Annotated in this window: 45 protein-coding genes and 3 tRNA genes (1 of these 48 cut by a window edge); 17 read left to right on the top strand and 31 right to left on the bottom strand. The window is 43.2% G+C overall.

Going from position 1 to position 57,671, the window contains the following annotated elements; all coding sequences use genetic code 11:
- Positions 1-231: 231 nt before the first annotated feature.
- The 4 genes from H2245_RS04205 (at position 232) to H2245_RS04190 (ending at position 5,495) form a co-directional block, all read left to right on the top strand.
- A complete protein-coding gene (locus tag H2245_RS04205; RefSeq protein WP_182406110.1) occupies positions 232-1,602 on the top strand; it encodes a homoserine dehydrogenase in 1,371 nt (456 codons plus the stop codon).
- A gap of 165 nt (positions 1,603-1,767) precedes the next feature.
- On the top strand, positions 1,768-2,949 hold the full coding sequence (locus H2245_RS04200; RefSeq protein ID WP_182406109.1) for a thiolase family protein: 1,182 nt from the start codon (positions 1,768-1,770) through the stop codon (positions 2,947-2,949).
- A gap of 541 nt (positions 2,950-3,490) precedes the next feature.
- On the top strand, positions 3,491-4,339 hold the full coding sequence (locus H2245_RS04195) for a DUF2382 domain-containing protein (RefSeq protein ID WP_182406108.1): 849 nt from the start codon (positions 3,491-3,493) through the stop codon (positions 4,337-4,339).
- Positions 4,340-4,805: 466 nt separating this feature from the next.
- A complete protein-coding gene (locus H2245_RS04190) occupies positions 4,806-5,495 on the top strand; it encodes a YsnF/AvaK domain-containing protein (protein WP_182406107.1) in 690 nt (229 codons plus the stop codon).
- A gap of 137 nt (positions 5,496-5,632) precedes the next feature.
- On the opposite strand, the gene H2245_RS04185 is transcribed toward H2245_RS04190, so the two are convergent.
- On the bottom strand, positions 5,633-6,163 hold the full coding sequence (locus tag H2245_RS04185; RefSeq protein ID WP_182406106.1) for a hypothetical protein: 531 nt from the start codon (positions 6,161-6,163) through the stop codon (positions 5,633-5,635).
- Positions 6,164-6,465: 302 nt separating this feature from the next.
- Positions 6,466-9,255 (bottom strand): preprotein translocase subunit SecA, encoded by a 2,790-nt coding sequence (secA, locus tag H2245_RS04180; protein ID WP_182406105.1) that lies wholly within the window; start codon positions 9,253-9,255, stop codon positions 6,466-6,468.
- A gap of 430 nt (positions 9,256-9,685) precedes the next feature.
- On the opposite strand from secA, the gene mutS reads away from it, so the two are divergent.
- Positions 9,686-12,661 carry a DNA mismatch repair protein MutS gene (gene mutS, locus H2245_RS04175; protein ID WP_182406255.1) on the top strand — a complete coding sequence of 992 codons (2,976 nt, stop codon included), beginning with the start codon at positions 9,686-9,688 and terminating at the stop codon, positions 12,659-12,661.
- Between the two features lie 143 nt (positions 12,662-12,804).
- On the top strand, positions 12,805-13,128 hold the full coding sequence (fdxA, locus tag H2245_RS04170; protein WP_147223727.1) for a ferredoxin FdxA: 324 nt from the start codon (positions 12,805-12,807) through the stop codon (positions 13,126-13,128).
- 362 nt (positions 13,129-13,490) lie between these two features.
- Here fdxA and H2245_RS04165 read toward each other — a convergent pair whose 3' ends face one another.
- The 22 genes from H2245_RS04165 to H2245_RS04060 form a co-directional block, all read right to left on the bottom strand.
- Entirely contained in the window at positions 13,491-13,934 is a 444-nt protein-coding gene (locus H2245_RS04165; protein WP_182406104.1) for a prepilin-type N-terminal cleavage/methylation domain-containing protein, read from the bottom strand.
- 500 nt (positions 13,935-14,434) lie between these two features.
- Positions 14,435-14,875: a type IV pilin protein gene (locus H2245_RS04160; protein ID WP_182406103.1), complete on the bottom strand. Its 441-nt coding sequence runs from the start codon at positions 14,873-14,875 to the stop codon at positions 14,435-14,437.
- Complete coding sequence (locus H2245_RS04155) at positions 14,875-15,516, bottom strand: prepilin-type N-terminal cleavage/methylation domain-containing protein (protein WP_310734115.1); 642 nt, start codon at positions 15,514-15,516, stop codon at positions 14,875-14,877. The genes H2245_RS04160 and H2245_RS04155 overlap by 1 nt, the downstream gene beginning before the upstream one ends.
- Positions 15,516-19,949, bottom strand: coding sequence for a pilus assembly protein PilC (locus tag H2245_RS04150; protein WP_182406102.1), 4,434 nt, complete (start codon positions 19,947-19,949; stop codon positions 15,516-15,518). The genes H2245_RS04155 and H2245_RS04150 overlap by 1 nt, the downstream gene beginning before the upstream one ends.
- A 137-nt stretch (positions 19,950-20,086) precedes the next feature.
- Positions 20,087-20,905, bottom strand: coding sequence for a PilX N-terminal domain-containing pilus assembly protein (locus H2245_RS04145; protein WP_182406101.1), 819 nt, complete (start codon positions 20,903-20,905; stop codon positions 20,087-20,089).
- 79 nt (positions 20,906-20,984) lie between these two features.
- Positions 20,985-22,562 carry a PilW family protein gene (locus tag H2245_RS04140; protein ID WP_182406100.1) on the bottom strand — a complete coding sequence of 526 codons (1,578 nt, stop codon included), beginning with the start codon at positions 22,560-22,562 and terminating at the stop codon, positions 20,985-20,987.
- Positions 22,562-23,074, bottom strand: a complete 513-nt coding sequence (pilV, locus tag H2245_RS04135; RefSeq protein ID WP_182406099.1) for a type IV pilus modification protein PilV — start codon at positions 23,072-23,074, stop codon at positions 22,562-22,564. The genes H2245_RS04140 and pilV overlap by 1 nt, the downstream gene beginning before the upstream one ends.
- Positions 23,071-23,559 (bottom strand): GspH/FimT family pseudopilin, encoded by a 489-nt coding sequence (locus tag H2245_RS04130; protein WP_310734114.1) that lies wholly within the window; start codon positions 23,557-23,559, stop codon positions 23,071-23,073. Before H2245_RS04130 ends, pilV begins: the two co-directional genes overlap by 4 nt.
- A 184-nt stretch (positions 23,560-23,743) precedes the next feature.
- Positions 23,744-24,544 (bottom strand): ComF family protein, encoded by an 801-nt coding sequence (locus H2245_RS04125; protein ID WP_182406098.1) that lies wholly within the window; start codon positions 24,542-24,544, stop codon positions 23,744-23,746.
- A 59-nt stretch (positions 24,545-24,603) separates the two neighbouring features.
- Positions 24,604-26,025, bottom strand: coding sequence for a phospholipase A (locus H2245_RS04120; RefSeq protein WP_182406097.1), 1,422 nt, complete (start codon positions 26,023-26,025; stop codon positions 24,604-24,606).
- 329 nt (positions 26,026-26,354) lie between these two features.
- Entirely contained in the window at positions 26,355-26,924 is a 570-nt protein-coding gene (locus tag H2245_RS04115; protein ID WP_182406096.1) for a DUF3465 domain-containing protein, read from the bottom strand.
- 130 nt (positions 26,925-27,054) lie between these two features.
- The gene (locus H2245_RS04110) at positions 27,055-29,274 is read right to left on the bottom strand and encodes a protein-disulfide reductase DsbD domain-containing protein (protein ID WP_182406095.1); all 2,220 of its coding nucleotides are present in this window, start codon (positions 29,272-29,274) and stop codon (positions 27,055-27,057) included.
- A 134-nt stretch (positions 29,275-29,408) separates the two neighbouring features.
- On the bottom strand, positions 29,409-29,948 hold the full coding sequence (locus H2245_RS04105; RefSeq protein ID WP_182406094.1) for a protein-disulfide reductase DsbD N-terminal domain-containing protein: 540 nt from the start codon (positions 29,946-29,948) through the stop codon (positions 29,409-29,411).
- A gap of 227 nt (positions 29,949-30,175) precedes the next feature.
- On the bottom strand, positions 30,176-30,556 hold the full coding sequence (gspG, locus tag H2245_RS04100; protein WP_404944658.1) for a type II secretion system major pseudopilin GspG: 381 nt from the start codon (positions 30,554-30,556) through the stop codon (positions 30,176-30,178).
- Between the two features lie 608 nt (positions 30,557-31,164).
- Positions 31,165-32,376, bottom strand: coding sequence for a type II secretion system inner membrane protein GspF (gspF, locus tag H2245_RS04095; RefSeq protein ID WP_182406251.1), 1,212 nt, complete (start codon positions 32,374-32,376; stop codon positions 31,165-31,167).
- A gap of 139 nt (positions 32,377-32,515) precedes the next feature.
- Complete coding sequence (locus tag H2245_RS04090) at positions 32,516-33,568, bottom strand: hypothetical protein (RefSeq protein WP_182406093.1); 1,053 nt, start codon at positions 33,566-33,568, stop codon at positions 32,516-32,518.
- A gap of 302 nt (positions 33,569-33,870) precedes the next feature.
- Positions 33,871-34,824 carry an AraC family transcriptional regulator gene (locus H2245_RS04085; protein WP_182406092.1) on the bottom strand — a complete coding sequence of 318 codons (954 nt, stop codon included), beginning with the start codon at positions 34,822-34,824 and terminating at the stop codon, positions 33,871-33,873.
- 416 nt (positions 34,825-35,240) lie between these two features.
- Positions 35,241-35,316, bottom strand: a tRNA-His gene (locus H2245_RS04080).
- 45 nt (positions 35,317-35,361) lie between these two features.
- Positions 35,362-35,438, bottom strand: a tRNA-Arg gene (locus H2245_RS04075).
- 95 nt (positions 35,439-35,533) lie between these two features.
- Positions 35,534-35,610 (bottom strand) — tRNA-Pro (locus H2245_RS04070).
- Between the two features lie 329 nt (positions 35,611-35,939).
- On the bottom strand, positions 35,940-37,508 hold the full coding sequence (locus H2245_RS04065; protein WP_182406091.1) for an McrC family protein: 1,569 nt from the start codon (positions 37,506-37,508) through the stop codon (positions 35,940-35,942).
- Positions 37,509-37,556: 48 nt separating this feature from the next.
- A complete protein-coding gene (locus tag H2245_RS04060; protein WP_182406090.1) occupies positions 37,557-38,969 on the bottom strand; it encodes an McrB family protein in 1,413 nt (470 codons plus the stop codon).
- Positions 38,970-39,233: 264 nt separating this feature from the next.
- Here H2245_RS04060 and H2245_RS04055 point away from each other — a divergent pair, with 264 nt between their 5' ends.
- The gene (locus tag H2245_RS04055; protein WP_182406089.1) at positions 39,234-39,917 is read left to right on the top strand and encodes a DUF4442 domain-containing protein; all 684 of its coding nucleotides are present in this window, start codon (positions 39,234-39,236) and stop codon (positions 39,915-39,917) included.
- A gap of 157 nt (positions 39,918-40,074) precedes the next feature.
- Positions 40,075-40,590, top strand: a complete 516-nt coding sequence (locus H2245_RS04050) for a RidA family protein (protein ID WP_182406088.1) — start codon at positions 40,075-40,077, stop codon at positions 40,588-40,590.
- 92 nt (positions 40,591-40,682) lie between these two features.
- Here the strand turns inward: H2245_RS04050 and gspE are convergent, their stop codons facing one another.
- Positions 40,683-42,206, bottom strand: a complete 1,524-nt coding sequence (gene gspE, locus H2245_RS04045) for a type II secretion system ATPase GspE (RefSeq protein ID WP_182406087.1) — start codon at positions 42,204-42,206, stop codon at positions 40,683-40,685.
- 404 nt (positions 42,207-42,610) lie between these two features.
- Between gspE and H2245_RS04040 the strand changes: the two genes are divergently transcribed.
- Entirely contained in the window at positions 42,611-43,435 is an 825-nt protein-coding gene (locus tag H2245_RS04040; protein WP_182406250.1) for a thiazole synthase, read from the top strand.
- Positions 43,436-43,573: 138 nt separating this feature from the next.
- Positions 43,574-44,974, top strand: coding sequence for a wax ester/triacylglycerol synthase family O-acyltransferase (locus H2245_RS04035; protein WP_182406086.1), 1,401 nt, complete (start codon positions 43,574-43,576; stop codon positions 44,972-44,974).
- 140 nt (positions 44,975-45,114) lie between these two features.
- On the opposite strand, the gene H2245_RS04030 is transcribed toward H2245_RS04035, so the two are convergent.
- Positions 45,115-45,942, bottom strand: coding sequence for an inositol monophosphatase family protein (locus tag H2245_RS04030; protein ID WP_182406085.1), 828 nt, complete (start codon positions 45,940-45,942; stop codon positions 45,115-45,117).
- Positions 45,943-46,276: 334 nt separating this feature from the next.
- Complete coding sequence (gene dxs / locus H2245_RS04025; RefSeq protein ID WP_182406084.1) at positions 46,277-48,328, bottom strand: 1-deoxy-D-xylulose-5-phosphate synthase; 2,052 nt, start codon at positions 48,326-48,328, stop codon at positions 46,277-46,279.
- Between the two features lie 506 nt (positions 48,329-48,834).
- Between dxs and ribA the strand changes: the two genes are divergently transcribed.
- The 3 genes from ribA to H2245_RS04010 all read left to right on the top strand — a co-directional run bounded on the left by ribA (position 48,835) and on the right by H2245_RS04010 (position 51,369).
- Positions 48,835-49,554: a GTP cyclohydrolase II gene (gene ribA, locus H2245_RS04020; RefSeq protein WP_182406083.1), complete on the top strand. Its 720-nt coding sequence runs from the start codon at positions 48,835-48,837 to the stop codon at positions 49,552-49,554.
- 107 nt (positions 49,555-49,661) lie between these two features.
- Positions 49,662-50,636 carry an oxygen-dependent coproporphyrinogen oxidase gene (gene hemF, locus H2245_RS04015; protein WP_182406249.1) on the top strand — a complete coding sequence of 325 codons (975 nt, stop codon included), beginning with the start codon at positions 49,662-49,664 and terminating at the stop codon, positions 50,634-50,636.
- A gap of 262 nt (positions 50,637-50,898) precedes the next feature.
- Positions 50,899-51,369, top strand: a complete 471-nt coding sequence (locus H2245_RS04010) for a cytochrome c (protein ID WP_182406082.1) — start codon at positions 50,899-50,901, stop codon at positions 51,367-51,369.
- Between the two features lie 151 nt (positions 51,370-51,520).
- On the opposite strand, the gene gloA is transcribed toward H2245_RS04010, so the two are convergent.
- Both gloA and H2245_RS04000 read right to left on the bottom strand, forming a co-directional pair.
- The gene (gene gloA, locus H2245_RS04005; protein WP_182406081.1) at positions 51,521-52,081 is read right to left on the bottom strand and encodes a lactoylglutathione lyase; all 561 of its coding nucleotides are present in this window, start codon (positions 52,079-52,081) and stop codon (positions 51,521-51,523) included.
- Between the two features lie 53 nt (positions 52,082-52,134).
- Positions 52,135-52,770, bottom strand: a complete 636-nt coding sequence (locus H2245_RS04000; protein ID WP_182406080.1) for a carbonic anhydrase — start codon at positions 52,768-52,770, stop codon at positions 52,135-52,137.
- 425 nt (positions 52,771-53,195) lie between these two features.
- Here H2245_RS04000 and potA point away from each other — a divergent pair, with 425 nt between their 5' ends.
- The 4 genes from potA (at position 53,196) to H2245_RS03980 (ending at position 57,166) form a co-directional block, all read left to right on the top strand.
- Positions 53,196-54,452: a spermidine/putrescine ABC transporter ATP-binding protein PotA gene (gene potA / locus H2245_RS03995; RefSeq protein WP_182406079.1), complete on the top strand. Its 1,257-nt coding sequence runs from the start codon at positions 53,196-53,198 to the stop codon at positions 54,450-54,452.
- Positions 54,452-55,330 (top strand): spermidine/putrescine ABC transporter permease PotB, encoded by an 879-nt coding sequence (potB, locus tag H2245_RS03990; protein WP_182406078.1) that lies wholly within the window; start codon positions 54,452-54,454, stop codon positions 55,328-55,330. The genes potA and potB overlap by 1 nt, the downstream gene beginning before the upstream one ends.
- On the top strand, positions 55,330-56,169 hold the full coding sequence (gene potC, locus H2245_RS03985) for a spermidine/putrescine ABC transporter permease PotC (RefSeq protein ID WP_404944654.1): 840 nt from the start codon (positions 55,330-55,332) through the stop codon (positions 56,167-56,169). Before potB ends, potC begins: the two co-directional genes overlap by 1 nt.
- A 106-nt stretch (positions 56,170-56,275) precedes the next feature.
- A complete protein-coding gene (locus H2245_RS03980; RefSeq protein ID WP_182406077.1) occupies positions 56,276-57,166 on the top strand; it encodes a LysR family transcriptional regulator in 891 nt (296 codons plus the stop codon).
- An 8-nt stretch (positions 57,167-57,174) separates the two neighbouring features.
- Here the strand turns inward: H2245_RS03980 and crcB are convergent, their stop codons facing one another.
- Positions 57,175-57,546, bottom strand: coding sequence for a fluoride efflux transporter CrcB (gene crcB, locus H2245_RS03975; protein ID WP_182406076.1), 372 nt, complete (start codon positions 57,544-57,546; stop codon positions 57,175-57,177).
- A 73-nt stretch (positions 57,547-57,619) separates the two neighbouring features.
- A protein-coding gene (tsaD, locus tag H2245_RS03970; protein WP_182406075.1) for a tRNA (adenosine(37)-N6)-threonylcarbamoyltransferase complex transferase subunit TsaD crosses the window boundary here: on the bottom strand, positions 57,620-57,671 show its end. It continues 998 nt past the right edge of the window; 52 of the gene's 1,050 nt are visible here — the last part of the coding sequence; the start codon falls outside the window, past its right edge — the gene reads right to left on this strand; the stop codon is at positions 57,620-57,622.

The raw sequence follows: 57,671 nt of genomic DNA, 5'->3' as shown, positions 1-57,671 counted from the left end.
CTCAGTGGCAATATCCGTATACTTGCCTGCTATTTATCCGCTATTATTACTATCAGCTAACCGCATTTATCGTACTATTATTTATAGTGCCTTATACAGCATGCTGTGCGTATAATTAATTTATCCTTTATTATTCATGTATATATAACCTATGCATATATTATCCATGCGTAGCCATCGATTTTTCTTTTTTCTTTTGCCCTTTCATCTATTTAATCTCTTGAGGATACTGTGAGTAAATCCATCAAATTAGCGATACTTGGTCTTGGTACTGTCGGTACTGGCGTGATCAACCTTATTAATGACAATTTAGCCGAACTTAAACGTCGTAGTGGACGCGATATTATCATTACCGAAGTCGGTACGCGCCGCCAACGTGACGATATTGACCCGACTATTATGCAAAATAGTGATTTGATGGCAATTGCTGCCAGCGATAATGTCGATATTGTGATCGAAGTGATTGGCGGTACCACTCTTGCTAAAGACATCATTACCCACGCTATCAAACATGGCAAACACGTGGTCACCGCTAATAAAGCGTTACTGGCTGAGCACGGTAATGAGATTTTTGCCCTAGCAGAAGCGCACAATGTGCACGTGGCATATGAAGCTGCAGTTGCCGGCGGTATTCCTATCATCAAAGTCATGCGCGAAGCCCTTGCCGCCAATAAAATCGACTGGCTTGCTGGTATTATCAATGGTACTGGTAACTTTATTATGACTGAGATGCGCGATACTGGTCGCCCATTTGCCGATGTGTTGGCAGAGGCGCAAGCGCTGGGTTATGCTGAAGCCGATCCTACTTTTGATGTCGAAGGCATTGATGCGGCGCACAAGCTTGCCCTACTTGCCTCTATCGCCTTTGGTATGCCGCTACAGTTTGATAAGGTCTATTGTGAAGGTATCACCGAGATTACCCTACAAGATGTCAATTATGCCGAGCAACTTGGCTATCGTATCAAGCATGTAGGATTTGCGGTTCGCCGTACCAATGCTGAAGGTGAAGAAGGCATTGAACTGCGTGTACACCCGACGTTGATTCCGCAAAATGCGCTATTAGCCAATGTTAATGGCGTAAAAAATGCGGTATTGGTGAACTCACACCCACTCGGTCAGACGCTTTACTATGGCGACGGTGCTGGCGCAGGCGCAACGGCATCAGCAGTCATGGCAGATGTAATGGATTTGGTGCGCGTCTTAGGCTGTGAGCGTTCAGACAGCAATGCCCAGTCAAATACAGATGCATATAGTCAAAAAGGGCAAATAGGGCATCATGTGCCGCATTTGTCTTTTATGCCTGAGCAACTCTCGAACACGCCGATATTACGCGCTGAGCAAATGATTACCGGCTATTATCTGCGAGTCCATGCCTATGACAATCCTGGCGTTCTCGCTGATATTACCCGTATTTTGAGTGATGCTGGCATTAATATTGATGCGATTTTACAAAAGCCGGCGCATAAAGTTGGTCAAGTACCGGTCATTATTTTAACCTTACCTGTGGTTGAAAGTCAGATGAACCTTGCGATTGAAAAAATCCAAAATCTGGCGGCGGTTACCGATAAAGTGGTGCGTATTCGCTTGGACGAGTTAGCATAGGTCTTTGTTTAAGTCAGTTATAGAGGCTAGCATTCATATTAACGCATGAGGATTGACTCATAGGTGCGCACTATCATGACTATTTTTCATAAAAACTTGTTATAACAGAAGCTAAGTAAACGTTATAACAAGTTTTACTCAATAAATAAAATAGGATAAGTAACGATGTTAAATGACCCCATTGTAATTGTTAATAGTGCGCGTACACCCATGGCTGCCTTTCAAGGGGCATTAAAAGACGTCAGTGCTACCGACTTGGGCGCAGCAGCAATTAAAGCCGCGGTTTCGCGTGCAGGCGTTAGCGCTGATAGTATTGATGAAGTGATTATGGGCTGTGTTCTTACTGCCGGTCTTGGTCAAGGCCCTGCCCGTCAAGCTATGCGTACAGCTGGCTTACCCGATACCACGGGCGCGGTGACGATTAATAAGCTATGCGGCTCTGGGCTAAAAGCCATTATGCAAGCGTGTGACGGTATCAACGCAGGCAGCTTTAACGTTGCGGTGGCAGGTGGTATGGAATCCATGACCAATGCGCCTTATATCATGCCAGGCGCACGTGCTGGCTATCGCATGGGTCATAAAGAAGTCAAAGACCATATGTTCTTAGATGGTTTAGAAGATGCCGAAACGGGCAAATTAATGGGTCAATTTGCGCAAGAAATGGCAGATAAAAAAGGCTATACCCGCGCGCAAATGGATGCCTTTGCCATTGAATCGCTCAACCGTGCCCTAACCGCTATCAATGACGACCATTTCAAAAATGAAATTACTCCAGTCACTTTTAGCACACGTAAAGGCGACACCACCGTTGACACCGATGAAGAACCGGGTCTTGCCAATGCTGAGCGTATCCCAACGTTACGTCCTGCCTTTGCTAAAGACGGTACGATTACCGCAGCAAATGCCAGCTCCATCTCAGATGGTGCAGCAGCGGTCGTGTTAATGAAAGAGTCTCAAGCAACAGCAGAAGGTTTGGATTATCAATCGCGCATCATTGCTACTGCCTCAAACTCACGCCATCCAGGCGAATTTACCATTGCCCCCATTGGTGCTATCGAAAAAGTATTGGCAAATGCGGGCTGGTCAGTTGCTGATGTCGATCTATGGGAAATCAATGAAGCCTTTGCTTTAGTGACTATGGCAGCAATTGATGAGCTTGCTATTGACTACGCAAAGGTCAATATCGAAGGCGGTGCTTGTGCGCTTGGTCATCCTGTGGGCTGCTCTGGTACGCGTATCGTAGTCACGCTGATAAACTCTTTACAGCGTATTGGCGGTAAAAAAGGCGTTGCTACCTTATGTATTGGTGGTGGCGAAGCAGTCGCTATTGCTATCGAATTGCCATAAATAGTCATTTTACTCTACTTAACTAGTGCTTAATCAGAATGAGGCGCTAGATTTCCAACCATAAATATTAAATTTTTTAAGTTTAATAATCAATTTTCAATAATTACCGCACTGACAAGCTCAGTGCGGTTTTTTTATGGTTAAAATTATAATTAAGATATTCAGTACAGTAAATAATGTCGAGTGTTGTAAAAAAGCGTTAATTTATACGCGTGCGTTGTTATGGCGTTTACAGCCCATTACACGTAATTACGTCAGATGCACACTTTGCTACCTTGCTCATATATCCCCACGAAAATCTCAGTGTTACGATAATGACAAGTTGAGGCAGCAGAGATTAATTAGCTTTATTATTTAAATACAATTAATCATTTTTGGTAGCAAAAGAAATTAGAAGAACCAACCTACCATTTATTATTCAACGATGGATTTACAAGTTTTTATAATCGGCGTTAATGTTTAACGCTATTATTTTGAGTTTCACTTTTAACCATTAATAATTAATCGAATAACTATTTATTCATATAAAAAGGATATAACAATGAGCCAATTAGTCCGTTTACAAGACATCCAAGCTACTCACCGTGATCTTATCGGTGATGACTATTATGACCCAACAGGTAAAACTGCTTATGGCGTCGATGAAGACAAAATCGGCAAAATCGAAGGCGCATTAGTAGAAGATACTACTGGTCGTATTCGTTATTTAATCGTTGATGCAGGTGGCTGGTTCAGCTCAAAAGAAGTATTGGTACCAGCAGGTCTTGCTCGTATCGTTGGCGATGACGTATTCTTTGACAGCTTAACCAAAGCTCAAGTTGAAGCCATGGAAGCGTACGACCATGATTATCAATACAGCTATAAAGAGCAGTATGAAAATGACCGCAAAGCCTTTATTGCTGATACCGTTCCTGTTGCGGAGCGTATGGAAATTCAAGATCATGCTTACAACGCGCCAAATACCCTTGAGCTATTAGAAGAGCGCCTGACGGTTAATAAAGACCGTATCGTTGCCGGATTGGTAAAAGTAGGCAAGCATGTAGTAACCGAAGAGCGCAACATTGACGTTAATCTTGAAGAAGAGCATGCGCATATTGAACGTACCAATGTTGATCGTCCAACAGATCGCCGAATCGGTGATGTCGATGGCAATCAAACCATCGAAGTTGAGCTAGAAGCAGAACGTGCTCGTGTCAATAAAGAAACCTATGTTGCAGAAGAAGTATCTGTTGGTAAAACTACTGAGAGCCGCACTGAAACCATCGTTGAGACTATTCAGCGCGAAGAGCTAGATATTGACCGTGATGGTAATGTGGTTGACCGTGAAGGTAACTTGTTCGACCGTGATAATATCACTGCTGAAGATGTACGTCGCGCTCGTGGCATGTAATACATTTGCTAGTCGCGCCGCTTATTAGGCTAATGGAATGAATACAATTTCAAGTTATATACCTAAATTATTCCAATAGGGCGGCAACGCTGGATGCTAACTGAGATTTAATACTCAGTATGAAAAAGACCAGAGCCTATCTCTGGTCTTTTTTAATGCCTTCAGTTTAAATTTATTTATTTACTTTCATTTATTTATTTATTTTTATTAAATTTCCATACTATTATCTATTTAGCTTACTTTAAATTTAATATTTGAAAATTCTGACTTTAAATGAGCGATATTAAATAAAATATTTTTTAAATATTTCTTAGTAATTATTTATTAAATCAATATAAATAGTACTTAATAATACTAATAATTAATCCTACTAATCGAGCGTAGCTTTATTATCAAAATATAATGACAATATAGCTGTATCGACTATTAGAATAGCCACGACGTTTGTTAAAAAAGGATTTAAACCATGAATAATGATAATGCTAATAGTGGTCAAAGCACACATAATGATAACCACAATATTCATGATGAGGATGTGATGAATACCAACTTATCGTCGCCTGATATAAATGTTAAGACGGCTAGACTTGCTGATCACAGTGCTGAGAATAAATTACCCGCCCCCGATAAAGTGTCCCAATATGTGAGCGCTACGACCGCAGTGAATAACTCTGGTCAAGGTGGACGCTTAGAGTTGTTAGAAGAGCGACCAGTGGTCAATAAAGAACGCTTGGACGTCGGTAAAGTTACCATTACCAAGCATACTCGTACTAAAACCATCACTGTACCTATTGAGCTGATTGAAGAATACATCACGGTAGAAACACAATATTCTGATGAAGATAGCAAAGCATTACTGATAGGCGACTACAACGATGAAGATATAGTGCAACATGTCGACCCTACCCTAGATACACATGCAGTGGTAACAATCAACGGTAAGCAGGTTGAGATTGGCGATGCGCCACTTGAGATTGTTATCTCACGCCAAGTTGCCGTAATTACTAAAGATACTCATGTGATTCAGGAAGTTGAAATCAATAAAACGACCCATGTCCATACCGATACTATCCCAGTGCTATTACAACATGAAGAGCTAGAGGTTTTTGAAGAAGGGTTTTTAGATCATAAAGGTGGAAATGGATTAAAGAAATAAATTGTATTATTCCTTATTCAGCCATGATTGGCTTTAATATATAAAATAACATGCACAAAAAAAGCAACCTAAGCGTTGCTTTTTTTATTTGGCTTGTGGAATGCTGACTTTATATTATGGCTTGATAGTAATATTTATTATGTTTTCTTACAATCATAGGTGCTGACTTTACTAGCATCCGCACCCGCCATGCGCAACACAGCCGTTGCTCGATCTTTATTGGCTACACGCCATTGCATAAAGCCTTCACTGCCATCAATCGCAGTTGCCACCTCGTAGACTTCAGGGTTAGTACCTTCGTTGGTCTTGGTTAAGGTTAACGTTCCTTGATCCGTTCCGATCACTACTTCGTTACCTTCATAAGTCGCATCGACTTTTAACTCAGGTGAGCATAAATAAGTCATTTCTGTAAAAACTGAGCCAGCATTCGCACCCATGTCATCGGCAGCTTCTTCCAATGCAGCTTCGTTCAATGCAGCGTCTTCGGTTGCTAAAACGGTGATATTAGGGTCGGCTGGTTCAGCTGACATTGGAACTGTTTCTTCGGCATTAATGCCGTCGTCTAGATTTGCGTCAGGATCTGGTTTTTGCTGACAGGCACTGAGACTAAGCGCACCAGCAAGCACACTCATGATGAGGACAGAAGGTCGTACATGCCCTAAACTCATAACACTCTCCTAATTTAATATGGTAAACACTATAGCCTGTCTACTGATGCACGCCTATATCGAATTTGTAAGCACATCTTAGCAGATGTCATTTTAATCTGTTGGCGTTGGTATTACATCCTAAACGCTACTCTATTGTTAAAGGCTTGTATTCCAAAATTTTAAGGTCAGGGCAAAACTTAAAAAAGCCCAGCACATAACCTGCACTGGGCTTTTATTAGCAATTATAAAAACTGATTATTCCAAAATAGATAAGATAAATAATCGTATTAAGTGACGATATTAATTAATATCTTAAACCATTATATTTTGCCATGACATTGTTTGTATTTAAGTGCCGAACCGCATGGACATGGGGCATTACGGCTGACATTCATCCCCGCATAAGGATTCGGTTCAGCATTCCCACCGTCCATTATAGCGGCAGCGGCAGTAGCACCACCAAGATTGACGCGCATCTGACCATTCGCACGTGCATCTGACTCTGGTTGTGACTCGCCTGCTAAATTCGCCACCTCATCGTGCTCAAAATGCATCTGCATTTGTGCAGCTTCTGCACGTTGCTGCACCTCTAGCGCCTCTAGCTCTTCTTGGGTTGGAATATGAACCCGTGATAAATCTTGTACGGTTTCAGATTTAATCGCGCCCAGCATCATTTGGAACAGCTCAAACGACTCACGTTTATACTCTTGCTCAGGATTCTTTTGCGCATAACCACGCAAGTGAATGCCTTTACGCAGCTGATCCATTTGCGTTAAGTGATCTTTCCAGTGCTTATCAAGACTTTGGAGCATGAAATGACGCTCTAACTGAGCCGCACTTTGAACGCCCATTTGCTCACGGCGACCACGATAATGCTCAAGTGCAGTGTCAATAATCTTGGTACGCAGCCCTTCTTCATCCAAACGGCGGTCGGCATCGAGCCAATCATTAATGGGCATATAGAGCTTAAATTCGTTCTCAAGCTCATCCTCTAACCCATCGACATTCCATTGATCATCTACAGAGCCGGGCGGAATAAACTGGCTAATCATGGCATTATAAACATCATAATGCATGGCTTCGATGGCTTGTAACAAATCCATATCTGCGAGTAAATCATCGCGCTGACCGTAGATAACTTTACGCTGATCGTTCGCCACATCATCATATTTTAGCAAGTTTTTACGAGCATCAAAGTCGCGGTTTTCAACTTTGCCTTGGGCATTTTCAATGGATTTTGAAACCATTTTATGTTCAATAGCTTCGTCTTCTTTGAGACCCATGGCGCGCATCATATTGACGACGCGGTCACCGGCAAAGATACGCATCAAGTCATCTTCTAGCGATAAAAAGAAGCGCGACATGCCAGGATCACCTTGACGACCAGCACGACCACGCAGCTGATTATCAATACGGCGTGACTCGTGACGCTCGGAACCAACGATATGTAAGCCGCCTGCCGCAACCACTTGGTCATGCTTGATTTGCCACTCGGCTCTTAGACGCGCCATTTCTTCAGGGCTGACCGACTCAATATTTTCAATAAATGACTGCCAGTTACCACCCAAGATAATATCCGTACCACGACCTGCCATATTGGTGGCGATGGTCACGGCTTTTGGGCTACCCGCCTGCGCGATGATTTCGGCTTCACGCTCATGCTGTTTGGCGTTCAAGACGTTGTGCTTCACGCCTTCTTGATCGAGAAGATAAGACAACTCTTCACTGGCTTCAATCGTTGCCGTACCAACCAGCACTGGCGCACCTTTTGCCTGAATCTCTTTAATCTCGCGGATGATGCCTTGATATTTACCCAATTTGGTTAAGAAAATCTGATCTTCTAAATCCACCCGAGCAATCGGCTCATGGGTTGGAATCACGATGACATCCAAATCATAGGTCGATTTAAATTCGGCGGCTTCGGTATCCGCTGTACCGGTCATACCGGATAACTTGTCATATAGACGGAAAAAGTTCTGGAACGTGGTGGTTGCAAGGGTTTGGTTTTCCGCTTGAATCTCAACGCCTTCTTTGGCTTCTACCGCTTGATGCAGACCTTCTGACCAGCGGCGACCAGGCATGGTACGACCGGTGTTTTCATCAACGATGACCACTTCGCCATCATCAACAATGTAATGGACGTTTTTGACAAAGACATGATGGGCGCGAATAGCCGCTTGCACGTGCGCGAGCAATGGCAAACGGCTTGGGCTATAAAGACTTTCATTTTCGCCAAGTTCACCCACTTCGATTAAGAAGCGCTCAATTTTCTCATAACCTTTTTCGCTGATTTCGATTTGACGATTTTTTTCGTCAATCCAAAAGTCTTCTTCTTCATTATTCTTATTGGCTTCTTCATCTTTTGAACGAATAAGCACTGGAATAATGGTATTAATCAGCGCATACATCCGCGATGAATCTTCGGCTTGACCCGAGATAATGAGCGGCGTGCGCGCTTCATCAATTAAGATAGAGTCAATTTCATCAATAATACAGAAGTTTAGTGGACGCTGTTTTTTCTCGCCCAAGCTAAAGACCATATTATCGCGCAGATAATCAAAGCCGTATTCGTTATTAGTACCGTAAGTGATGTCCGCTTGATAGGCATCAACCTTTTCTTGCGCTGGTTGCTGCGAGTAAATCACGCCAACGGTTAAGCCTAAAAAGGCAAATAAAGGACGGTTTAACTCGGCATCACGCGCTGCCAAATAGTCGTTGACCGTGACCAAATGCACGCCTTTACCACTAATGGCATTAAGATACATCGCCAATGTCGCCATCAAGGTTTTACCCTCGCCAGTTTTCATCTCTGCGATTTTACCTTCGTGCAAAGTAATACCACCAATCAGCTGCACATCGTAGTGACGCATGCCGTTGACGCGTAACGATGCTTCGCGACAAATGGCAAATGCTTCTGGTAATAACGCATCCAAGCTTTCGCCGTTTTGATAACGGTCTTTAAGTTCTTGGGTTTTTTGTTGCAGCTGCGCATCAGATAAGGCTTGTACTGCTGCCTCTTGCGCATTAATTTTGGCAACGACTTTACGCATGCGTTTTAGTTCGCGCTCATTTTTGGTGCCAACCACACTGCCTACAATCTTTGATAACATAATTTTTTAACCTATGGAATATTAGATAATCAACAAAGTCACTTTAGCAAAGTTGCGACAGAACGTGCGAGCCTGTCGCCCTTTTATCATTCGACTCAGTACTACCTAATCAAGTATCGCCCAATTAAGTGTGTCGATATTATATATGGTTATGGCGCTAATGGATACAAGGGCAATGGGCAGTTATTTGCAGGGGCCTTTAAGCCGTCAGTCATGGTAAAATAGCGCTAAATATTCGTTTAAAACAGATTAAATCCAAGCGAAACATAAGCCATAAAAGAGACTGTGCATGACCGAAACAGACGCCAAATTGCCACGCAACAATCGCCATCAACATAACTATTTAAATAATATTCATCACCCCAAAACAGAGAGCGCGGACACGCTTATCATCGGTACAGAAACCTATGATTTAGCCGACCATACGCCAATGATGGTGCAATATCTAACGATGAAAGCCAACTATCCCAATGCGTTATTGCTGTACCGAATGGGCGATTTTTATGAGCTGTTTTTTGAGGATGCCAAACGTGCCGCGCAGCTGTTAGATATTACCTTAACACGCCGTGGTACGGATAAAGCAGGCAACACGATTGCCATGGCAGGCGTACCGTTTCATGCTGCGGACAGTTATATGGCGCGGTTAATTGCGGCTGGGCAAACGGTGGTGGTCTGTGAACAAATCGACGAAGCAATACCTAATAGTCTGCCCGCCATTGGCGATAAAAGTAAAAAAGGTAAAGCCAAACCGCCTACTATTATGCGCCGTGAAGTGGTCAAAACCCTCACCGCAGGCACGATTACTGATGATGCCTTAATTGCGCCCAATCATACGCCTACGGTGGTAGCTATTGATATAGCGTTGCCTAAAGGTAATAGTCATCAACCGTTACAAGCTGCGGTTAGCCAATTGGACTTGGCAGCAGGAACGTTGACCACGCAAATGCTAAGCGTGGAAAATAAAGACGATTCTGATAGCATTAATCAGACTGAACAACTACAAGCGCAACTGCTCACAGTATTGGCACGCTTTGCGCCTAGTGAATGTATCATCAGCGAGGCAATGAGTGACAGCCTTGGTGAAAGTATTGGTGAAAAATGGCTGTTGTGGCTACGCAGTCATCTTGATTGCCCCATTATCGAAGTGGCAGCAACGGACTTTCACCGTAACCATGCCAGCGCGACTATTTGTGAGCAGTTTGGGGTTCAGCGCTTGGATGGACTGGGCATTGCCGATGCCAAGTTAAGCCAAACCAGCTGCGCTGCCCTGATTCATTATGCGCGCCAAACCCAACAGCGCCATGTACCGCAGGTCAATCAGCTCATCGTTGAACAGCATGATGACTATCTCATCATTGATGCCAATAGCCAGCAAAATCTTGAGCTATTTACGCCGGTAAGTAGCAATGGCACCGCATTAATATCGGTAGTCAATCACTGCAACACACCCATGGGCAAGCGCCTACTGATTCAGCAGATGAAACGTCCACTACGCGAACATAGCCGCATCAATCAACGCTTGGATGCCATAATGCGCCTGCTAGATACCAATCTTGAACTGGTAAATAATCTACGCAATACTTTAAATACCATTGGTGATATCGAGCGTATCAGTAGCCGTATTGGACTGATGAGCGCCCGTCCGCGCGACTTGCGTAAACTTGCCGACGGTATTACGAGCAGCAATCAATTGACCATTCTATTCACCGAGTCTGACATTTTGCCCGAGCATAGCGGCTTATTGCCCATGCTCATGCAGCAACTGCCTAATGAGCTGCCAGCCATACAAAGCGTTGCTGAGCTGATTGAACGCGCCATTATTCCTGAGCCTCCGGCACATATTCGTGATGGCGGTATGATTGCCAGCGGTTTTGATGCGGATTTGGATCGCTTGACACATTTACATGACAATATTCAAGCCACCCTTGACGAGATGGCAGCCCGAACCCGCCAAGAGCACCATTTACCCAGTCTCAAAGTCGGCTTTAATAAAGTCAGTGGCTTTTATTTTGAGCTGCCAAAAATGCAAGCTCACAACGCGCCCGAGCATTTCATCCGCCGGCAAACGCTCAAAAATTGTGAGCGCTTTATCACCGATGAGCTAAAAACGCTGGAGACAGAATACCTGAGCGCGCAAACCTTAGCTCTTGCCCGAGAAAAACAGCTGTATCAACAGATATTAACCACGTTAAGCAGTCATTTAAGCGAGCTGCAACAGCTCAGCGCGGCAATCGCGCAAATAGATGTGCTGAGCAATTGGGCGCAACTTGCCCGTACATATCAATGGCAGCGTCCAGTAATGCGCTATGATAGCAGCACAAATCATAATAGTGCTGCTAATTCAAAAACCAATACCAGCACTAATATTAATGCTAATGCCAGCATCGATATCAAAGCTGGTCGCCATGTCGTTGTTGAAGCGGCACTCAATTCCAAAAATCACTCTCACGCTGAACATCCGAGCGCTTTTGTCGCCAATGATTGTCAATTAGGTAGTAATGCTAATGGTGTTAATGGTAAAGGGCACTCTGAACGGTTAATGATAATTACTGGTCCCAATATGGGCGGCAAATCTACCTATATGCGCCAAACTGCGCTCATCGTCTTGCTCGCCCATGTTGGCAGCTACGTGCCCGCCACGCGCGCCATTATCGGTGATATCGACCGTATTTTTACCCGCATTGGCTCAGCGGACGACCTTGCTGGTGGCAAATCCACCTTTATGGTAGAAATGATAGAAACCGCCAATATCTTAAACCAAGCGACCGATAAATCCTTAGTACTCATGGATGAAGTCGGACGCGGTACGGCAACCACCGACGGACTCGCGATTGCCCATGCCTGTGTCAATCGACTGTTAGAAATCGGCTGCTTGACCTTATTTGCCACCCATTATTTTGAATTAACCCAGCTCGCAAAATCATCGGCTAGCCATAAGAGTACCTGTAACGTCGATAATAACGGCATCCGTAACGTTCATGTTGCAGCAACCGATATTGACGGGCAATTATTACTACTGCATCAAATTCGTGATGGCGCAGCAAGCTCCAGCTTTGGACTCCATGTCGCCAAAATGGCAGGTATCCCCGCGAACGTGCTACAAGACGCGCAAAATTACCTAAATCAAATGCTACAAGGTAATAATGACGGCAAAGCAGCGTCTACTATTGATGACAAAAATGACTTAGCTAAGTCGAAAAATGATAAACAACTGCCTATTGATTGGGATAATAGGACTAACCAATCTACTGTCGTTAAGCAAGGCAGTGACACTACCGAAGATAATCAACAACAAAAACAACTGCTTAGCTTGTATGATAAGCTTAATACTATCGACCCTGACAGCTTAACCCCCAAACAAGCATTAGATATGCTCTATAGTCTAAAACAACTCATTAATCGCTAAAGGGGTTTGTTTAATCGACATAAAGGCGCTAAAATATGCCTTATTTTTATTTAAACGCGTTTATCGACTCGCGTTTATTTATCTCACCCTTTTTTAGCCGTCGTCTTGATGAGTCGGCGCATCAACCACAGGTAGCCGCCGCCATGACCTTTGTCGTTACAGATAACTGCATCCTTTGCAAACACACCGACTGTGTGGAAGTCTGCCCTGTGGACTGTTTTTATGAAGGACCCAACTTCCTCGTCATCGACCCTGATGAGTGCATCGACTGTGCGCTATGCGAGCCAGAATGCCCAGCAAATGCTATCTTCTCTGAAGATGAAGTGCCAAAAGGTCAAGAAATCTATATTGGACTCAATGAAGAGCTGGCACAAAAATGGCCAAACATCACTGAGATGAAAGACAGTTTGCCAGACGCTGAAAAGTGGGATGGTGTTGAAGATAAATTGCAGTATTTAGAGAAGTAACCAGCAACTGATACTTTGAATACTGAATAGGCTGGGGTTTACCCCAGCTTTTTATTGCCTGCTTGGCTGCGCTGAGCGATCCGTAGGCTGTGGCTTTAGCCCAGCATTCAATAATTGACACAAATTATTAAACAAGAATTTTTGTATGCCGTGGCTTTAGCCCAGCATTTTAACCTCGCAGAGTTTGAGCTGGGCTAAAGCCACAGCCTACCTTCTTTACACCTGCTTTATTTTAAACACAAAAAAACCAAACAGAACGTTTGGTTTTAATAGGCGGTTACATTTTTGGATGATAAGCTGGGCTAAAAGCCCAGCCTACACTTGCTAAATTCTTTACCCAACGCGAACCTATTTTCTTTAGATTAAGAGAATGATTGTGGTAAGAATGGAACCACTGTAGCCGTACTAGCTACTGTACCTTGTTTTAATAGACCGTTATCGGAAACTGCCATTGATATTACGGCGCTAGTCAGCTTCTTCGATACACCAGTAGCATTAAATGTATAAACTATACCACAGCCACTCTGCCCTAATACATCGGTAACAATTTTAGCTGTACCATATTTACCAACTATTGTGTCGCCTGACCCATCTACTATTGCAGCTGTGCCGCCTTCAAAACATGTACCGGTTTGCAAGTTAGTTGAAATAGTTGTCTTTAAACCACCTGCTAGAGTAAAAGCTTCAGCTACTTGAGCTTTTGCAATGTAGTTTTGATACTGTGGAATAGCGATCGCAGCCAAGATACCGATAATGGCAATTACGATCATTAGTTCGATTAAGGTAAAACCTTTTTGAGCATTCATAGTACATCCTTTTGGGTAATATGCCGACAGGGTGATAACCATCTAATGCGCGGTTACACGCTATCTGCCAATAATAAGTAGTTATTCATAATGGTAAAGTCAGTTAAGCTAAATATTAACGTACTGACTGTCTTGTTATTATTGTTGCAGATACCGTGCCAACTTTTTATATCTGTGAGAATATTTTTTATATTATTTAACAATATAAGTATTAGTAGATATTATCGACTGATTATTAAACTACTTATTTAGAATTGGTATAGTTAACACTATTTAAATTATAAGGATTAACCTGTTAGTGACCTATGAATAAGCATATGGCAGTTATATTCGAAAGAAAATAAGGCACGCATTGCTGACAATTTTTGTTAACTGCTCTATATTGCCGTGATATTGCTGAAAAGTGTCACTTTCAATTATCAAAAGTTGGACTACTAATATCCGGCTGACACTTTTTGTCAAGTAATGTCACTTAACATTGCTGATAGCTGTCTATCTACTTAATTCCACTCATTACCCGAACCACATAAGGCAGCGCGGCATTTGATGCCTTGATAGTCGAGGGTAAGCGTGCCATCGCCTGCCATTTGAGTACCTATTTTGGGTGTGGCAATGATTTGCCATTTCGAGGTTAAGTCGCTTCTTCCTGTTACCCCAGCTACATTACCAATGGTTACTGTATAAAGCGCCCCTTGAGCTGGATAATTACCATTTAGTCCAGTAGTTATAACATTGCTATAATTGCCTTGTGCCAGCTTTTGGCTTTGAATTTCAGAAGCAATATTGTGCATTTCGCTCATCATATCGGTGCGTTTAGACTTAATGACATAACGCTGATAGTTGGGATAGGCAATCGTGGCAAGGATACCGATGATGGCAACCGTAATCATCAGCTCGATAAGAGTGAAGCCGTTTTGTTTTGAGTTAATACACTTTATCATTACCATTCCTCTTGCCCTGTGCCGCAATCGTTGGCTGTTAAGGCGACGCTAGTATTTTTGCAGCGTGTACCAGTACTGGTGAGCAGGATGAAGTCGCCACCCTTAGCGCTGCTACTGTTTGGTTCTGCAAGCATTTTCCATGTACGTCCAATCATAGTATCGAGCCCTGACGCCAGTAAGGTTTTGGTAGGGTCTGCGCCATCAACTAATGTAATTTTATAGCGGTAATTGCTAGCCGTACTGCCTGTTGGCACATAGATAGTATTGTTATCCGCATCATAAGCGTAGCTGGGCGTCGTCTTTCCATCACTGTCGATGGTCAGTTTTTGCGGAACAAAGCCTTGATAAGTAAGCGCGGAGCTGCGCCAACGGCCAAGCTGAATTTGTAATTGCAGCATTTTTGCCTGTGCCTCACGTTCGGCATTAATGATTGCATAGCGGCGGTAGCTCGGAATAGCGATAGCGGCAAGTATGCCGATAATAGAGACAATGACCATCATCTCTATTAAAGTGAATCCGCGTTGATTTTTTTGGTACTTTTGTGACAGCATGACTCTTAGCGGAACAAGGGCGCTAATGTCAGGCGTATCTTGAAAATGAGGCATTAGCCTATTAGTTACGCTACTAGCTAGGATACGCATCAGTTACCCTCATACCACTGGGTAGGCTTGAGCACATAACGATCACGGAATAGTAAGTCTGCCATTGAGCCATCGCCTTTCTCGGTGGTGGCGTTACCATAACTGTTGGTAATTTCATTACCGGTTAAAAACGGATTAGGTGCAGTGCCTTTTTTACCATCGGCTCCGTAGCTCAAACGCTCATTTGCCCGTTCATTCAGGGTGCGTGTGCCTAGTAATACAGTAGTGTTGAGATTGGTTGAATTCACCGCGCCAAGGCTTAATTCTTGGATACCCTCGCCTGCGGAGATAAAGCCCCCTGTACCTGTTTCTGAGCTATCATCCGTGCATACCCCATAAGGCAAGCAGTATAATTGATGCTCTGTACCGCCTAGCACTTGCGCTTCACATACATTTTTTTTACTAAATGCCATATTGGGGTCATAGACTGATACGTATAGATAATTGTTAATCACACGATAGTCACCCATGGCTTTAATATGTGGTACTTTTTCAAAACCGCCAAATCGAGTCAAGGGATAAAACCAGCCGTATTTACTTTTATCTTTCATAGGTTGGGTCAATGCCAGTTTAGCCGCTTCAGTATTTGCCGTCAGCTTATCCCCACCAAGCTCAACCAAATCTGTACTACTATTAAGCTCTTTAACTTTCAAGGTGGACAACTCAGCGGTCAACACGTCAGCACGGGTGACATCACTATCGATGATGCCATATAACCTGTTGGCTTGTTTAATATCAGTGCGATGCTTGGATAACGGCGAGCTGCGATCCCCTGAGGCGATATTAATTAATGCAAATAATGAGTTAGACTGGTCTTGATAAAAACTCACTACTGGACGGTTATAAAAACGATAGGCGATAGGATTGGTCACCGTGTTTCCAGTATCACGCTTGGAAGCATCGAGAATGCGTATAACGCGCACATTACTAAAGGCTTTTCCTTTTTCATTAATAAAGTCAGCACGGAATACGTTGCCGCCCATATCGGCAAAATATAGATGATCGAATAGACCATCATTATTACGGTCAAGAGCCGTCACTCCAGCGACAATACTGTGATTATAGGAATTACTCCATGACCAGAGCTTAGCACCTGTCTTTGCATCGCTAATATATAATGAGCTGCCTTTGGTAGTAGTAGCACTAGTCGGACTGAAGGTTGGGCTTTCGTACTTGATATCGTAGCCACCCCCAAATATAATGACATCTTTATATTTACTATCACTTGCCGATTCGTTCATACGCGCGGTAGTAACGGTATTCCATATTTGCCCGACGTTGCTATAGTCACTATTAACCGTAGTGGTCTGAACACCATTAATATTTTGATGCAGTACAGGATTGCTATTTGTCACATCAGGCGTAATACTAAAAAGAATTTTCGGTAAGTTTTTATCTGCCAAATCTAAGCCATATAGACCATCACCGCCCATACGGAAGCCACCATAGGCGGCAAGCGGTAAGAAGTTACTGGTATTAGTCACATCATTTGCACTGTTGGTATCAGGTTTATATAACGACACTTTACGGGTTTTTGTGCCACTGGTTGCTATCTCGCTACCATAACGGTACTTGGCACTGACGAGCCACGGTGCATCGACACCGAATGCTAAATCACCCATTGCATCCTTAACCAAGGCGTCTGGTTGTTTACGGAACATCTCTTGTAATACTAACGCCCACTGCTCTTGACCTGTTTTGGAATCAACCATGTGTAGCGCGCCATCCATCGTACCAAATAATAGGTAGTCATCGCGATTATCCACCGTTACATTACCTGCCGTATCGACCTCTGCACTATAAGAGACTAATGCAGGCTTAGAGTGCACTACACCTCCAACTTGGCGAATGGGCGATAGCGGCATATATTCTTGCATTCTAAACTTAAATATCTCTGTATTGTCAGTTGTATTATAAGGAATGGTATAGCCTAAAAAGTTGAGCAATAAACGCTTGGACTGAAGCAGTCCAAATCCGCCTTTATTGTTAAAGTAAACCGGATCATTGACAATAGGAAAACCTGTTGGCTGACCGATATCACTAACCCCAATTTTTACAACTCCTTCAGGGATCGGAGTACCACTAGAACCGATATAGTTCTCAACAAATACATTACGCGTACTGGTTGGAAGTTGCGAAGTTGGCGCAGTCAATTGGGCATAAAACCCACCTGCAGTAACAGCGGAGTTTCCTGAACTTAGATAAGGTGTCGGTTGCCACAAGTCAGCTGTGCTGTCTCTTAACGAGCCGCCTTTTTTAGTGTTGTCATAAAGCCTGCCGCCATTAAGACCATATAAGGTACCGTTTTTAGTGTCGTATTTTTTAAGGTTACCCGGCCACACTCTGTAGGTATCTCCGACTTTTGGCTCCAGTAGTGGTAGATAAGCATAGGGTAAAGTTGCACTGGTCTGGTATGGGTCATCAGGTACGCTGATAGTACCAGCAGGTATAGTGTTGATGGTTTGGTTTAGGTCAGTAATGAATTTTTGCACACTATTGGCAATATCAAGTGAGGTCTCTGCATAAAAGAAGCCGCCGTGCCCATAATCTGGTCCGCCCCACTTACAGGCATTCTTAGCATCCAAATTCGTAGCAGCATCACAGTCATAGGTGCCATCTGACTTCTTGGGTATACCTGCGAACGATGAGCCAAAGCCTGCTACTGCGGTTCTGATGCTAGTGGCGGCGGGATTCTTTGTAGGGTCATATAACCGCTTAGCGTATTCACCGATATATTCCCAACCTCCAGTTTCACCAGGGAAGAGGTTAGATTGTAGTTTAGGGGAAACCAGACCAGTTGGCGTTCCGTTAATGGCAGTTGAGCCAACCAAAGAGTAGTTCATGATGGCTCTTACCATGCTGTCTTTAGTTGAGTTAGGTGCACCGTCGGTTAGGAAATAAATGCCATTACTGTCACACTGCTCTTTGCTACTGCCTTTAATGTAAGTGTTGCTACTGGTATTTTTGGTATCTGCTGCTGAATATCTAAAACCGCCCACATCGTTGTCTGCAAGATCAGTCTTTAGTGTGAATGGATTGGTTCGATAAGATACCAATCCCGTAATACTTTCACCATAACCCCAAACTGTACCAACGATAGGCTCAATATCAAGTGGCTCTTGCGCTACCTTTAACCAACCACCGTAACGCCAACCAACTGGTAAAGTGTCATAAGTATCCCACAAACTCGTCATTACTACTGCTTTACCAGTCGCAGTTTGAACTTTGGCTTTAAAGTCAGCTTGGTTGGTAATCTTGCCCCAGCCACCTGCTGCTAACGGATAATAAATACCGCCTGTAACTGTACCGCTAGCAATATTACTGCCATCACGACCTGGCCAGTTATTGACACACTGCTTGACGGTTGCGCCGATAGCGTTAGTATCATTAGTACCTAACTCGACACAAACAAAGTAGATTTGCTTATCTTCTGTAGCTGACTTTTGCTTAACCATATAGCCATCATAAATAATTTTAATATTTGTGATGTTTGTTAAGGTACTGTCTGTACCTGTACCTGTACCCATCATGTATGCACCTGCTTCAGCATAGGCATGAGCAGTAGGTGTACCACTGGATGATTTGGTAACGTTAGGATAGCTATTACTAGACAGTTTTAAGTTTGTATTTACAGTACCATCTTCATTGGTAGTGGTATCAAGTGACTGAATCTTAGCCAATTCGGTAGCGATTTTTTGACGCTGCAGAATAGTTAAAGGCGCTGAAGGTACCAATATACGTCCTGAGTGACCATCGACGAGCTTATTAGTTGCCGTACCAATACTCATCTCCGTCTTTGAAGAAAAATGCCCGAGTCCCATATAAACTTTATCGCTTATCTGGTCACTGGCAAGCAATGGTAATAACGCGTCTTTTAAACGTGATAGGCGGTCAAGCTCAGTGACAGTTTTTGCATTGCTCCCAGTTCCGATTGTTTTAGTACAGCCACGCACATAGTAGGGGTAATTGACGCCGCCAATGACGACGTTTCTTCTAATAGAAGTTTTACCACCTGTTGAAGCATCAGTCAGGTTGTATTTCCATTCAAAAATAGTATTAGTACTTGATCGATTATTTTGATATTCAGCAACACCGATGCGGTCACATAACGCAACGTCCACGTCACCTGGACTACCATAGGGATTATTTTTAGGTAGCACTAGCGAGCTAATACCCATTGAGCCTGAGGTATCAATCATCATCATCAGGTTAGTACGCGCAGCAGCTGCGGGTTGGTAGATGCTTAGGTCACCTATTTTTGAGACTGCACCCTGCTCATTGACAGCAGCCTGTGCTACTGGCATACACAGCATACCGAATACTGCCGCCGTTAAGCTTGAGATACGTAGGCAAGCGGGCGATACTTGTAGCGTCCTGTGTTTGGAGGCAGTCTCTTTAGGCGTAGCATAATAATTAGGTTTCTTGAATTGCATAATAATATTTCCTAAATACGGCTACCATAGACGCGATTTTATGAATAGGACAGCGGAATTAAATGACGTATATGACACTTCGTAAAACTAACTTTAAGTTTTTTATTAAGCACAAACTTTATGTCGGTAAACTAACATTAGCTGTCTCTACATAACTTGTTAGTACTACTGCCACTTGTATTACCAAAAAAGTTGCAAAATTCACCATTTTGAATATTGGCAACATCTACTTGCTCAACCAACATTTTATTGGGGATATTATTATCCGTCATACACTTCGATACGCCATTGGTACTGTCTGATGCATCTTTTTGAAAGCATTCTTGTATTTTACCGGTTTTAGCGTTGCCATAAGACGGCAGTACGGATGTCGAATAAATATCAAAGGTATACATTTTAGCAGTTTTGGCTTCTGTATCTGAACCAAGTGTCATATGTCCAAAAGCACGTGTGCCAGCTACGTTACTGACATTTTTCACCATAACTTGGGTCATGGTCGTGTTACGAGCACTGGTGTAATCTTCTGTTTTTTCCGGATTGCAATAGCCTTCATTGTTACTCACCAGCATACCCGTATTGCGCCGTATCACTGCCTTATCTATATTAAAAAAGCCTGCACGTGGACGATAACAAAAATCGATAATGTCGCTGTCAGCACTACTATTCAAAATATAGTAGCCAAAAATACCAGTAAAACTCATGATTTGCTTATGTTCTTGGCTTAACGGATCGCCATTAACAGACATCTCAATTTTATTGTTCACGCTATCGGAAGATTGCAATAACACAGTATTAATCTGATCGCTGGTTGCAAGCTTTAGATCAATAGTACTATTACGTACCGCAATTACGCCAACCATCATGATAAGGATTAAGAATAGTAAGACCACAATTAAGACCGCGCCGCGCTCATGGGATGATATGGAAGGATAGACGGAAGGTTTCTTAACATTCATGACTTACTACCTTTATTAATATGCATCTACACTAAATGTGGCATCTGTAATATCTGTTCTAACCATGACTGTCCAACGTTTATACAACAGTCGTATTAATGACACGCATGATACGCGCATTACGCAGTAAAATATTCGACTCATAGACGCGGCGTAAGTATTTTGGCGCATCTTCTTGCTCTTTTAGACTCTGCTCTTTGCCAAATATCAGAAACTTATCAGCGCTCGCCTCAGGGCTGTTAGCGGTACTACGCGCGAGTATCGCAATGCGTATATTGATAATCGCTGGTTTCTCACCACTTAGCGCCATATAATCTGCGACTGTCATGTCTGCATACTGATAATTTAAAGGGTCATCATCGACTGACGAACGCTGAACGCCCAGGCGAATATTAAACTGGTCAATATTTTCGATAATGGTTTCGCCACTATCCATAAAATCCTTAAGCGTACCATCAGTGGTTATACGTCCAGCATCACAGCGAAGATTGAGGTTCTCTCTTGTCTTACCAGTACCAGTACTACTCTTTTCTACAAAGTAGCGGGTAATAACACGGTCATTAAGCGCGATCTCTGCACCTTCGCAGTCGTATAACAGATGCCCTGTAGTATTGGTATATTGAATGGTCAACTGATCACTGGACTGGTTAGTGTTACTTAAACCTTCCCATATGTTATCTCCACCACTAGACGACATACTACCGCTACGCGTTAAATACCCGGAAGCCAGACCCTCTTTGACAACGACATTAAATAAACTTGGTTTACTGTATAAAACCTTTTGAAAACCAGCTCTTTTAAAATCTGTTCTCTGAAAAAATACTGCTGGTTGGGAATTTCTATAATCTCCCTTTTCTAAATAACTTGCTTCTAGTATACTGCTGTTATTTCCATAATTTTCTCTAATACTTTCTTGCCTTTTATTTATTTCTATTTCTCTTTGTGCTATATCCTTCACTTTTCTATTTATTTCATTCAATTTATCTTTTGAACCATCTTGTATGTCACCTTTTAAGTTATCTAACTTCTTTTTTAGACCTTCCAACTCATCTTTTAGACCTTCCAACTCATCTTTTATTTTTTCTATTTCATGATCCAAAAGATCTTTTTGACTATCATCTAAACCATTTTTTAACTCTTTCTTTAAATTATCAAAACCTTTTTTCGATACATTATCAATAGTATTTTTCATACCATCTAAGCATTTTTTAGAAGCGTTTAGGGCAATTTTACGTTCGGCACGTTTTTCTGAATCTAGGGCTTTATTAATATCACATTGGTCTTCATCTTTATCGTCTTCTTTATCTTTATCGACCTCCTCTTCTTTATCAGTAGCATCTCCGCCATTATCTTCACTGTTGCCAGCTGTTAATACGATGCCACCTAATACGGTAGTGTCGTTAGTAGGCACACCATCATTACCTAAGTTGGCAATCCTGACTTGAGATTCTATAGCTTGTAACCCAAATACCGCTTTGTCCTGAATCTCAGAAGCTGCTGTTTGAATACGGTCTACTCGTTGACTGGTCAAAAATACTTGCATAACAGCGGCTGATATCAGCAAACCTAATACCAGCGATATCATGAGCTCAATGAGCGTAAAGCCATGCTGATGTCGAATATTATTGGTAACAAATTTGGTAGTAATATTTCTCATCAGTACGCCTCCACTATGACGCAAGTACTACCACTTTTATAGACGCCCATACTAGTCGCGCAGGCATTAGCCGTATCACTCATCACAGGTTCCGTATCACCCCAAGCGGCGATAATACATTTAATTTCAGAAAAACTAGCCGTACCCGGACAGGTGACCATATTTATATTGATATCATACTCTTTAAGCTTTTTCACGGCTGCATTTGCTTCTTTGACTGCTATCTTATCCGAAGTACAATTATCAGCCAATTCCCCGCAACTCACGACAGTAGAAGGCGTTGTCGCATTAATCGCATCTTGATACGCTTTAAGTTGTAACGGGTTAGCACGCATATTTTCGGCAAGCCCACGTATCACGCTAAGCGCCTGAGTCCGAACCAAGCTCTCTTCAGTGGCTTTAATCGCTTGTAGTTGCAATGCACTAAATCCAAGCACCGCGACCGACAACAACAAGACAGAGACCAGTACTTCTACTAATCCGACCCCACGTTGATAAGATACCCTCATCATAAGCATGATCCTGCAATTTGATTGGTAATATTACCAAGCTTACTGACACTAATTTGTCGGGGTGACGCCGCAGTATTGCTATCGCAGATGATATAAGTTTTCTCATTAGCTGTTTTATTGCTATAAAATATAATGTTACTGCCATCCTTGCTCTTAATAATACTTTTATCATCATAGTTATAGCTCGCTATAGACTGACCGTCCGCATCTTTAATAATAATGGACTTAGGACTGCCGGCATTATTGTAGCTTACTGTTATCGCCTGACGTCGAATCACACTCTCAACCCTCGCTTCTTTTAAAGTATTATGCAACGTTGCTGTTGTGGATTTCACGCGTTGGTTGGCAAGCTGATTGCTAATATTAGGAGCGGCAATACTGACAATAATAGCAAGGACAGCAATCGTCACCATCAGCTCAATAAGGGTGAACCCTGAGCTTCTCTTTGGCAGTGTACATGACGAGTTCTTTATGGACGTTTTCACATCGCTATCCCATTACTATAATGATTGCTCAACACTTATAGCAGTGACACTTTAAATGATTAGAAACAACAATAAAGCCTCTAATTTTAAAGGATTTATAGAATATAACATGCAATTTTCGTTCCACTATTTTAAAGGAACTGTCATATAACCATTATATCGCTAGGAGCAGATTCGGGTTTGATTATGTATTATGGCGTTGGCTACCATGCGCTAGGGCGTAAGCGCTGATTTGATAGGAAGTGGGTGAAGAGTAGAGAGTGGTTGTACGAGGTAGATTAGCATTAATACTGGTGGGAGGAAGTAAGGTGCGCGCCAATGATTGTAAGCTAGCACCGGTGGTGGCAACATCATCAAATAAGAGCAATCGCTTAACGGGAGGCTGCTCAATAACGCTAAAAGCGTCAGTAAGATTGGTTAAACGCTCAGCACGCCCAAGTCCACGCTGGCTGACTGTATTATCAATCCGTTGAACACCATGCCAAAGCGGAATACGCCAATGCTTGGATAAATAAGCGGACAATACGGTCACCGGATCAAAACCGCGTGCCCGCAACCGACTATTCGTGGTTGGCATGGCAATGATAACACTATTACCCGTATGGCAGCCTTTAGGACGCGGTAATTGCCGCAGTGCATGTACCAATAGCGGCAGTTTGGTCATGTCTTCTTGATGTTTAAACGCATGAATGGCTTGGCGAAGAGGATAGTCATAATAGCTTGCTGATTGAATACCCAGCGAGGTGCTAGCAGCGATATCTACATAAAAAGGCTCGGGCAACCACGCGATATTTTGATGGCAGTCGGCACATAACAGCCCACTATTCACATACTGACTGAGTGAAGACAATACGTGATGCGTGCCAAATGGTGAAGCTATGGACATGGGCTGCAAAACGCTAGCAGCTACGCGGCACAGCTGACAGCGTTTATTCACATATTCTGCCAGCCATAGACCGCTTTGGTAAGGCGCTAAACGGCGCATCTATTTACCATAATTCAATGTGTCGCTGCTGCATACTATTTAGACATCCTTTCAGCTTATTATAAGCCTTTCCAGTCATTGAGCATGATGCCAATACCAACACCGGTATTTTTATGATTATAGTCAATAATAGACTCACCGTAACCGCGGAACAGCTGAACATAACCGTTAACATTATTCGACAGCGGATAGACATAATCGACTTGAGCCGCGCCATTTTCGGTTTTAGGGTTATAGCGCAAGGTGCCACTGATGCTTTGCTTATTCGGAAAGTCATATAAGAAAGTAACATCGCCATAGCCCATGAAATCTTCGATATCTGGGTTGTCATCAGAATCACTATCAGTTTCTGTATTAATGCGCGTCCATATTCGCGGTACGATGGCAAACTTACCCCATTCGGCACCCGCCATCAAATAAGCACGGTTCCATGAGCGTGATAAGGGGTCAGACTGACCGTTTGAATGATGCGACGCTCCTGCCCCAAGCATGCGGAGACGACCGCCAAAGGGTAGATTTGCCTTTACTGGTTGAGTGATAAAAATCTCAGGCTCATAATCAGTTGCTCGAAACGGTCGCGAATTGTCTTCATTATAAACTTGCCAATGTGACAGTTGACTATAACCAAACCACATGTCCGCTTGAGTACCGAACAAATCTTCGGCTACTTTGGTTTTAATAGATACTTGCAGCTTTAGCTCAGCGTTACGCATCTCATTAGAATCAATAATCACTTCTTCTTGGTTTGGGCTACTAGGACTGCGGTTGGGGCTGCTGTTCACGAATATAGGCAATAAATACATTGGACGGTGTGGACGAGCCGACCATGTACCGCGCTCACTGTTTTTATCCAAATCATATGCCAAGCTCAATGGGGTATATTTTTCAATATCGCTTTTAGTGACACCCACGCTTTCTAAAATCTCTGCTTCTGACTTTAGCTGACCATTATCCAAATATTGCGTCGGTACAGGTTTATTAGTAACCAATACTGTGTCTGCTTCTTCCACCGTTTCGCCATCAATAGGCGTTATATTTTCAGCCAGCACTATTTGTGGACTACCTGAAATAGTGCTTTTGAAGGTTTTTGCTAAATCTAAAGGCTGCTTAGTAGTTGTATAACTCGGGATGGCACCTTGGCTAGCAACCTTATCAAAACATGCCAAGCGTGCCCCATCGGTCAGCACGTGTGTACATTCAATAAATAGCTGCTTTTGCAGAGCCACTTCGTCAAGCATCACAGTAAGATTATTATCGACGCGAGCTTCAGGATACTTTGCCCGTTTATTAACTGTATGGGCTTTAATGGTGCTGGTTTGTGCAGTGGTCACGGACTCATTCGTGTCTGGCATTGTCTTAGGGACGTTTGCTTGTGCCGTTACGGCAACGCAGCTTAGCAAAGCCCCAATACTGACCGTCAAATAAGTCGGTGTGCCCTGAAATATAACGCGGCGCTGCAGTGAGAAAGTATGAGCAAACATAAAAGTCCTTTATCTTACTGGCAGGATAGCCAGCAGAGTCACAGAGGTAACGGATAGGATAACTGGCAGCACAGCTCAACATTAATAGTCAACTGGCTCATATAAAAAATGGCTTAGATAGAAAAATGACGTTATAAAAGCGGCAATACTTAATTAGCATTGTCGCTGTAAAATGTTACTTTATTGTAATGAAAATAGATGCTGGTTACCAGTAGTGATTGATGATTCAATACTGACTGGCTGTTACACCAATTATCATATTCATTTGTAATAAGAAAAAATATCGATTTAATAAACAAGCTATTAGTCCGATTGCAATTCATCTCCCGTTATTCATAACGTACGCCGTTACTATCAATCCAGCCGCCTTGATGACGAGCTGCTGGGTCATGATGCGTCCAATGTACTAAGCCACCTTTATCATTATAAATATATTCACCATAAAAACTTATTGGCGTACCTTTTGCAACATCAGCCACGCGCGGTGCTAAGTCAATATTATGCACAAGCAATAAAGTCTGCTTGGGGGTTACGTCTGTCAGCTCAATGAGGATTTTTTGATGGTGGCTACCCTCATTATCATCTGGCAATGCTTTGATAATCGTGCCACAGCCCTGCACCTGACGCTCGGATTGCTTGGCTTGAAAGGCTTGTATAAGTTTGTCATTGCGACAACGAGTGGCTGCACTATTATCAGAAGATAGATGCTCATTATGAGTAGTCACGTTATTGCTTTCTGCGACAGCACTCCTGTTGTTATCACTTTGGGTGACCACAGCAGTAGATGATGATGTCTCACTAGGCTGACAACCGCTTATAAAAAGGGCAGCGGCAAGGATACTTATTGCTAAGCCACCATTTTTCGAATATAAAAATTTTATATTATGGCTAAAATTCATGACGATTATCACTCTTATTACTCAATTTTTTATCATATTTTTAATTATCAGCTTAGCAAAAGCAGACGAGCCAGTATCTGTATGATGATAGATACTGGCTCGTCTCACGAAAAATTTGGCTGATTTTGCGTTATTTATTCAGCTCAGTCAATGTTTGTTCAAACTCTTGACGACCGATTTCACCGACTTGTTTATTGACCAACTGACCATCTTGATAATAGAGCAGTGTCGGTGGACCAAATAGTTGATAGCGCGCCAAAATGGCTTTTGAATCAGCGGTAGTATCCGTAATATCTAAGCGCACCAATTGCCAATCCGCCATTTGCGCAGGGCGATTGGTAAATAAATTTTTATCCATAATACGGCATTCAATACACCAGTCCGCAGTCACATCAACCAACACTTTAGGATTGGCGGCGGTAATCGTATCCAGCTCAGCAAGCGTGGTTATTTTGGTATCTGATACATTATTATTAAGAGCAGGCTGACCGTCAATTGTTTGTGACATTATCGGAGCCGCAGACAGAGATGCTAATGGATGCAAGCTGTCATCATTACCAAGTGCTGCGCCAATGATTAAACATGCCGCCCAAATACCGGCAACCAGAGCAAGCGCTTGGGTTAACATGCGCCCTTTACCCAACCAGCGCCACGCCCACATTGCCACAACCATAAACCAAAGCGCCCATACCAAAAGCATGACAGGCGAGACAAAAACACGCTCAATCAATAGCAATGCGACTGCGAATAATAATAATGCAAAACCTTGTTTGACCCAGTTCATCCATTCGCCCGCTTTTGGCATTATTTTACCTTGCGTTGCACCGATTAGAATCAGCGGCGCAGATAAGCCAAAGCCTAGCATAAATAAAGCGGCAAAACCGAGTACTGGATTACCTATAGTAGAGACCGCAAGCAATGCCCCAAATAAGGGCGCGGATACGCAAGGTGATACCACCAATGCTGATAAAAATCCAGCCGCTAAACTACCGCCTGCACTACCAAGCTTACTATCGCCCGCTTGGCTTAAGCCTTGCATCTTGCTGGCAATTTTATGCGGCAAACGAATGGTAAATATTTCCAACATATACAAGGCAAGCAGCACAAATACAATGGCAAAGCTGATGAGAATAATAGGGTTTTGTAGCCAGCCGATAATTCCTAATGACTCACCAAATACGGCAATAATCGCCCCTAAAATACCATAAGCAATAGAAACGCCCACCGCATAACTGGTGGTTAAAATCACGCCTTTTTTTACGGTTGGGTTCTGCTGACGGGCAACAATATTGGCAACAATCGGCAGCATTGGTAATACGCAAGGCGTTAATGCTAGACCTAGACCCGCTAGGAATAATAAACCCAATGCCAGCCAAGGGTGAGACGCCAATCCAAACGGATCACTTTCCGCAGCATTGCTTGTAGCACCGTCAGCGTTGTTAGTGCTGTTATCAACACCACTGTCAGCACCAGTAATAGTAGTACTGTCGGCACCAGTAATAGTATTGTTCGCGCTACTATCAGCGTTTACTAAATCTGCATTTTCTACAGGATTTTCTTCTAAAGCATCAGTATCATTGCTTTCTTGCGGCAACTGTTCATCGACTAAAGCAGCAGTACCTCCTGCATCGATAGTCGTGTCTGCACCTGATATCGTATTGACTTCGCTGGCCGCAGCGTCGGCACTTTGTTGTTCCAAATTGGATGCAACTTTTACAACGTCAGTTTTTGTAGGATTACTGGTGGCGGTTTTACTGGCAGCATTGGCAGGAGCAGTGGTCGATTTTTGTGATGGGGCAGCAATCGTCACCGTCGTTTTAATCTTTTCAGGAGGATAACATAGCCCAGCTTTGGCACAGCCTTGCCAGCCAATGCTTACGGCAGCATTATTGACCGATTTGCTACTGGTCAATATAGTCGTCGCTACCACATTGTTCTGATCAAATACTGGTACGCGCCCAAAGGTTGGGTCGTCAATCGAGACTGGCTTCTGACTAAACGTAAAGGGCGCAGCAGTTACGCCAGCGGGTAACTCTAATTTGAGGCGGTCTTTATAAACGTAATGTTCAGGGGTGATGTCAAAGTTAATGGCTAAGCGCGTGCCATTAGCGACCGCTTTGGTGGTACTGCCAACCTGAAACGCTTTATCAACGGATAAAAACTTCTTTTGCGTGCTACTGGTATCGCTGTTAAACAAATCACCCAAACCGGCGGCATGAGTCGTCATGGTCGTCGCAGTCAGCCCAGTCAACAGCGCACTACTGACGATAGCCACTGCAAAAAAAGGAGAGGTTTTAGCGGTAGTTTTTAAGATTAATGGTGATTTTTTCATAGGTGTCTTTATAGACATGAACGGCTACCTTGTATTACTAACAGTGAAACAGACTGACTCATGCGACCGGTTAAACTAAGAGTACTATTGTATTTGACTCTTATATGAGGATTACTTTTTAAGAGCGTATATCATTAAGTTATATTCAGGAATTATTTACGAGACGCCGCAATATTTACTGTGGTTTTTATTTTTTCAGGGGGATAGCACAGTCCTGCTTTAGCACATCCTTGCCAGCCGATAATCACGGCGCCATTTTTAATAGGTTTACCAGTAGTTGAAGTCAACATTGTGGTGGCAACCATACTTTTTTGGGTAAATACCGGTACTTTACCAAAAGTAGGGTCGTTGATAGACACGGGCGACTGACTGAAGGTAAACGGCGTTGCGCGCACTCCTTTCGGGAACGTTAAGGTAATCTGGTTTTTATACACATAATGACCCGGCGTAATATCAAAGCTGATCGAAAACCGCGTGCCTGCAGACGTCGCCTTACTACTGCTGGTCACTTGAAAGGCTTGATCAACCGATAGAAACTTCGATTGCGCCGCGCTATTATTACCAAATAGCTCGCCCAAACCGGCTGCCTGCGCAGGCATCATCGTTAAGCCCACCAGCAATAAGGTTGCTAAAACCGCGGCTGCCGATACTGAAGTTTTACTGCGTAAATTATGTGCTGCTTTAATAGTCATAAATAATTACCTTTTATTGCTATTGCTCATCAATAAGATATCAAGCTGATTCGTTATTAAAATAATTAAGCTGTAAATGAACTAACATTTGGCAGAATAAAAAATATCAACCAATAATAGCTCATTGGTTGATAATCCTTTTGGGTCATAATCCTTGATTGGACTGGTGAGTCCAACTTGCCTATATAGTATTGTTACTGAATATAAGGTGATAACTGAGCACAGGTTTATAACTGAGCATAAATATCAGCGTCTTGCCCATCACCGCCCTGCTGGCCATCTGCGCCAAGCGAGAATAAATCATACACGCGCCCCTCAGAGCCAGGAGCAACATATTGTAGCTCGTTTTCCCAACCATCCGTTGGATAACCGCCTTTAATATAGCCACCTTCAGGATAGTTTTTGGCATCAGCAGGTGGCGTAGTTAATGCATCGAGCCCTTGCGCGGTAGACGGATAACGCGAATTATCAATCTTATACATATCCAACGCATTAGAGACGGTAGCAAGCGCGGTTTCGGTGGTTTTTACTCTTGCTTTATCACTTTGTCCCACCACTTTTGGGACGACCAATCCAGCAAGAATTGCCAAAATCACAATGACTACCATGATTTCAATCAAGGTAAAGCCAGATTGAGACTGATTATGTTTATAATTAAAACGACCAGCGCGATACTGTGCTGGATTAGACGCAGGCAACGTCTCTTTTTGTATAATTTCTTTTATTGGCATTTGTAGATTCATTAACAATTTTATAGTCATAGAAGCGGTCATCACGGTTAGCTATTAAAAGGATACAGTCAGTTTTAATGCTTAAATGATAATCACTATAGACGATGGTTTTATATTTATCTACCATTGCTTAGCATTCTTAATAGGCACAGTCATATCGTTTAGTCATGGTTAGTCTAACCGCAGCGTACTACCCCATTATTGTTATTTTATTAGTGATTGGTTACCCGCACTGTACTATTAAAGAATCTTGACCAGAATTGCGATCAGTACGAAATACTATAGCGTAACGATGCAATGACCCATAGTAAAAACAGCTGTGAGACAACAATATACAACAGTAAGAAAAACTTAAGAAACCTAAAGAGTAGTTAAGTCAAATTGATAGATTATTGAGGAATAATAGATGGGTGTATGCGAAATAAAAAAGGTGAAATTGCTCAATGAATATTATTGAATAGATAAATTTTAGTGCTGCCCAGCCCTTAACCTGCCAAATCATTCATGTTTACAATTGGTAGCATCACTGCCATCACAATAATCATAACCACAACGCCCATTAGCACCAGCATTAATGGCTCAAGCAGCGACAATAATGTGCTGATAAAGTTGGTAGCTTCTGCCTCTTGCATGGTGGCGGCACGACTGAGCATGTTTTCAAGCTCGCCTGAATTCTCGCCACTTTTAATCATTTGCACCATCATCGGGGGAAAATAAGCCGATTTTTCCAGCTGATTCGATAAGCTTGCGCCTTCAGTGACCCTATCAGCGGCAGAAATAATGGCTTTCTGAATATGCAGATTGGTAGTAACTGCCGCACCAATATGTAGTGCTTCAATCAACGGCACGCCCGAGCGAACTAAGATGGCAAGGGTACTGGCAAAACGTGCCGCATTAAGACCTTTTGACAAGCGCGCAAGAACGGGCAGCTTGAGTACCAAACTGTCTAGACTTAGCTTGCCTGCTGGCGTTTGAGCAAGACGATATAAGAAGAATGCACCGCCGCCAATAATCAATAGCATTAGCCACCACCACTGAGTAATGACATTGGACATGGAGAGTACCACTTGAGTAATTAGTGGTAACGCCTGCTCGGATTGCTCAAAAACTTTGACAATCTTCGGCACTACAAAGCTCATCAATCCCATAATAACAGAAATCGCCATGATCATTAAAACAATGGGATAAACCATTGCCCCTTGAATTTTTTTTTGTAAAGCGAAGCGGTTTTCAGTGTAATCAGCGAGCTGATTGAGAATTAAATCCAAGTGACCTGACTTTTCCCCGGCAGCAATGGTGGCGATATATAGCGGTGGAAAGCTGGTAGCTTGCTGCAAGGCACGGGCAAAGCTTAACCCTTCTAAGACGTGCGACCGTACGGCTAGCATTAAGGATTTTATATGGGTTTTTGGTGACTGCTTGGCGACGGCAGCAAGGGTTTCTTCTAAAGGAATACCCGCAGCAAGGAGCACTGACAGCTGACGGGTTAATAATGCCAGCTCATACGCAGAGGGTTTTTTATAACGACCTTGTTGACGGCCTTGGCTATTGTGAGTGGCATTGACCGCGCCAACTTCCATCGGCGTCCATTGTTTATCGCGCAGCTGTTGGCGCACTTGCCGCGCAGAATCGCCTTCTAACAGCCCCTTTTGGACCGCACCCTGTTCATCCAATGCTTTATAATGATAAGCGGGCATAGCAGTGGTCATCCTACAAGGTTGCGCATATAGAGGAACGGCAAAAAAGCAACATAACGCGAGTAAAAATACAGAATTTATACGACTAAATTATCAAAAATTAGTCGATTGAAAAAAGGTAATTAAATGAAGGAAGTTTTTAAAACAGCGGCGTTGAGTCACTACTCTCTGGCATCATCCCTTGTAACAGCAAAACATCCAAATGCTGCTGCTGCAATTTTTTATCGAAGTCATTAACCTCGGTAATGAGCATTTTTTCAATACGCTTATCAGACGCATAGACACTCAAGCGAGCGCAAATAACCGCCAGCTGATAAATGCGTTTTTTACAATAACCATCTAACCCTTGCAATAAGCGCACCATATGCGGCGTCTCAAGGCTCGCATAATCATAATCGATAACCACGTCTTGACCAAGGGCAGTAACGCTATAGATAATCGATAAGTGCGCACAAAAATAACAGCTGAACAGATAACCTATCACATGACCGATATAATAACCGCGATCATAGGTAAAGCTACTGACACCAAAATGACCGAGAACATAACTGGTTAGGCTAGCTTGGTCTAATATAGGCTTAGGATGTTTTAAGGCACCGACAGTCGGTAAGCATAAAGGATTTTGTCCCTCTTGTACCGTTATCTGCCAGCCAGCTGGCTGCTGGGCGGGCATATGCTGGACAATATCAGTAATAATATCGTCGACCACGTGCAGCTGTTGCCATAAACGCGCCAGCGCTTCGGTATCAATTAGACCGCGTTTATCCAGCTGCTGCGCCAACTCATACTGCTGATATTCTATGAACTGGCGTTTGAGCAATTGCACCAAATAAGTGGGACGGGTATGAACCGATGCCATATATAGCTGTCGGGTGCGCTCATGCTGCCACTGGTAATGCAGGACTCGCAAACGCTCCACACTCATCTCACTACTATCGGATACAAAAGAGGTATGAGCAAAAAGAGGATGATGAGATAAAGAATGATGAGCACTATCTACCTCAGCAGGAATAGCAAATAATGCTATTAGTCCCGCTTTGTCTAATATGGGCAGCGTGCTAGATTGGCTATCACAAATGAGCATGGATGCTGCTCGAGACTGGCTTTCAAAGTCATTATCATTAATAGAAGGAGCAGACTTGCCATGCTTAACAGACGCCTGAACGGCAGGTTTAACGGTCGGTTGGGTCATAATGTACCATCACCAGTAAGAAGTAGATGTAAGCATAATCTGTATATAGCTGGGCAAACATTCAATAGTCAAACCCAGTTAACCTAAGCTGTTCGTTAAAAACAAGCACTCAGCTAGAAAATAAGTGCTTAGTTAGAAACTAAATGCAGATGGCTTACTGCCCCATAATACCTGAAGCCAGCGCCCTTGTCAGCTGATGTCAGATTGGCCCAACTGACACATTATCAGCAGTTAACCTTTAATCAAGATCTTAGCTACACATGTAAATGTAACCACTGCTAACACACACATCTTTTATACCGTTATGATTTTTCGTGCGTCTGTTTTTGATATTGCTGCCGATAGGCTTTTGGCGATAACCCATAAACGCGTTTAAATGCTTGGCTAAACGTCGAGTCCGACGCATAGCCCACCAGCTCACTGATACGACCAATACTATTTTGCTGTAAGCGCAAGTAACGCGCGGCAAGGCGCAAACGGTAATCAATTAAATAGGTCAACGGCGGCATGCCCACACTGTCTTTAAAACGCTGCGCAAAGCTTGAGCGCGACATTCCAGCGACTTCTGCCAACTTATGAATCGTCCAATTACGGCTTGGGTCATCATGCATCACCGCCAGCGCCTTGGCAAGATACGGATCTTTCATTGCCCGTAGCCAGTTATCCGTCGCCTCAGGCAAACGCTCAATATACGTGCGCAGACACTCAATCATCATGATACTTGCCCAATGATTGATTACTGCTGTCTTACCCATTCGCTCATGCTCAGACTCAAGCGCCAATAGCCTAATAGCTACATCAATAACTTCCAAACGACTCTCAGGTAAATCATCAATTTCAGGTAAAATCGATGGCAATACCGACAATAGCGGGCGTATCATATCCTTATCGTATTTACATTCAATCAATATTAAATGCGCATCAGAATCAGCTTTGTTTTCATTATCATCATTTATCATAATACTCTGCGAGCTTAGCCCTAACAACTTATCATCCAAAGCCTGAGCAGTATCACCGTGATAATTTGTAGCGTACGACACATGCTGATGCGTATTTGGAATCATAATCATATCACCAGCATGTGCTTGGCGAGCGCTGCCATCAATATTAATGCAAAAGCTGCCTGATACCACTAAGTAAAATACAATCGTATCTTTTCTAGTGAGGGAAAACGACCAATTACCCGAACCTTGTAGACGGTAATACTTCGTCTCGAATAAATGCACGTTTTCTAATAACATGCTCAACGCGTCCATAAATTCTATCCTCAGCCCTATATGGCCAATTGCGCAAACGTAGCAAAATAAACCACCTAGTAGCCATTACACAAGAAAAATCATTGAATATGGACTACCAATAAGAATATACGTACGCTGCACACACCCCACTACCTATCAGCATAAGCACACTACCTTATATTGAGTCTACTACGCTTCGATATTGTCGTAAGTATTGCTCGTCAACTAAGCGCTCAAATAATATATAAACTTGCTTATACAGATAAATAGTGAAGCACGTAAAGATAAGTATCAGGGCAATTGATAATTAGGATTATAAATCATAAAAGACAAACGCAAAAAATTGCCAAAGAAGGCAAATATTTTTAATGTAAATAAATAGATATTGGTAAAAGGTAGGATAATACAAGTAGAACGAGGAAAACAGAAAAAATTGGGGCGACTGATGGGACTCGAACCCACGACAACCGAGATCACAACCCGGGGCTCTACCAACTGAGCTACAACCGCCATAAAGAACTATTGCTAACTAGGAGCAATATCATGCAGGCTAAATGGTGCGCCTGGCAGGGCTCGAACCTGCGACCACCTACTTAGAAGGCAGGTGCTCTATCCTGCTGAGCTACAGGCGCTCTTGAAGGACTTTTATATATGCTAGCAGAATCATAGTAACAGAAACTAAACCATTATACATAAAAAAAAGCCTGTAAGGCTTTCATAAAATAGATGGTCGGAGTGATAGGATTCGAACCTACGACCCTCTGGTCCCAAACCAGATGCGCTACCAAACTGCGCCACACTCCGATGCTTATCTATCATCTCGATACTTTCAATCATTAACTCGTTATTGGTAAGAACCGCTAAGTTGTTAGTGTTTGTCGCTATCGAGGTGCACATATTAAGGGGTTAAGGCGATTGTGTCAACACCTATTTTCAATTATTTTATAATATTTAGCATTTATTTTGATTTATATGGATTTAACCCTGTTTTTAAGGATAAATCGGCACTTTTTAAGCCAGATACTCAAGCTGTTTACCTAAAATTCGCCATATTTAGTAAATAATTCATCATAATTTATATTTTATGACGTTGGGGCAATATGATTTAGTATGTTTATTTTAATAATTTGCGTCTAGTTTTGCTGATTTAATATGCCTGTAATTAAATTAAAAGGCATTAACCACAATTTAGCCTGTCGATGGTCAGTATTATTTGTTGGCGTAAGCAGCACGGGCGCACGCTTATAGTCAGTGGTTGGATACACCAGCCACACTTGCTCTGCCTGATACGCTTGCGCGTAACTGGTGAGCTGGTAGGCGTCGCTGGCGCTGATATCACGCGGATGTGCTAAGTGCTTCCATTTGGTGTCGATAACGTGGCTGCACTGCCGCAAAGGCGTGGTTGCTTTATTAAGCTCATGATTAAACGTAGAGTTGAAGTTAAGCTTAGAATTAGCCTTTGACATTTTATTATCAAAACTACTATTTTCATAGTGCTGCTGGTTAGCCAAGCGATAAACCAGCATATCCGGCTGAATGGATAGGCACGCCTGCCCACTATCATCGCGGAGCCAAACATCACGCGGCTGATAGCGCAATTCATAAGACGGCATTTTAGGCTTATTTTGTGGTACAAAAAAAGCGCTAAGGCACTGACTGACCCACTGCTCAAATGCTTGATTCATATTTATTAATAAGCACAAACGCAGTGGCGCGTGCGTTGGTAGCGATTGTGAATGCGCCTGTACACTACTGCCTACGTTGATATTAGGTTGCTGTGCTTGTAATAACCAATAGGCAATATCTAGCAGCTGCTGTGCGGATTGCAGTTGTACCGGTGATAAAGGCTGGCTATTGAGTTGACGTTTAGCGCTAAGATATAGTGATTCTAGTTGCCGTAACTCATGTACAGTTAATGGCGTTATCGGCTGCCAAACTTGCCACTGAGGTACTATTAATTGGGTTTGGAATAATGGAGCCAGCAGCATAAAAGCACTTTTAATGATTCGATTGTGTAGCAAATCCTGACTCAAAATACTGACTTCACTGACAAACTTATGCGGCTGAGCACCATGACGGCGCAGCTGCTCTTTAATAAGTAATTTACCTTGTAGCCGTACCTGCGTATCAACTTCTATTTGATAATTTTTATTGGGGTAATAGCGGGTCAATTTTTGAAAAAACTGCATCACAAGCCAAGTTGATAACGGCAAGTTTTGGCTCGTTAGTGGCGTTAATTGAGAACTAAATTGACCCAAATGCTGAGTGTGCGGCTGCTTGCCTTGCGGTGTGCTATGAGTACTAAATAACGCGCTTAGCATGCGCTGCACCCACTGCCGAGTGGATACAATCTCATCATTTTGCAAGGCGTTATTTCTTGCCATACCAGCAACTGGTTTGGGTAATATCTCAAGCGTCATACCGCTGAGTAATACGATGATGCCAATGTAATGCCCGACTTTTAGCTGCCATTGTCCGCGCTGGCGCTGGACGTTAAACACGGCAAACTCTTGCGCCATTAGCCACGAAAAATCACTTGAATGGACAAAATCTTGCGCGGTTAAGCGTTGATGTTCAAAAACAGTTATTATTGTAGATGCAGACATAGGTAAAGACGTAGACGCTGATGATGTGGCAGGACTTATTGCATGATTAGCCTGTACAGTATGATTAGGCTGCGAGCGGTCAGCTGTTAATGACATCGTTACTCTTCCACCCTCTTTATAGTCACGCCAATAAACATACTCATACTATCCATATAAACGCTGGTAAGTAGCAGCATTAGCAAACGCACCTGTTCTAGCAAGCAAGTCTGCATTGATTTTATAGTGGCTGATACCTTGGTTTAAGAGTGTCTGGTGCAAGTTAGACACTGCATTTTGATGGGTAAAATTACTCTGTTCATTATGCGAGTTCGATTGCGACAGCACTGCTTGCCCGTCTTGAATAAACTGTGCGGTAAAAGGCTGCTGCTCATCACAAAACAGATACTGCAACAAGCTCACTTGTCCGCCAGTGACTTGCACCAATTGCGGAATAATTTGTTCAATTAACACCGTTTGCAACTGCGTTATATCCTGTACAGCACAAAAAAAGGCATGACCCAACTGTGCTTCTATTCCTAAACTTTCAATAATTCTTTGATTAAGACCCTTAAGTAACTGAGCTAAATCAATCTCGTTTACAGGGTCATTTTCGTTGCTGTTATTATCATCACTTAAGACTTTAATCGTAGATAATAATTCTGGGCGCGGCGGACAGTCAATAAAGCGAAAACGGCGGCGCATTGCTATGTCGAGCGGCGCTAGCGAATGGTCTTGGGTATTCATCGTGGCATAGATATCGACATTGGCAGGTACGCTAAAGGGGCGTCCAGAGTACGCTAAATTCACCTGCATGGCATGAGCTTGTCCGCTGCGTTTGTCCGGCTCGATTAAGCTAAGTAGCTCCCCAAATACCCGTGAGACATTGGCGCGGTTGAGCTCATCGATGAGCATTGCATAGCGCTGTTCGGGGTCGTTTACTGCGCGCTGGCACAACTGCAAAAATGCCCCATCTTGAATACCATAGCTGATTTGCCCCTGAGCATTGGCGCCCAACACCGGGCGAATCCCTTCAACAAACTCCTCATAACCATACGCTTGATGAAAACTAACCATACTAAAACGTGGCTTAGTAATCGCGATAGGGGCAACTTGCGCTTGCTGATATTCTAGCAACTGAACAGATAAATCAGTTAATAATGGCAGACATTCGGGCAGTAAAAACCATGCGCCACTGTTATCTTTATCAAAATAGGCTTGGCTGGAACGGTTTTTATAATCGACAGTTTGCGAGTCTATCGAACTGTGCATTTGCAGCACTGACCACGCCGTATTGCTTAAATTTTTATTGCGCTCATTATGTTCGGCTTTTGCTATAAAAAACTCATGGGCTAAGATTTCTGGTACTTTAACCAATTCTTGTTGCTGATGTTTAAAGTCCAATAAAATTAAGCATATCACTTCACGCCAGCTCAAATTATGCAGCAATTGAGCTAATAATTGAGCCTTATCCATAGTCGGTAAATAATCGGTGTATTGCTTGGCAATTTGGAGTAATTGATAGGTTTTTCCCGTTCCGGCAACACCGGTGTAGATGATATTAACAAGCGTATTCGGCATAACTTTACTCAGTAAAAGAACAGATTATAAAACGTTCAGCGATGCGCGTTATCTTAACGACAATAGTTTGTGAGCGCGGCAGTCGATGCTAATCATGGCTCGCTGACGGTCGATAGTGCTAACATTGAGTGCGTACATTAGCCATCATTATACAGGGTTAAAGCTGAGTTATTTAAACACAGTAGGTTACTTATCAGGATAGTAAGCAACTTATTTGGCAGTTGACTTAAACATGCTAAAACCCGTCATTTTAAGGAATATCATATGTCTGAACTATTAAACAAACTAGTGGCTACTTCAGGTGCAGTATTACCCAGCAAAGTGGCGGGTAAATTTAATCGGAAAAACGATGCCAGTCATGATGCCAGTAATGATATGAGCAATAAAAATGGTAACGAACTCCTCAAACCAGTCAGTAATCAATTTACCAAATTATTAGCCGTCACTAAATACCTGCCATCAGGCGTTCGCGCCACCGTGTTATCCAAAGCATTCGGTAAAGTCGTGCCATACGTGGGCACAACTGGCGTCTATTATGAGACCGTCGAACCCAATAAAGTCGTAGTTAGCTTAAATAATACTAAAGCGGTGCAAAATCATATTGGCTCAGTACATGCCGTTGCCGTTACTCTTCTTGCAGAAACCGCGACAGGTTTTATCTTAGGCGTAAACTTGCCTTCTGATCGGGTGTTACTAGTCAAATCTTATTCGGTGAACTTTTATCGTCCGCTAAAAAAAGGACAAATTGCTGCCATCGCCACTTTAACCGATGAGCAACGCTTAGCTATTTTAAACACGCCCAAAGGTGAGATGGTCATACCGTGTGTGATTAAAGACCGCGAATCTGACAGTGAGCGCGACTCTATCGTGGTTGAGATGACCTGGGCGTGGATACCAAAGTCGGAACTAGAAGCCCGTCGTCAAGGCAAAATCGAGAAGTCAGACTAGGACATAAATAAATCCCAAAAGCCGACTAAATTTGATAAGGTAAAGACGCAAAATTAGTAAAAATATAGAGCTTGGTTTTTAATTTATAACCAATTCTAAAACCATAACGGCTAGAACCATCCTTTATTATCCTGCCATTTATCATAAGGAAAACATCATGTCTACTTATACCAACAAACTGATAAGCGCTTTTTCCTCAGCATTACTAACGGGCGCATGTCTGTTTACTGTCACCGTAAGCGCCCATGCGGCTGTCAGTCCTGATGCCAACACCGATGCCATTACTCATAAAAACGCCAAAGTTAGTAAATCTAAGCCGATTTTTTATGGCGATGGAGGCGCTTATCCTTTCTCCGATGCAGTCCGCGTTGGCGATACGCTGTATTTATCAGGGCAAATTGGCTTTAAAGATGATAAGTTGGTGAAAGGTGGCATCAAGGCGGAAACCAAGCAAGTTTTTGATAATATTCAGGCAATTTTATTACAATACGGTTATCAAAAATCAAACTTGATTAAATGTAGCGCCATGCTCACTGATATGAACGACTTTGCTGACTTTAATAAAGTTTATCAAACAGAGCTAGCTAAGCCGTATCCGGTACGCTCAACCTTTGGAGTGGCTGGCCTGGCAGCAGGTGCTAGCGTTGAGATTGAATGTATCGCGGCAAAATAACAATGCAGGGTAAACGCCTGGTAAACCACTCAGTTAAGCAATTAAACTGAGTGATTAAATTGAGAAATTAAATTAGCCATTATATTATTCAATTAAACAGGCAAAGCGTCTTCTAATAAGGCGCTTTCTTTAGTGACACGCAAGACTTCCTCGAGTGTCGTCTGTCCACTTATGACCTTGCGCAAACCATCAGCACGAATTGAAGATGTTTGCTGGCGCGCATAGGCTTCGAGTTCAAACTCTGCCGCATGGCTGTGAATCATTCGACGCAAACTGTCATCAATCGGCACTACTTCATAGATTGCCGTACGCCCTTTAAACCCCAATTGATTACATTTATCACAGCCGACTGCTTTTGGCAGATTAATGGTCGTTTCAGCGTTGATATTAATTTCGGTAAACAATTTGCTTTGTTCAAGGTCAGCATGCTGCCACGTATGACAATTTTTGCATAAGGTACGCACCAAGCGCTGCGCCACCACGCCAATCAAAGATGACGATAATAAAAATGGCTCAATGCCCATATCTTGCAGCCGTGTGACTGCCCCAATTGCGGTATTGGTATGCAAGGTCGATAGCACTAAATGCCCAGTTAATGACGCTTGTACGGCAATCTCGGCAGTTTCAATATCACGGATTTCTCCTACCATGACCACATCAGGATCTTGCCTCAGCATTGCCCGCAGACTTTTGGCAAAGGTCATATCCACCTTATTATTCACCTGTGTTTGCCCAATACCATCGAGCTGAAACTCAATCGGATCTTCAGCCGTTAAGATATTACGCGTTTGGTCATTGAGGTCAGTTAAAGCGGCATAAAGGGTTGTGGTTTTACCCGAACCGGTCGGACCCGTTACCAAGATAATGCCATGCGGACGGTAAATTAGGCGTTTTAATTCACTATAATCATGCTCAGACAAGCCAAGATAGGTCATATTCAGATGACCAGCTTGTTTATCAAGCAGACGCATTACCACCCGTTCGCCAAAGCTCGATGGCAACGTCGATACCCGCACATCAACCTCGCGCCCCGCCAGCCTCAGGCTCATGCGCCCATCTTGTGGCACGCGTTTTTCGGCAATATCGAGCTTTGCCATGACTTTAATACGCGATACTAATAAGGGCGCTAATTGCCGTTTTGGGGTAATGATTTCTTTGAGCTCACCATCAACTCGGAAACGCACCACTAGCCGTTTTTCAAAGGTTTCGATATGAATATCGGAGGCGTTTAGGCGAATGGCTTCAGACAATAGCGCATTAATCAGGCGAATAATGGGCGCATCATCTTGGCTGTCCATCAAATCTTCGGTCTCAGGGACGCTATCGGCTAGGCTATCAAGATCAGGATGATCCTCTAAACCAGCAGCAATATGCTGCGACTCACCCGTATTACCTGCATACGCGGCGTTCATACGTTTTTCAAAATCGTCGGTGCTGATACTGTCATAAACCGGGACACTGCGCACACCTTGCTGCTGCAAAAAGCGTACTGCCTCATTAATAGCTGATAATGGCGTGGCTTTGGTCAGCACCAAAGTCGGTGGCAACTCAGCATCAATCGCAAGAACAATTAATAGCTGGTGACGCTTGGCAAAACTGTACGGCAGTTGCAGCATAAAGGCGACCTAATCAATAAAGTAATCAGTTAAAAAGGGTTCGAGAATGGCTTAAAGAAGCGGTTATAGAATCGTTTAAAGAGCAAAACAAAGGGGCAAATAGCGCTGCTGATAAGAAGATAAAAAGTCATTGACGACGTACCTATGAACCTGAATAATGGATAACCGTCAGTGCTACTCTATTTGATATACTACCATTTTGTATGCTTAGATAAGTTCTGCTTTTGCGCGTTATTGCCATTTTTATAGATAACTTTCTACAGCATCATGCTGGTTTATACAGTCTAATATGTTATCTTTATGACCCTACTTTTTTCTGCTATTTCTTTTAACTGACTTACCGTTCTTTATTTTATTTTTGCTTTTATCGCCCGTCTGTCCTAGGATTTTATATGTCGCAAGCCATGACCCAAGATTCAACTCTCATTACTGGTCACTCTCCGCTTACCAATGATACTTTTACGGTAGGTAGTCGTACGTTTTCCTCGCGCTTGCTGGTTGGCACGGGTAAGTATAAAGACATGAGCGAGACTGGCGCGGCAATTGCTGCTTCGGGAGCAGAAATTGTAACCGTCGCGATTCGCCGTACCAATATTGGTCAAAATCGTAACGAGCCCAACTTGCTTGACGTCATCTCTCCAGATAAATACACCATTTTGCCCAATACGGCGGGTTGCTTTGATGCCGAAAGTGCCATTCGTACCTGTAAGCTTGCTCGCGAGCTGTTAGGCGGGCATAATCTGGTCAAGCTTGAAGTGCTGGGCGATGAAAAAAGCCTGTATCCCAATGTGATGGAAACGTTAAAAGCAGCAAAAGTATTGATTGATGATGGCTTTGAGGTCATGGTGTATACCTCAGACGACCCGATTGTCGCGCAAGAACTAGAGAGTATGGGCTGTGTAGCAATCATGCCATTGGGCAGTTTAATTGGTTCTGGTTTGGGTCTGCTGAATCGTCATACGCTCAGCCTTATTATTGAAAATGCTAAAGTTCCAGTCTTGGTAGATGCCGGTGTCGGCACAGCATCAGATGCAGCAATTGCCATGGAGCTTGGCTGCGATGGCGTACTCATGAACTCAGCGATTGCCAGTGCGCAAAATCCCGTTATGATGGCATACGCTATGAAACATGCCGTATGGGCAGGTCGTGAGGCATTCTTAGCAGGTCGGATGCCGATGCGAAAAATGGCAACCGCCAGCTCGCCGCAGACTGGTTACTTTTTTCAATAAAGCATATTTAATAAAAAGGTAATAGAAAAGTACTAAGACGTATTTAACTTAATTGCTGTTCATATCGATGCACCATAATGGTGTTCACGCATAGCGCGCAGCTCATTGATTCTAAAGATTAATTTTAAAGGACATGTTATGCGGTTGTTGACGGCAGTTGATCAGTTATTTTTACTTCTTGAGTCACGTAAGCAGCCCATGCACGTGGGTGGATTGTTTTTATTTGAACTGCCTGAGCTGGCGCAAACTGCCGATTGCAATTTTGTTTACCAATTGGTGCAGCAGATGCAGACTGCTACCGTACCGCCAAGCTTCCCATTTAATCAGGTGCTGGAGCATTTGCTGTTTTGGAAACAAGACGAAAATTTTCATGTCGAGCATCATTTTCGTCATGTTGCATTGCCTCAGCCTGCCCGCGTACGCGAGCTATTAATGTATATCTCAAAAGAGCACAGCAAGCTACTTGATCGGGCGATGCCATTGTGGGAATGTCATGTTATTGAAGGCATTTGCCCCGAATTCGAGGGCAGTCCTGAACGCTTTGCTTTATATTTTAAGATTCATCATTCTTTGGTCGATGGCATTGCTGCGATGCGGCTGATTCAAAGGTCGCTATCGCAGTCGCCCACTGAGCCGATGACTCTGCCAGTATGGTCACTGATGGCCCGTCACCGCAATCAGGTCGATGCAATACTGCCTGATGGGCGCTCACTTGTCTCGATTATTAAAGAGCAGCTACTGACCATTAAGCCGGTCTGTTCTGAGTTGATTGATAATTTCAAAAATCGCCATGATGAAGATTATGTCAGCCCCTTTGATGCGCCCATGAGTGTGCTCAATCAGCGTATTTCAGCCTCACGGCGGATAGCCGCTCAGTCCTATGAGATGCAGCGCTTTCGCGATATTGCCGACAAGCTGCATGTCACGATGAATGATGTAATTCTTGCTGTATGCGCTGGTGCGATTCGCCGTTATCTACAAAGTATTAATGCCTTACCCAAAAAGCCGCTGATTGCCTTTGTGCCCATGTCGCTACGGAATGATGAATCAGCATCGGGCAATCAACTTTCATTTTTATTGGCAAATCTTGGTACGCATCTTGATGATCCCATACGGCGATTGCAGCTGATTCATGACAGTATGAACAAAGGTAAGCGCCGTTTTAGACGCATGAATCAGGCACAAGTGCTCAATTATAGTGCCATTACTTATGCGTGGGAGGGCATCAATATCTTAACTGGGCTGTTTCCAAAAAAGCAGGCATTTAACTTGATTATCTCAAATGTACCTGGAGTTGATAAACCGCTATATTGGAATGGCGCACCGCTTAAAGCTTTATATCCTGCCTCTATCGTCGTTGATGGGCAAGCAATGAATATTACTTTGACCACTTATTTGGATAAGCTTGAATTCTGTATCACTGCATGTAGTAAGCTATTGCCACATGTACAAGATATGCTGGCATTGATTGAGGAAGAACTTTGCGCTTTAGAAACTATTAGTTTAGAAGCTATCAGTAATGAAAAACAAGCAGGCTGACCTAAATAGTATTATAAAAACATCATGTTTCAATGCCCATAAAAAAAGCTGACTTCAATATGAAATCAGCTTTTTTATTACTACTTATTTATGCGCAGCGTATTCTTGTTAACGGATTACAATACGCTTCCCAAATAAGCTTAAAGTGCATCGCCCCACGCAGGAACAACCACTTGCATCAATGGTTTGAGCATTTTTATATTACAGGCAAAGATAGACCCTGATTCCATAGAATTATGCGCGCCCGTATGATCAACCACCACGCCACGCGCTTCAGTCACAATCAATTCACCAGCAGCAATATCCCACGGCTTAATGGACATCTCAAAATAACCATCAAAACGACCAGCAGCCACATAACATAAATCAAGGGCAGCTGAGCCTAAACGGCGAATCTGACCACCCGCTTCACTCACTTTTTGTAAACTTTCAAAATGCTCTTTAGCATACGATATGACTTCGCCATTGCGCTTACGCTCAAGCGGATGACCGGTAGTAAATAGGCCACCATCAATGGTTTTACGCTCACTGACATTGATACGGCGCTGATTTAAACGCGCACCTTTACCACGGCTGGCTGAAAACATCTCATCACGGACAGGATCATAGACAACGCCATGTTGAGTCACGCCTTTATGCTGCACGGCTATCGAAACACAAAACTGCGGTACACCATGTACGAAATTTTTGGTGCCATCTAATGGATCAATAATCCAGCACCAATCGGCATCTTCGCCACGACCTTCTTGCATACCAAACTCTTCACCCAAATACGAGTGCGTTGGATAGCTGGCTTTTAGCGTCTCAATGGTCAACTCTTCGCTAAAACGATCAATACGCGTTACCAGACCATCAAGCCCTTTAGACTCAATATCCAGCTCAATTTTATGACGGTTTTGATGTGCGTATAAAATCTCTTTACCGACTTTTTCAGCAGCGCGCGCTGCGATAACGACCATGGGTTCCATATATAACCTATTTGCTTGATGAATGAATACGAATAACTGCGTACTGTGACTAAAAAACACTGCGCGACAATGGGTTAATTAATAATCTTAAAACCCGCCGTCATGGCAATCATGCACGCCATACCTGATGGTTGCTATCTGCTACTGCCCAAGTTGTCAAATAATTTACACCTACGGCAAGCAGGTGGCACACATGCGCTTTATTTCGCCGTGCTATTTTATCAATTTTTTAGCGCGTGTGGGTATTTATTATTAATTTTCCAAACTTATGAAAAAATTAAGGTATTTATTATCAATATATTATCTTATTAGACCAGTTGTTTACCCAAGAGTTCTAACAAGACAGCAGTTGTTGCAACTGACGCGTCACTCCAGCTAAATCCAAGCCACAGTCGCTTAGTTGCTCTGCTTGCGAACCATGGGCAACAAAAGCGTCTGGAATACCGATATTACAAATTGCCGGACGGCTTATTTTAAAGGCAGCAGACTCATTTAATAAATACTCATTTACCGCGCTGCCCGCGCCGCCCATGAGCACATGCTCTTCTATGGTGGCAATATGGGTTACACCTTGAGTAATTAAACGGTCTATCAAGCTGGCATCAAGTGGCTTGACCCAGCGCATGTTAACGACATGCACTTGGCAATTGTATTGCTGAATAAGAGTTTGCGCTGCTTGCTCAGCCGTTGCTACCATCGTGCCAAATACCAGTAGCGCCAATTGAACGGGCGCATTATCAGTACCGAGCACCGACTCCACCACCGCTTGCCCCACTTTATAATTCTGGGGTGGTCGTTGAATGGTCGCACCCGTACCTACACCGCGCGGATAGCGTACGGCAGTACTACCCTTATGCTCATAGCAGGTATTGAGCAGCTGATAACATTCGTTTTCATCTTTTGGTGCAGCAATAAGCATATTTGGAATACAACGTAAAAACGCGTAATCAAATACTCCAGCATGGGTCGCGCCATCTTCGCCAACCAATCCTGCACGGTCGATGGCGAACATCACATCTAAATTCTGCAACGCCACATCATGAATCAGTTGATCATAACCGCGTTGCAGGAACGTCGAATAAATGGCAACAATTGGCTTTACGCCTTGGGTTGCCATACCAGCAGCAAGCGTCACTGCATGCTGCTCAGCAATTGCCACATCAAAGAAACGTTCAGGAAACTGGCGGGCAAAGTCAATCATGCCCGAGCCTTCTTCCATCGCTGGCGTAATAGCAAGCAACTTATCATCTTCTACGGCTTTATCGCATAAAAATTGACCAAATACTTGCGAATATTTTAAAGCCGGAGCAGATTTTGGTTGAGCATCAATAGCCACTTTATTATCAGCATTAACAGTGTCATCCGCAGGTAACTTATTAATGGCATGATAACCAACAGGATCAGCTTCTGCTGGCGCAAAACCTTTGCCCTTGGTAGTATAAATATGCACCAATACTGGCCCATGAACGTCTTTAGCTCGCGCTAATACACGTAGCAACTCAGGGATATTATGCCCATCAAAAGGACCAAAATAAGTAAAGCCAATGGCTTTGAACAAATTGTCTTCTAGTCGCGGAACCGCACGCTGCTCAGTATGGCGTTTACGGCGGTCAAAGCCTGCCATCATTGGACGGGGGCATAAAACCGGCGTACCAGTTTCTGAGATATCAACCTGATATCCTGACTCCCACAGCATAGCCAGATGCCGAGAGAAACCGCCGGTAGAACAAGAGATTGACATGTCATTGTCATTTAAAACTACCAACAGATCAGCGTCTTGTTGGACCGCATCATTCATCGCCTCAAATGCCATACCACCGGTCATTGCGCCATCGCCAATTACGCAAGCAACCGTTTGCGCACGACCCTGATAGCGCAGTGCCAAGCTCATGCCAAGCCCTGCCGAAATAGCCGTCGATGAATGACCAACGCCAAACGTATCATAGACTGACTCAGCCCGTTCAGGAAAAGCAGTCAGACCATCTTTGGCACGAATGGTACTTAACTTATCACGGCGACCGGTCAGCACCTTATGCGCATAGGCTTGATGACCCACATCCCAAACAATTTGGTCATTAGGCGCATCTAAAAGATGATGCAGAGCAATCGTCAACTCAATAACACCTAAATTTGCACCAAAATGACCGCCACTTTGACCAGCTGAATACAATAAAAACAGGCGCAGCTCGTCGGCTAAGGTAATTAGCTGCTTGGTGTTGAGGGATTTTAGGTCGGCTGGGGTCTCAATAGTATCCAACAACGGCGTGACAGGGCGCGTACGCGGTATCACTGAGTACGTCTGCTGCAAACCGGATGCAGGCACAGCAGAATCAGTAGCTGATGACGATTGAGAATGAGACTGTGAGGGATGAGTTGACTGCTGCATATACCGTACAATACCTACCAATCTGCTGACAAGGTGACGGCCTTATCATATTTTGATGCGCCGCTATCGTTTTGATATGGCGTCATATAATAATCTATAACTTAAGCTAATTGACGTAAATGGGCAATCGCTTGGAGCTTATAGGGCTGACGATATGCTCACCATATCATCATATATTCTCAATATTATGCACTATTGTTGTGCTTCTATATCAGTGAATAGTGACGACACAGTAATGTAAGGACAAAGACTTGTCACTGTATCCGTTAAAATAGTGTGGCATAATAGCATTTTTTTCTGACTATCGCTAAAATCATCGTGCAACATCTGTGCACTTTGTGTGATTTACGCACCGATAAGATAAAGGATAACCCTTTCAGAGCAACTGCTCTACTTGTGCATGATAACACTTGTATTCAAAAAGCATATCAGCATAGCTATTCTACTGATAAATAGCTATATTTATACCCTCTACCGCCACCATAAACGGTCTATGTAGGATCTTAATGTCATATCAATTTATTACCAGCGCCACACTGCCCACTCGTCACGGCGAGTTTGACATTCACATGTTTGAAAATGATGCCGGTCAAGAGCAAGTGATGCTTACCGTAGGTCTGCCTGTGGTCGATTCCTCGTTAGTGCAAAGCATAATAACCAAAACAACGAACACTCTAAACAGTACTTTAACGAATACAGTCACGATCGAAAAATTAACGGAAACTTCTGCCAGCAATTCAAATAATAATACCCCAGCTATCGCGCCACTGGTACGAATACATTCAGAATGCCTCACAGGCGATGCCTTTAGCTCGCTTAAATGCGACTGTGGACCTCAGCTTAATGCAGCGATGCAAGCCATTCAAGAAGCTGGCTGTGGGGCCATTTTATATCTTCGTCAAGAAGGTCGCGGTATTGGACTGACCAATAAAATTCGCGCTTATGCCTTACAAGACCAAGGTCATGATACGTTAGATGCCAATTTAATGTTGGGTTTTCCAGCGGATGCACGCACCTACGAGATGTGCGGGGCGATGCTTGCACATGTTGGTGTTACTGAGGTGCGACTGATTACTAATAATCCGGATAAGGTTGCCTATTTAATCGAGAACGGCATACGGGTGGTTGAGCGCGTTCCGTTATTGGTCGGGGTTAATGAAGTCAATGCCAGTTATTTGGCAACCAAGCGCGATCGAATGGGTCATCTTTTTGATAAAGAGTTGTAATACAAACTAAAATTATCAGCATTTTTATAACCAATATCTTTATGAGCACAGCCACTATGAAGCCGACAACTACTAATAATGCCAGTAAAAATGACGCTAACGCAGACATGCCAGCTACTGTAACCTTAACGACAGAAACCACGCCAACCGAGCAAGATATCGCGCGCGTACGGGCGTTTTTGGTTGATTTGCAGGCGCGCATTTGCCAAGCATTAGAAGGGCAAGAAGCGGATGGTGGTGGCACAGCAACATTTGTGCCTGACGATTGGGAACGTCCAGAAGGTGGCGGCGGTCGCTCATGTATTTTGGCTGACGGCAAGGTGATTGAAAAAGCAGGCATTATGTTTAGTCATATTCATGTACATGACTTGCCCGCTTCTGCCACCGCGCGCCACCCTGATATTGCCGGACGTAGAGCACAAGCCATGGGTGTGTCGCTGGTGGTACATCCGACAAATCCTCATGTACCGACTAGCCATGCCAATGTACGTTTGTTCATTGCTGAAGCGGCTAATAGAGAGCCAATTTGGTGGTTTGGTGGCGGCTTTGACTTAACGCCTTTTTATCCAGTATTAGCCGACTGTAAACATTGGCATCAAGTCTGTCATGATATATGCGCGCCTTTTGGTGACAGCATTTATCCGGATTTTAAACAGTGGTGTGATGAGTATTTTCATCTACGTCATCGTAATGAACAACGCGGTATTGGCGGCTTGTTTTATGATGATGTGAATACTGAAAGTCGTGGCTGGGATTTTGACACCTGTTTTGAATTGATGCAGGCAGTTGGCAATGGCTATCTTGAGGGTATTTTGCCAATTTTTGAGCAGCGTAAAAACACCCCTTATACGGACGAACAACGTGAATTTCAACTGTATCGTCGTGGACGCTATGTGGAATATAACCTAGTTTATGACCGTGGTACGCTCTTTGGCTTACAAAGTAATGGGCGTATTGAATCCATCTTGGTCAGCATGCCACCCCTTGCCAGCTGGCACTATCGCTTTGAGCCTGCTGCCGGAACCGCGGAATTTGAATTAACCGATTACTATTTAAAACCACAAGATTGGTTGACATTATAGTCTAGAACGGCATAATGATAGTCTAGGTGTTAAGCAATAAAAGCAAACATCTGTAACATAATAAAGAAAGGTCAGCTATCAAGGCTGACCTTTCTTTATAGCAAAATTAGCTTAGCGCTATATTTATAGTGTAATGCCTTACTTCTATAATGATCATTGGTTTCACGACCTATATTCATAAAAAGATAACTAATAGCCACTTAATTTTGGACATATAACGTCTCATACGTCCATTAATAGCCAATTATAAAGGAGTCTTCATATGGCACAGGTTCATACCAGCAACTCATTAAAATCTCTTATCAGCATATCGCTAATGACCGCTGTACTTGGTCTAGCGGCGTGTACCCCGACCCATCCTGATGTGAAAGCCCGTCAAGATGTGATGAAAAACTATGGCGATGCGGCAAAAATCATGGGGGGCATGGTGAAAGAACCTGATACCTTTGATATTGATGTCTTTAAAGAACAGGCGGCTTTTTTAGACAGCGAATCTAAAACCCCATGGAGCCACTTTGAAGATACCGAAGCAGTTGGTAACGCTAAACCAGAAGTCTGGAGTGATAATCCAGGTTTTATTAGCGCCTCAGAAGACTTCCAAAAAGCAGCTGCTGAACTAAATATGGTTGCTCAGAATTCAACGACGTTAGAGGAAGTGAAACCTGCCTTTGGCGCGGTTGGTAAAAGCTGTAAATCTTGCCATGACGATTATCAAGTTAAAAAAGATGACTAATCATAGCTAAACTTGTCTTATCTAGCATAATTTAAGATAATAACGCTAAATGAAACAACTATTAATCGCGTTAAAAAAACCGCCATTCCAACATAGAAATGGCGGTTTTTTTATACTTCTAATGATTTACCTTTCTGACTACGCTTAAATGCTAACTCATCAAACCAGCTTGTACAATCTCAATCCAGTAGCCATCAACATCTTTGATAAAAGCGATATTTTTCATGCTACCGTCTTCAGGACGTTTTTTAAAGGTGACATTATTGTCATCAAACCAAGCAACTGCAGCATCTAAGTCAGGCACACTAAAACAAATATGCCCAAAACCTTGTGGTGCCTCATTACCATCATGATAGCTAAAACCGTCTTCAGTCTCGGTACCATAATTATGGGTCAGCTCTAAAATACCGCGCTGACGGAAAGCATAAATTGCCAAATCATCGCCGGCAGGCAGATTTTCACGCTCTTCATCAGTCAGCTTAGCTAAAAAATACAAATCAAATTCCATTTTTGGGAATTTTTTTACCGCCAATAAGGTCATCCCAAGGACACCGGTATAAAACTCGAGTGACTTTACCGGATCTTTTACCCGAAGCATGGTGTGATTAAAGGTATAGCCAGTAGTGGCAACCGCAATCGGCTGCACACCTGCTGCCTGAATGCTGCTGTTAGGTTGGTCAATATGCGTAGCGTTAGAGGTAGAGTCGGACATATAAAATTACTCCAAATATAAGAATAGTGAAAGTAAAAGAAGATAAACCGCTATTAAGTTTCTAAAAATCGTACCTTACCGGTATCTATATCATATTCTGCACCGACAATGAGTAACTGACCACTATTGGTTAATTCCTCTAGCGCCCGTGAGCTGTGTTTAAGCTGACTGACTGACATACGTACATTGGCGCGAATGGCACGGTCGATTAAGGCATCGGTATCGACCTCTTTACCATTAGAAGTCGCCAGTTCGTGCAGGTTATAAACGCTTGGACGAATACGATCAACGATAGATTGCAGATTCGGTGAGTAATTTTTTTCAGGGTCCATAAGCGTTTCTACACAGGCGGTCACTGCGCCACAATGTGAATGACCTAATACAACTACCAGTTGCGTATCGAATTTTTCTGCCGCAAATTCGATTGAGCCAATTTGTGAGGGTGCAACGATATTACCCGCCACGCGAATGACGAACAAATCGCCCAAGCCTTGGTCAAAAACAATCTCTACCGGCACACGCGCATCTGAGCAACCCAAAATAATCGCCAGTGGGTACTGGTCATTGGTCAGCTCTGGTCGTCTCTTGGTCATGGGGTCTGGGTTAGTCAAGCTGTCCACGTAGCGCTCATTGCCTTTTTTGAGCAGTTCAAGCGCTTCTTGACCAGTTTTTGGGCGTGTGTCAATCATGAGTTATCCTTGTTGGTGGTGCTGAATAGTAAGGTATAAAAAAAGAATGAGAAGAATATGTGTGTAGATATTTCTTAATTATGAAATGATTGTATAGCAATCAGAATACAAACTTGATAATAAAACCTAGGTTCATTTTTATTCTACTAATGAATTTTTAGATGGCTTTCGATGAGCAACTGCATAATCTATATAGCCTTCTAATATTACAATATATTATTCACGCAAAAAGTATAACCCACGTAACCGCTAACGAACTTGCACTTATTTGCAGAGTGGGTTTGTTATAATACGCAGCATTAACATTGTGGCTCACTGATTTAAAGATTAATTACCTTTATTAAAACACACTTTTTATAAAATACCTGACATCAATAGCCTTGTGAAAATGGCGTTGATATTTTGGCATTTTAGGAATTTACTCCATGACTGACTCGCCTGCGCGCTTGAACGCAACTAATACGGCATTAAAAGCCAACTCTCAGGCAAACAGTACGAATACTGTGCCAAACGATGTGTTATTACAAGTAACCCATCTTAAAAAAACCTACGATGACACGGAAGTCTTAAGCGACATCAATCTTAATATTAAACACGGTGAGTTTTTAACGTTATTGGGACCCTCAGGCTGTGGTAAGACTACGTTATTACGTTTAATCGCAGGCTTTGAGCAGCCAACAGCAGGCGCAATTTATTTAGATGGCGTACAAATGGCAGGGTTGTCCGCTGATAAGCGTCCTGTAAATACCGTGTTTCAACAATATGCATTATTTCCGCATATGACTGTGGCGCAAAATGTTGCCTATGGTCTTAAGATTAAAAAAGTCTCAAAAGACGAAATTCAAACTCGTGTGCGCGAGATGTTAGCAATGGTACAGCTTGAGCATTTAGCCAATCGTCGCCCGCAAGATTTATCGGGCGGTCAGCAGCAACGAGTCGCTATCGCGCGCGCAGTTATTAATCGACCCAAACTCTTATTACTCGATGAACCCTTATCAGCGCTTGATTATAAATTACGTCTGCAAATGCAGTCAGAGCTGAAGCGTTTGCAACGCGAGCTTGGCATTACTTTTGTTTTTGTCACCCACGACCAAGAAGAAGCACTGTCGATGTCAGACCGTATTGCGGTGATGAAAGATGGTAAGTTTCAGCAAATTGGTACACCGATTGAGATTTATGAAAATCCGGCAAATTTATTTACCGCCAAATTTATCGGTGAGACCAACCTTTTTAAAGCAGAAGTCAAAGGCATTTATCTTGACCAACCCGACCGTGATGGCAAGGTCACCAATGGACGCATCGAAGTCGAAGTATGCGAAGCGCAAGAAAAGCCAGCAATCTTACGTAATTTGCGCCGTCCAAAATTTGATAAAGAGGTTCAAGTCGGCGATATTGTTAATTTATTATTACGCCCTGAAGATTTGCGCATTTATGATGTTAATGACAGCACGCGCACGGGTCTGATTGGACGCGTGATTGAGAGTAATTATAAAGGCAGCACCTTAGATTCTATTATCAAGCTGGACAACGGACATATTATTAAAGCGTCTGAGTTTTTTGATGAAGATGATCCCAGCTTTGATTATAAAATAAATGAGCCGGTAAAAGTCACTTGGGTTGATGGTTGGGAATGGGTATTACCTAATGAAGAATCGCTAGCTATGCAAAAGGATAGCTTCTAATGGCGGGCTTTAATTCAAGTAATAAAAGTCCTTTTCGCACGGCAACCTTATGGCTAATATGGGGTTGGCTACTGATTTTCGCTTTATTGCCAAATATTTTAGTGATAGCGGTCAGTTTTTTAACCCGTGATAGCAGCGCGTTTATCAGCTTACCCGTCAGTATCGACAGCTATGTGCGCATGATTGATCCGCTTTATTTTGATGTGTTTGTACACTCATTATGGATGGCGAGCATTACCACTGTGATTTGTCTGCTGCTCGGCTACCCGTTTGCATGGATTGTGTCTAAAACCAAAGCGCGTTGGCAGCCGTTACTCATGATGCTGTTAATTTTGCCGTTTTGGACCAATTCTTTAGTGCGTACTTATGCGCTTAAATTACTATTTGCCAATAACGGGCTGATTAATAAAGCGTTACTGGCAGTCGGCATTATCGATGCGCCGATTGATATTTTATATACGCAAGGCGCGGTGATTGCCGGACTCACTTATTTGTTATTTCCGTTTATGGTGTTGCCGTTATATGCCGTCTTTACTGATTTGCGCAATGATATGCTGCTTGCCTCGCAAGATTTGGGCGCGACAAAAACGCAGACTTTTTGGCATGTGATATTGCCATTGACCACGCCGGGGATTATCTCAGGTGTGCTGTTGGTATTACTGCCAGCAATGGGCATGTTTTACGTGGCAGATATTTTAGGCGGTTCACGCAATTTACTCGTTGGTAATATTATTAAAAACCAATTCTTAGATGCGCGTGATTGGCCTTTTGGTGCTGCTGCAAGCGTGTTACTAACGCTCGCAATGGCGGTATTGTTACTTGCCTATCGCGCCAGTAGCCGCCGGATTGGCAAAACCGATTTTAATGAGGTGGCATAATGTCTGACAGTCCACTAGACCGCGCATCGTTGCCTAAACAAAAGAATCAAAAACAGGCATTTAAAATGGCAAGTGCTGGCAGTATCGCAGCTAAAAGCTATCTTGGTCTTATTTATACCTTACTGTATTTGCCCATTATTGTCTTAGTCGTCATGTCCTTTAACAAGTCTAAAATCGGCTATAACTGGGGCGGCTTTAGCTTAAAGTGGTATGAATCGCTGTTTAATAACCAAGCCATGTTAGACGCTTTTTGGCATTCTATTGTGTTGGGTTTGGTTGCGGCAACGGTTTCGACCTTGATTGGCACGTTAACGGCATTGGCGCTGCACCGTTATAATTTTCGCGGTAAAGGTTTATTAAACGGTCTATTATTCGTGTTGATGATGTCGCCTGAGATTGTGTTGGCAATATCGTTACTCGCGCTATTTTTACTTATTGGGCTGCAATTGGGCTTTGTGTCGTTACTATTGGCGCACATTACCTTTTGCTTGCCGTTTGTGGTGATTACTGTGTTTGCACGCTTAAGCAGTTTGGATGAGCGCTTGATGGAAGCGGCTCGAGATTTGGGCGCGAGTGAATCCACGATGGTACGCACGGTACTGATTCCGGTTATCTTGCCTGCGGTATTGGCAGGTTGGCTATTGGCGTTTACTTTATCCCTTGATGATGTGGTGGTTTCGACCTTTGTGACGGGTCCCAGCTATGAGATTTTGCCACTCCGCATTTATTCTATGGTACGCGTAGGACTAAAGCCTGAAGTTAATGCTATTGGTACTTTATTGCTTGCTGCCTCATTAATATTGGTTATTATCTCGCAGCTGCTATTACGTCGACGCTAGTGCTTTATTGAGTCATTGCCAATCTTTGAGTGAAAATCAGCATAAAATTACTTATAATGAATTTTATTCACCTCATATTTGTATTTATTAGCGCTATGGTTATCCTATGTTAGAGCTTCGTCATCTTAATACCCTAACCGCGTTGCGGGCGCATGGCTCGCTCGCAGCCGCTGCTGATGAGCTGCACGTCACGGCTTCTGCGGTGTCACATCAGCTTAAAGAGCTGGAAAATTACTACGATATAAGCTTGGTCAATCGGCGCACTCGTCCAATTACTTTTACCCCAGCTGGAAAGGCAGTATTGGCGCTTGCCGACAATATCCTGCCACAAGTGAATCGTACCAAAGCCAATCTCAAACGCTTAGCGCACGGGCAAGCAGGACGATTACGCTTGGCATCTGAATGTCACAGCTGTTTTGACTGGTTAATGCCGATACTGAATCACTATCGTCGCGAGTGGTCAGATGTGGAGCTGGACTTTGCCACAGGTTTTGAACCGGAACCGCATCATTTATTGCTAGAAGGCGATATCGATTTACTGATTACCACCAGTAACTTGCCGATTGACGGGCTTAGCTATCAGCCGTTATTTGAGTATGAGAGTCGTTTGGTACTGTCACCGATGCACGATTTGGCTGAGCGAGCTTTTATAAGTCCGGAAGACTTAATTGCTGAAACACTGATTGCCTACCCTGTTGAAGCCAAGCGCCTTGATATTATCGCTAACTTTATGACGCCAGCGCAGGTTACTTTTAAGCAAATCCGTACGACAGAATTGACAGCCATGCTGATTCAGTTGGTTGCTAGTGAGCGTGGCGTTGCTGCTTTACCTGATTGGGTAGTGAGCGATTATGAGAAAAAAGGCTGGGTAGTATCGCGTCCGCTCGGCGACGGCGTCCATTGTCAGCTGTATGCAGCAACGCGCACGTCCAGTCAAGATACCGCCTATATGCAAGGCTTTGCCAACTTATTGGAAGGTATTGTTAAGCCGTTGTAGGCAAATACTTATAAAATACCTCTAAATAAATAAAAACCAAGCGCAGTTGCGGATAATGTCAGTCCCACATGCAGACCGACCAATCCAAGCCCAGCAAGCATACGTCCTGCATTTATCAAGCTAAAGACTTCAACGCTAAAGGTACTAAAGGTGGTCAATCCGCCACAGAAGCCAGTGATAATAAACATTTTTACATTGACCGATAGCATGCTGCCGGTACGCTGAAACCATACCACAGCTAGACCTATCAGCAGGCCCCCTAAGATATTGGCACTAAGCGTCCCTATCGGTATCCAACTGTGTAGCGGATTAAAGCGCCCTAGCCACGCCCGCAAACACGCGCCAAGTGCTGCCCCTAAACCAATGGCAAGCCACTGCATAATTTTATCCTTGTCTTAATCACTGTCAATAATGAACTAGCGCTTATAAAATAAAATGTATCAATAAATACGATTACACTGCTGGTAATTCTGTCATCGGCCAACGCGGCACACAAGTCACTGCC

The sequence above is a fragment of the Psychrobacter sp. GP33 genome, from assembly GCF_014119005.1.
Classification (GTDB): domain Bacteria; phylum Pseudomonadota; class Gammaproteobacteria; order Pseudomonadales; family Moraxellaceae; genus Psychrobacter.
This window is presented reverse-complemented; position numbering and strand designations above follow the sequence as displayed.

Coding starts and splice junctions, on each gene's coding strand:
- H2245_RS04200 (WP_182406109.1), top strand. CDS start 1,768: ATGTTAAATGACCCCATTGTAATTGTTAATAGTGCGCGTACACCCATG.
- H2245_RS04195 (WP_182406108.1), top strand. CDS start 3,491: ATGAGCCAATTAGTCCGTTTACAAGACATCCAAGCTACTCACCGTGAT.
- H2245_RS04190 (WP_182406107.1), top strand. CDS start 4,806: ATGAATAATGATAATGCTAATAGTGGTCAAAGCACACATAATGATAAC.
- H2245_RS04185 (WP_182406106.1), bottom strand. CDS start 6,163: ATGAGTTTAGGGCATGTACGACCTTCTGTCCTCATCATGAGTGTGCTT.
- secA (WP_182406105.1), bottom strand. CDS start 9,255: ATGTTATCAAAGATTGTAGGCAGTGTGGTTGGCACCAAAAATGAGCGC.
- mutS (WP_182406255.1), top strand. CDS start 9,686: ATGATGGTGCAATATCTAACGATGAAAGCCAACTATCCCAATGCGTTA.
- fdxA (WP_147223727.1), top strand. CDS start 12,805: ATGACCTTTGTCGTTACAGATAACTGCATCCTTTGCAAACACACCGAC.
- H2245_RS04165 (WP_182406104.1), bottom strand. CDS start 13,934: ATGAATGCTCAAAAAGGTTTTACCTTAATCGAACTAATGATCGTAATT.
- H2245_RS04160 (WP_182406103.1), bottom strand. CDS start 14,875: ATGATAAAGTGTATTAACTCAAAACAAAACGGCTTCACTCTTATCGAG.
- H2245_RS04155 (WP_310734115.1), bottom strand. CDS start 15,516: ATGCGTATCCTAGCTAGTAGCGTAACTAATAGGCTAATGCCTCATTTT.
- H2245_RS04150 (WP_182406102.1), bottom strand. CDS start 19,949: ATGCAATTCAAGAAACCTAATTATTATGCTACGCCTAAAGAGACTGCC.
- H2245_RS04145 (WP_182406101.1), bottom strand. CDS start 20,905: ATGAATGTTAAGAAACCTTCCGTCTATCCTTCCATATCATCCCATGAG.
- H2245_RS04140 (WP_182406100.1), bottom strand. CDS start 22,562: ATGAGAAATATTACTACCAAATTTGTTACCAATAATATTCGACATCAG.
- pilV (WP_182406099.1), bottom strand. CDS start 23,074: ATGATGAGGGTATCTTATCAACGTGGGGTCGGATTAGTAGAAGTACTG.
- H2245_RS04125 (WP_182406098.1), bottom strand. CDS start 24,544: ATGCGCCGTTTAGCGCCTTACCAAAGCGGTCTATGGCTGGCAGAATAT.
- H2245_RS04120 (WP_182406097.1), bottom strand. CDS start 26,025: ATGTTTGCTCATACTTTCTCACTGCAGCGCCGCGTTATATTTCAGGGC.
- H2245_RS04115 (WP_182406096.1), bottom strand. CDS start 26,924: ATGAATTTTAGCCATAATATAAAATTTTTATATTCGAAAAATGGTGGC.
- H2245_RS04110 (WP_182406095.1), bottom strand. CDS start 29,274: ATGTCTATAAAGACACCTATGAAAAAATCACCATTAATCTTAAAAACT.
- H2245_RS04105 (WP_182406094.1), bottom strand. CDS start 29,948: ATGACTATTAAAGCAGCACATAATTTACGCAGTAAAACTTCAGTATCG.
- gspG (WP_404944658.1), bottom strand. CDS start 30,556: ATGGTAGTCATTGTGATTTTGGCAATTCTTGCTGGATTGGTCGTCCCA.
- gspF (WP_182406251.1), bottom strand. CDS start 32,376: ATGCCCGCTTATCATTATAAAGCATTGGATGAACAGGGTGCGGTCCAA.
- H2245_RS04090 (WP_182406093.1), bottom strand. CDS start 33,568: ATGACCCAACCGACCGTTAAACCTGCCGTTCAGGCGTCTGTTAAGCAT.
- H2245_RS04085 (WP_182406092.1), bottom strand. CDS start 34,824: ATGGACGCGTTGAGCATGTTATTAGAAAACGTGCATTTATTCGAGACG.
- H2245_RS04065 (WP_182406091.1), bottom strand. CDS start 37,508: ATGTCATTAACAGCTGACCGCTCGCAGCCTAATCATACTGTACAGGCT.
- H2245_RS04060 (WP_182406090.1), bottom strand. CDS start 38,969: ATGCCGAATACGCTTGTTAATATCATCTACACCGGTGTTGCCGGAACG.
- H2245_RS04055 (WP_182406089.1), top strand. CDS start 39,234: ATGTCTGAACTATTAAACAAACTAGTGGCTACTTCAGGTGCAGTATTA.
- H2245_RS04050 (WP_182406088.1), top strand. CDS start 40,075: ATGTCTACTTATACCAACAAACTGATAAGCGCTTTTTCCTCAGCATTA.
- gspE (WP_182406087.1), bottom strand. CDS start 42,206: ATGCTGCAACTGCCGTACAGTTTTGCCAAGCGTCACCAGCTATTAATT.
- H2245_RS04040 (WP_182406250.1), top strand. CDS start 42,611: ATGACCCAAGATTCAACTCTCATTACTGGTCACTCTCCGCTTACCAAT.
- H2245_RS04035 (WP_182406086.1), top strand. CDS start 43,574: ATGCGGTTGTTGACGGCAGTTGATCAGTTATTTTTACTTCTTGAGTCA.
- H2245_RS04030 (WP_182406085.1), bottom strand. CDS start 45,942: ATGGAACCCATGGTCGTTATCGCAGCGCGCGCTGCTGAAAAAGTCGGT.
- dxs (WP_182406084.1), bottom strand. CDS start 48,328: ATGCAGCAGTCAACTCATCCCTCACAGTCTCATTCTCAATCGTCATCA.
- ribA (WP_182406083.1), top strand. CDS start 48,835: ATGTCATATCAATTTATTACCAGCGCCACACTGCCCACTCGTCACGGC.
- hemF (WP_182406249.1), top strand. CDS start 49,662: ATGCCAGCTACTGTAACCTTAACGACAGAAACCACGCCAACCGAGCAA.
- H2245_RS04010 (WP_182406082.1), top strand. CDS start 50,899: ATGGCACAGGTTCATACCAGCAACTCATTAAAATCTCTTATCAGCATA.
- gloA (WP_182406081.1), bottom strand. CDS start 52,081: ATGTCCGACTCTACCTCTAACGCTACGCATATTGACCAACCTAACAGC.
- H2245_RS04000 (WP_182406080.1), bottom strand. CDS start 52,770: ATGATTGACACACGCCCAAAAACTGGTCAAGAAGCGCTTGAACTGCTC.
- potA (WP_182406079.1), top strand. CDS start 53,196: ATGACTGACTCGCCTGCGCGCTTGAACGCAACTAATACGGCATTAAAA.
- potB (WP_182406078.1), top strand. CDS start 54,452: ATGGCGGGCTTTAATTCAAGTAATAAAAGTCCTTTTCGCACGGCAACC.
- potC (WP_404944654.1), top strand. CDS start 55,330: ATGTCTGACAGTCCACTAGACCGCGCATCGTTGCCTAAACAAAAGAAT.
- H2245_RS03980 (WP_182406077.1), top strand. CDS start 56,276: ATGTTAGAGCTTCGTCATCTTAATACCCTAACCGCGTTGCGGGCGCAT.
- crcB (WP_182406076.1), bottom strand. CDS start 57,546: ATGCAGTGGCTTGCCATTGGTTTAGGGGCAGCACTTGGCGCGTGTTTG.